The sequence below is a fragment of the Mucilaginibacter roseus genome (assembly GCF_021215455.1).
Classification (GTDB): Bacteria; Bacteroidota; Bacteroidia; order Sphingobacteriales; family Sphingobacteriaceae; genus Mucilaginibacter; species Mucilaginibacter roseus.
Genome location: NZ_JAJPWV010000005.1, coordinates 230,687 through 288,357 on the forward strand (window position 1 = coordinate 230,687; position 57,671 = coordinate 288,357).

The window sequence follows — 57,671 nt, forward strand, 5'->3', positions numbered from 1 at the left end:
TGCTTACATAAATCCACTTCGCGACCATACGCGTGGGCGGATATATCGTATTGTATATAAACAAGCAAAGCCATCAGCAATAAATAAGCTTGATAGAAACAATCCTGAACAGTTGCTAAAAGCCCTGCAAAGCGATAACCTGTTTTGGCGGATGACCGCGCAGCGCCTGATTGTTGAAGGAAGTTATAAACAATTAGCGCCGCAATTACTCAAGCTTATTCAAAATATAGATGTAGATCAGGTTGGACTGAACACTCCCGCTATACATGCGCTTTGGACCTTGCACGGCCTTGGCCTGCTGGACGGTTCTGATAAAGAAGCTATAGCTGTAGCGGAGGCCGCACTGCGCCACCCTTCTGCGGGTGTACGTAAAGCCGCTATACAAGTATTACCGGCAAGGGATTTAACATCAGAGTTGTTGCAGGACAAAAATTTGAATACCCGTTTGGCAGGCATTCTCAAGATTGCCGACATGCCGGTTTCGGCAGAAATGGGAAACGCTTTACTGACTGCGCAGAAATTACCCGAGAATGCTAACGATTACTGGATTAGCCGGGCGCTGAAAATAGCTATTGCTACTCATGTAAAGGGTGTCTTAACAGCAATAAAAGCGGAAAATGAGGCTAACGAAACACGTCGTGACCTGGAGAACAAGCCTGCCGATAAAACAATTAAGATCGAAGTGGTGAAAAACGCCATGAAATACGACATTAAACAATTTGAAGCAAAAGCAGGCACCATCCTGGAAATCGAGTTTAAGAACCCTGACTTTATGCAACATAACCTCCTGATTCTGCAGAAAGGAACGATGGAAAAGGTTGGCGCCGCTGCCGATAAACTCGCGCAGGATGCAAATGGCATAACGCAAAATTATGTACCAAAAATGACCGAGGTACTGTTCGCTACTAAACTTATTGATCCGCAGGGCAGCGTGAAACTGAAGTTTCGCGTGCCTAATGAAGCCGGAGACTATCCGTTTATCTGTTCTTTCCCGGGGCACTGGCGGATTATGAACGGGGTAATGAAAGTAACAAAGTAACTTACTGATAACATATAAATGCCATTACCTGTAAAATTCGGTGTAAGCACCTGGTTGTTTACCTCTCCGTTTCAAACTTCATCTGTTGCGGAATTGTTCCCTAAAATAGCCGCAATGGGATTCGACAAGATAGAGATTGCTGTTGAAGATCCATTGCTGATTGACGGACCGATTGTAAAAGCGGCTTTAGCCGAACATCACCTTGAGGCCATAGTTTGTGGCGCATTTGGGCCGGGCCGCGACTTAACGCATGATGATCCTGCAGTACATGAAGACTGCTTTGAGTACATTGAACAATGCCTGGATCTATGCGCGCTTTGGGATACCAAATTCTTTGCCGGGCCGATGTATTCAACCGTGGGCAAAGCCCGCATGTTACCGCCCGAACAACGGAAGCGGGAATGGGAGCTCGCCGTAACAAACTTGCGAAGGGTATGTATTATGGCGGCTAATCGTGGTTTGGATGTCGCCATTGAGCCCCTTAACCGTTTTGAGTCGGACCTGGTCAATACCGCTGCGGATGCTGTCAGGATGGTGAACGATATTGACCATCCGGCCGCAAAAATATTGCTCGACGGGTTCCATATGAATATCGAGGAAGCCAGTATAGAAAATGCCATTAAAACGGCAGGCGAAAAATTAATACACCTGCAGGTGGCCGAAAATTATCGTGGCACACCAGGTACCGGGCAGGTAAACTGGGATGCTTACCGTAGGGGGCTCGACGCTATAAAATATCAGGGAACAATATCTATAGAAAGCTTTACCCCCGATAATAAGGAACTGGCACAAGCAGTTTGTATATGGCATCCGCTGGCCGAAAGCCAGGATAAATTCGCAAAAGAAGGACTTGCATTTTTAAAACAATGGGCACAATAAAATGAAAAACAAGCAAATAAATGTAGCAATCGTCGGACTAGGATTCGGCGCCGAATTTATACCGATCTACCAACGTCATCCGGACGCTAATATGTACGCCATTTGCCAGCGCGATCATACCAAGCTGCACCAGGTGGGCGATGCTTTTGGAATTGAAAAGCGTTATACGGATTATAAAGAATTATTGCGTGACCCGGAGATTGATGCTGTGCATATCAATACCCCTATACAAAATCACGCTGATCAATCAATTAAGGCGTTACGTGCGGGTAAGCATGTGGCTTGTACTGTGCCAATGGCAACCACAGTAGAAGAATGCAGGCAGATTGTTGAGGCTGTTAACGAAACCGGCCTCACCTATATGATGATGGAGACCGTCATCTATAGCCGGGAATTTTTGTTTGTAAAGGAGTTATATGAAAATGGCGAGCTGGGTAAACTGCAGTTTTTGCGCGCCTCACACCAGCAAGAAATGGCTGGCTGGCCGGGTTATTGGGAAGGTTTACCGCCAATGCACTATGCCACTCATTGTGTAGGGCCGGTTCTGGCAATTGCAAAAGCGTATGCTGAATATGTATCCTGCTTCGGTTCCGGCCGTATTGACGAAAATTTGATCAGCAAGTACGGCTCTCCTTTCGCTATCGAGAGTTGTCATATCAAATTTAAAAACTCTGATCTATCTGCCGAGGTTACCCGTTCGCTTTTCAATACGGCAAGGCAGTACCGCGAAAGTTTTGACGTTTACGGTTCCAAGAAAAGCTTTGAGTGGACATTGATAGAGCATGAGCCTTCGGTAATTCATACTGGGGAAGTACCCAAGAAGGTTACAATTCCGGATTATGCCCACTTGCTTCCGCAAGAAATACAAGGCTTTACCACCGGTGGCGTTTATGATGCCGACGATAACCAGCACCTGTCGTTTTTACAAGGCTCGGGGCATGGTGGCTCGCACCCGCATCTGGTACATGAGTTTATATCAGCGTTGATCGATAAACGTCAGCCTTTCCCCAATGCGCGCCAGTCGGCTAACATTACATGCGTCGGCATACTTGCACATGAATCGGCCATGACTGGCGGTGAAAAGATAAATTTGCCTGAATTTACTTTAAGCAATATATAAAATACCGAACTTTTAAAAAAGCATCACGCAATAAATCACACAAACGCCCTCAATTGTTTCCTTAGGGCGTTTGTATTAAAACCACCTGAAATGTACACTAAAATAACTGCGCTAATCTAACGCATGCGAGCACTAAGGCCGGAAATAATAGCGCTGTGAATACTGGGCTAATTACTCGATCTGCTGGTTGTTTAGATTATGGTTGCCCGGCTCCGCCCGATAAGCCATAAATAGCGCCTGTAGTAAAACTTCCGTCATCAGCGGCCAGTTGCACATAAATGGATGCCAGTTCTGCAGGTTGGCCGGGGCGACCGAACACGGTTTGGCTACCAAAATTTTTGAGCTTTTCCTGGCTGGCGCCGCCGCTTACCTGTAGTGGTGTCCATATGGGCCCAGGAGCAACACCATTAACACGTATACCTTTAGGCCCCAGCTGTTTGGCAAGCGATTTTATATAATTCATTGTAGCTGCCTTGGTTTGCGCATAATCATACAGATCAGGCGTCGGGTCATAAGCCTGCTCAGACGTGGTTCCAATGATCACCGAACCTGGTTTTAGGTAGTTTAGCGCGGCTTTTATAGTCCAGAACGGCGCATAGATATTAGTTTTCATCGTCCAGTCGAATTGCTCAGTCGTAATATCAAGTATAGAGTCGTGAGCCTGCTGACGGCCGGCATTGTTAACCAATATATCCAACCCGCCCAGTTGTTTCGCAGCCTCTTCAACCATCCGTTTGCAAAATGCTTCATCCCTAAGATCTCCGGGAATAGCCACCGCTTTACGACCCGCTGCCCTTATCAACGCAACCACTTCTTTAGCATCAGGCTCTTCAGTAGGAAAATAATTGATGGCCACATCGGCGCCCTCACGTGCATAGGCGATTGCCGCAGCACGCCCCATTCCGGAGTCACCACCGGTAATCAGCGCTTTTCGGCCTTGCAGGCGGCCGCTGCCCTTATAGGATTTTTCGCCATGATCAGGCTTCGGATCCATTTGGCTTACCAGACCCGGCCATGGTTGCGACTGCGGCTTAAAAGGTGGTTTGGGGTATTTCGTCACCGGATCTTCCAAGTTAACAGCCGCCGCCGTGGCCGTTGTAGACAATGCCGGCGCAATTGCTACAGCCGACAAACCCGCTCCCAAGCCGCTTATCAAGTTGCGGCGTGTCATTTTTTCGTCAGTATTCATAGGCAAATATTTAGTAACTCGTATGTTCAACCAGTTCAATCGTTTCGCGAACTACCGAATGAAAATCGGGCGCTTCAAGCCAGTTGATGGTACGGTGCCGCCGACCATCCAGTGGACCCCATCGTTCCGGTTCGCCATCCATACTGATCACGATACTGGGCGTTTTAAAAGCTGACGCGATGTGCGATACGCCGGTACAATTAGAGATAAGCATCGCGGAATCCTTAATTAAAACCGCCACAGCGCCCATGCTGGTTTTACCCGCTAAGTCAATAGCTTCGGTACGCATATGCTCTTTAACCTGGTCAATTATTTCCTGCTCCTCGGCTGTACCAGTGATCACTACTTTATAACCCTGCTCAGCACAATAGTCAGCCAGGGCGGCAAAGTATTGTACAGGCCACTGCCGCCAAGAGCCACGCGAACCGGGATGCACGCAAATGTATTTTTGTGGTTCGATATTCAGGTTTAACTGAGCAAAAGCACTTTCATCATCGGCCGTTAACGGAAATTCAAGCGAGGTACCTTGCGATGGGATTCCTAAAAACTCCATTAGCTTGACATGGCGTTCAATCTCGTGGCCTTCGCCCGGGTAGGTCATAAATAAACCATTGTCCGGCGCGTAATGCCCGTCGATTGTATAACCGGCAGTGTATTTTGCTCCAAACAACTCTACCATCGGGTTAACAACCGAGCCGTTACCTTGCAATTGAATGACCAAATCAAACTCCCGGCTTTGTACCTCAGTTAAAAAACGGGTGAAATCGGCCGGTTCAAACTTTTGTTCAGGTAAACCCGGATAGCCCGGAAAATGTATAAAATCATCAAAATATTTGTTGAACCGTTGGGTGAATGATTTACCCCAGGGCAAACCTACTAAAGTGATGCTGGCCTGCGGATAAGCCTCGCGCAAAGCCCTGAACGAGGGCACGGCACATAACATGTCACCCAGTTGAAGTGCCCTGAATATGGCGATACTTTTTATTTCGGTTGCTGGTAACTTCATGGCTTAAATAAATAGTACACGGTATTTAACGGCGCCATACCATTGCCAGTATATGGATGCAAACGGAATTACAACGGAGGTAATCACCATTTCGGCAATATGGGCAGGTGCCAAACTGGTAGTTTGTAATCGCTTGCAAATAAAATACAGCGTTAGCCCCAGCCATATAGCCGCGCCTGCCAGCACCATTGGCGTATTGGTTAGCAAAGCCCCCACCAGCATCATCACAGCAGCGGTTATGATGCCATAATACAACACCGGTGGTGCTGATTGTATTTTTTGGCGATACAGCCTCGGGTATTTTTTGTAAAGCAAGGCATTAAACATTGTCTTTTTTTGCTCGCGGATGCTTACCCCCCAGGTTGCGTGTCGTACCGGGTGGGTTACTATAGCCGTATCTACACGCGTTACCGGTATGTTGTTGGCAATGAGTTTAAATTCCAAATCGCTATCCTCACGCCAGGCCATGCTGAAATTCTCATCAAAGCCACCTGTTTTAACCAGTGCGGCTTTGGTGCAGGCGCAATTAGCGGTTATAAAATCGGCAAACTGCAAGCCTGCAGTATTTTTTTCAAAATCCGTAGGGCGCTTATTCACCGGGACGATCACCTTACCGGTAATGGCAGCATATTCTTGATCTTTCAGATGCTTATAAACCTGCTCAAGCCAATGTATATCGGGCACACAATCATCATCCGTAAAAGCAATGATTGCTCCTTTAGCATTCAACCAACCGTAGTTGCGCGCGACCGCCGGACCTTTCTTTGAAGGAAGCTGTAGGTATCGCAAGGCTGGGTACTCGTAACCTGCAAATCCGTTAAATATGCGTTGCGTATCATCATCAGGGCCATCGCTTACCACAATAATCTCATACCTGTCTTTTTCAAAGCGTTGTTGTAATAACGCTTTAAGGCAGCGTACCAATAATTGGGTGCGCTTGTAAGTGGGGACAACTACAGATATGGCTATGCTCATTTCTCAATAACAAATGATCCGATAATCAATGCGTCAAAAGGCGATGTCCAGAAACATTCAATAGCGTCTCGCGGGGTACAAACGATAGGTTTGCCGAGTGTATTGAACGAGGTATTTACCAATACCGGTACACCGGTTTTTCGCTCAAAAGCCTTTAGTAAATCGTAATAGTTTTTATGCTGCTTTTCATTGATAGTTTGTATACGTGCCGTGCCATCAGTATGCCTTACAGCCGGTATTTTATCGGCTTTATGGGGCTTAACGTCGTAGATAAATAACATAAATGGCGAGTAACGTGCATTTTCAAACCATTCGGCTGCCTTTTCTTCCAGCACAACCGGGGCTACCGGCCTGAAATCTTCACGGTCTTTCACCTCGTTAAGCCTTGCCTGCATTTGCGGGTTGATAGGCGATGCCAAAATAGAACGGCTCCCCAAAGCACGCGGACCAAATTCCATACGCCCCTGGTACCAGCCAATTATTTTGTCCTGCGCTAATATATCGGCAGTTTCTTCAGCAATATTATTCAGTTTGCGGTACGGCACCTTCCATAGTTTCATCGATTTTTCAATCTCTTCATCAGTATATTCAGGGCCCCAATAGCAGTGTGTCATTTCAAAGCTACGCGCGTTGGTATTGCGCTGTTGCGCATCTACATAGAGGGCTGCGCCTAATGCGGTACCATCGTCGCCCGAGGCGGGCTGTACCCAAACATTTTTAAATGCTCCCCTGTCACGAATGCGGGCATTAGCCACGCAGTTAAGCGCCACGCCACCTGCCAGGCAAAGGTTTTCTTCCTGAGTTTCCTTTTGCAGCCAGCCGGTAAGTTCGAGCATGCTCTCCTCAATAACCAGTTGCAGCGAGTGCGCGATATTGAAATGGAACGAGGTAAACTCCTCATGCCGTAAACGTTTAGGGCCAAAGCGTTCTTCCAGGTTTTGGTTGTTGATGGTGTACTGCCCATTCTCTCCTATCTGCACAATTTCCCTGAAATCTTTCACAAATTCCGGTTTACCGTATGATGCAAGGGCCATTACCTTATACTCGTCAGACGAGTGCAGGAAACCCAAATGCGTAGTTACATCCTCATACAATAAACCTAATGAGTGTGGCATATTTACCTGACCGATTCGGTTAAGCTGCTGCCCGGCGCCAACGTTGTAAGTTGTGGTAGCCAGCTCGCCACGGCCATCAACCGTCATTACAGCGGCATTGGCGTATGGTGAGCAGTTAAATGCGCTTGCAGCATGCGATATATGGTGCTCAATGAAATGCCATTTATCGCGCTGAATGTTGCAACCGATAAAGCGCTTTTGCAAATGATGCGGATAACCGTCGCGCAACTGGCCCGGCGCATTGATGATAGACGACAGGAATAATGGATCCCAAACATTACGAAAATCATCCCCTAATGCTGAGGCGCCCTCTTCAAAAGGTATTTCGATAGTTGACTTACCACGGTATTTTTCGCCGATCAGCAAATAAGGATCAAACGAATAAGCAATATGGTCGACATCATTTATGTGGATGCCTGCTATTTTAAGGCAATAATCTATCGCATGAAAAGGCAGCTCCCAGGTTGAGAACGGAACCGGCCTTTTGCCATGCTTAAAGTGTGTAAAGCGCTCCTCTTCGGTAGCGGCCAATAAAATTCCGTCTTTTATGATACACGCGGCCGAATCGTGAAACACGGCATTGATGCCTAATACATACATTGCGATAAAGTATAATTGATGTTTAACATTTTGTTAGATGTTATACTATTACAATAAACCGCACGCCTTGTTTATATTTTAATTTAAAATTTTTAATTATTATTAATTTTTTATAAAATACATTAAAAGCAAAAGCCAGCATTATACAATGCGGGCTAAGCTATCAACACTAAACTAATTATATTTTAAGCTGCGGTAAGCCTTCGGCGCTCACTTAACAATTTGCTTACCTTTCTTTTCACCATCGCCGATGGATTATATATCCTGTCTGCCATTCTGCGACCAAGGTTTGCGCGCAACCTGTTACGGAAACCGATACGCATGTGTACTGTCATTCGTCTGCCCGCTATCTCACCCTGCTCCTTAACACGGCTCAGCATTTTTAAAGATGCCAGGGCCAGCAAGCCGCCCATTACAAAAAAGTAGCTCCAACCCTGCAGGTGCAACAGTTGTATTTGGTTTATACCGGCGGCACTTTTTAGGTCTATCATCCACACCAATTCGTGCGTGGCAAAAAAGTCGGCAAGCAAACCGGCAATCATTGGCGCAATGGTAGATGAAAATGCTACCAGCATATTCTTTGTAGAGATGTAAGCGATTGCTTCGTTATTAGGCGCGAGTTTTATACCGATGTTTGACAGCGCGAGATTGATACCCGCTGTGGCAACGCCACTTAAAATATGTATAACAGCCAGCATAACCAGTAACATGTTACCGCCTGCGGCCATGCCGGTAAATGCATAAGCCATAATACAAGCCACATACAGCGGCCCGCAAATTGCGATAATATTCTTATTACTAAAGCGATCGGAATACTTACCCCAAAGCTTAATAGAAAAAATACTGCTTAACTGCCCGGCAATACCTAAAGCAATGATATAGGCAACCGGCAGGCCAAGCGTTTTCATCATGTAAACTGCAAAGAAAGGTGTAGCCAGGTTAAGCGCAAATGCCCACAATGAGTTAAAAACAAGCAAATTCCTGAAGTTTTTATTTTTTAAAGGTTTCCCGAAAAGCGTGAACAGCTTATCGTTAATCACCTCACCCTTAGGCTCGGGAGTACGCAGTAATAAACCTACGCTGACCATACCCAATATACCCCCCAGCATAAACAGCAGGTTGTACGCCATAATTTCCTGATCGGGGTAATGGCTTTTAACATAATCAATACCGATAGCAGTAGCCAAGCTCAGCGTAACGTTCAGCGTTTGCGCCATACGGCTACGATGCGAGAAAAAGGCACCTAAACGCTCACCCGGGATCAAATCCTTCATCCAGGAATTCCATGCGGCGCCGCCTATATCGCCAAATATATGCTGAAAGAAGAGCAGCAATATGAGCACCTGCACGGTAGTACCCCCGCTAAAAATAAACGGAATAACGCCAATAGCCAATATAGGTAAACGCGCTAAAAAGTTAAAAAGGGCGGTTACCACCTTGCGGTTGTTAAAACGCTGTACCATCCAAATGGCTACGAGTTGAAACATAGTGGTAAACGTAGGCAATGCAGCCAATACGCCCAACTGGAAGTTAGTAGCGCCCATGTGCAAAGCCATGGCTGTTAAAAATGTGCCACTGGTAAAAACTACCATGGCTTCGGCCGAAAGGCCGTCGGCAATAACAAGGTTTAAACCTTGCTTTAACTGCCCGGGCGAAATGTTTTTTGACGGACGTAAATTCATTGTCATGCATCCAAATGGATGCCCGCTTGTTTAATCAATAGTTTAAATAGGGAACAAACTAATAAGCTTGCATCAGCATAACTGCAAACAGCTTGCCGCAGTATATTTTTAAGACAAATTTTCTTACTCCAACTTAAAATAGAACTTAATCAAAGGTTAATTAAGACTGCCGGATTCAAACGCTAAACGATAGTGCATTTATTTCCCCGTTTTGAGGAAGCCTATGTGGAAATTGCTTCTACAATTGTTTAAACGCGAGATTTAGAATAATAAAAAGCGCATACCCGCTCATAGATCAAAATACGAGCTTTTGAAGCTACTTAAATTTTAATAATATAAAATTTCATACTAATTAAATAATTTAAAACATAATACACAGAAGCGCTGTTCAGTAAAAGAAGTTACCTATAACTAAATACCTATGAAAGCAGCAGTGTTCCACAAACCGGGCGACATCAGCGTTGATACCGTTGATGACCCGCGCATATTACATCCTGGAGATGTCATTCTTAAAGTTACCTCAACAGCCATTTGTGGATCAGACCTGCACATACTAAGCGGTGGCGTACCGCAAACCACAGATTTAATAATGGGCCATGAGTTTATGGGCATTGTTGAGGAAGTAGGTTCGGGCGTAACCAAATTAAAGAGAGGTGACCGCGTGGTTGTACCTTTCCCTATCGCCTGCGGCAGTTGCTTCTTTTGCACACACGGCGCATCGCCACATTGCGAAAATTCAAACTATGAGCACTATGGCCCTGAAGGGGATTTGACCGATAAAAAAGGCGGCGCCTTGTATGGCTATACCGATCTGTATGGAGGTTATTCAGGCGGGCAAGCCGAATACGTACGCGTGCCTTATGCTGATATAAGTCCGCGTGTGGTTCCGGATAATCTGACTGATGAGCAGGCGCTCTTCTTAACAGATATATTCCCTACCGGATGGTCGGCTATTGACTGGGCGCAGCTCAAAGGCGGCGAAGTAGTTGCCATTTTTGGTTCGGGTCCGGTAGGCTTAATGGCACAAAAAGCCGCATGGTTAAACGGCGCAAGCCGGGTAATAGCTATTGACGTAGTTGATTACCGCCTCGAAAAAGCCAAAGCGGTAAACAATGTAGAAACGTTGAACCCTAAGAATGTTGACGTAGTGGAGGCCATCCGCCAAAAAACCGGCGGCCGCGGTGCCGATGTTTGCGTTGACGCTGTTGGCTTTGAGCCCGACCGCAGCTTTATGGACAGGGTAAAATCAGCCGTGAATTTTGAAGTGGGTAGCATGAAAGTGCTTGATATGTGCTTTGAGGCTGTGCGCCGTGCCGGTACGGTAAGCATTGTTGGTGTTTATGGTTCGCCTTATGATAATTTCCCGCTTTTCCGCATGTTCGATAAGGGGATTACCGTAAAGCAAGGTCAGGCACCTGTTTTAAATTATATCGATCACCTGATAGAACTGGTGCGCGATGGCAAAGTGGTGCTTGACGACATTATCAGCCACACCCTTCCGTTGACCGAGGCAGCAAAAGGCTACGAAATCTTCCAGAAAAAGCAGGACGACTGTACCAAAGTGGTGCTTAAACCCGGCCTGTAATCAAGTATCAATAAACCAATTAAATAGAAAAAACATGTCGAACAAAGGAAAATATGCATTAATAACCGGTGCCTCTGCAGGTATTGGTTATGAACTGGCCAAGCTTTTTGCCGCAGATGAATTTAACCTGGTTATCGTATCGCGCGACCAGCAACAACTGGCCAACGTAGCCGCCGAACTAAGACAGCACAACATTGAAGTGATTACCATCGCCAAAGATTTGTTTGAACGCCAGGCCGCTTTTGATCTATATGACGAAGTAAAAGCTAAGGGCATTAACATAGATATTCTGGTTAATGATGCCGGACAAGGCGCTTACGGCTTATTCAAGGATAATGATATACAGCGCGAATTGGGCATTATTGACCTTAACATTGCTTCGCTGGTTATTATAACCAAGCTATTTTTGCAGGATATGGTTGCGCGTAACGAAGGTCGTATATTGCAATTAGCCTCAATAGCAAGCCAAACACCAGGCCCATGGCAGGCGGTTTATCATGGCACTAAAGCTTTTGTGCTATCATTCAGCGAAGCCATGAGGGAGGAGTTAAAAGACACCAACATTACGGTTACCGCTTTACAGCCGGGAGCAACCGATACCGACTTTTTTAATAAAGCCGAAATGCTGGATAGCCGGATTGTGCAAGATAAAAGCTCACTATCCAATCCTGCTGATGTAGCTAAAGACGGTTACGAAGCGCTGATGGCCGGTAAAGATAAAGTTGTATCGGGCTTCAAAAATAAAGCGATGATGGCCATGAGCAACGTAACACCTGACACCACGCTGGCGCATATGATGAATGAGCAGCAAAAGCCTGCCGATAAATAAAAAATTTTCTAATAACACACCACACTACTGATGAAAATATTCACGTGGCATATACACGGTAGTTACCTCTTTTACCTTTCACAGGGTAACTATACCATCTATATACCTACAAAAGCCGAGAAAACAGAGGGCTATTACGGCCGTGGCGAGACGTTTCCGTTTGGTGATAATGTAATTGAAATACCAGCCGAAGACGTTAAGCAGCATGAGTTTGATTGCATTGTTTATCAAACCAATAATAATTACCTGGTTGACCAGTACGAGATATTGAGCGAGGAGCAACGCAACCTGCCCAAAATATACATAGAGCATGATCCGCCGCGTAAGCACCCTACAGACACGAAGCATGTTGTTGACGATCCGGATGTAACGCTGGTTCACGTTACTCATTTCAATAAACTGATGTGGGATAGCAATAACACCCCCACCCGTGTTATTGAACATGGTGTTACCGCACCCAACGTAAATTACGCTGGTGATATAGCCAAGGGCATAGTTGTTATCAATAACCTGCCTGCCCGTGGCCGTTTGCTGGGTTTTGATATTTTTAAGGAAGTAAAGCAACACATACCGCTCGACCTGGTAGGAATGGGCACCGGCGAGTACGGCTTAGGCGAGGTACTGCATCCGCAATTGCCAGCTTTTCAAAGCCAATACCGTTTCTTTTTTAACCCTATACGCTACACCAGTCTTGGCCTCGCCATTTGCGAAGCCATGATGATGGGTATACCCGTTGTTGGGTTAGCTACTACAGAGCTATCGGCCGTAATTGAAAACGGCCACTCAGGATACATACATACCGATATCGGTTACCTGATCGATAAAATGAATTTATTAATTGCCGATGCTGAACACGCCCGCGAGATAGGTAAAAACGGACAGGAAGTTGCCCGCAAGCGCTTTAACATAACCCGTTTTGCTAACTACTGGGAATTACTATTTGCCGAGGTTACCAATAAACACACCCACCGCAATGCGGTGAACAACACCACAGCCTATGGAATTTCAGCAGAAAAAAATAGCGTTTATTAGTGAGCACGCATCGCCGCTTGCATCATTAGGCGGTGTTGATACAGGCGGACAAAATGTTTACGTTGCTCAGCTCGCCAGGCACCTGGCATCAATGGGTTACCTCGTCGATGTTTTTACACGCAGAGAAAACGCTCTAATCCCCGAAGTGGTTGAACTAACCCGCGGAGTTAGAGTAATTCATGTAACCGCTGGTCCGGCTAAGGTTATTATAAAGGAGAATATTCTACCTTTTATGGATGAATTTAAGGACAACATGATTGCCTTTATTATCAACCAGCAGGTAGATTATAATTTTGTCCATGCTAACTTTTTCATGTCGGCCCTGGTAGCTATGGGCATAAAAAAAGAACTGAACATACCTTTTGTAGTTACTTTTCATGCGCTGGGCCATGTGCGCAGAATTCATCAAGCCGAAAAGGACAAATTTCCGGTGGAGCGTTTAATTATTGAGGAACGCGCGGTTATGGAAGCAGACCGGATTATCGCGGAATGCCCGCAGGATATGGACGACCTGATCAACTATTACCATGCCCCTGCCGATAAGATCAGTATTGTGCCTTGTGGATTCAGCTCCAAGGAGTTTTACCCAATTGATAAAGAATGCGCACGGCGCATAGTCGGCTTGCCTCAGCAGGAATTTTTATTGCTGCAGTTAGGCCGTATGGTGCCACGCAAAGGCATTGATAATGTAATTCAGGCACTGCCGCATATCCGCTCATCTCAAAAACCTGTTAAACTGGTTGTTGTAGGTGGCGAAGCCGATGTACTTGATGAGGAACATTGCCCTGAGTTTGCCCGGCTGTTAAACCTGTGCCGTGAGAATGGCGTTGAAGCCTCGGTGATATTTACCGGCCGCAAAAACCGTGATCAACTGAAATACTACTATTCGGCTGCAGATGTTTTTATTACCACGCCCTGGTACGAGCCTTTTGGCATCACCCCGCTTGAGGCAATGGCCTGCGGAACACCGGTGATTGGCGCAAATGTTGGCGGCATTAAATATAGCGTGGCTAACGGCGAAACCGGTTGGCTTGTGGCTCCGCAAAACCCGGTAGAACTCGCCAACAAAGTCAACCAACTTATAAGCAACGAAGCTTTATTAAATGACGCTGGCGACAAAGCCATCCGTAGGGTTAACGAGCAATTTACCTGGGCTGAAGTAGCCGGTCAGATGCATCAGCTTTATAGCAAACTGATGCCTCGCCTTAAAAAGCAAGCTATGGTGGTAACAGAAAGCAAACACAGGGCAGCCTAAAGCAAATGAATAAAGCTGTTTTTTTAGATAAGGACGGTACACTGATACCCGACATCCCCTACAATGTGGACCCTCAACTAATCACGCTACAAGCGGATAGCGTTGCCGGTCTAAAAAAATTGCAGGATGCCGGGTATCTGCTTATCATTATTTCCAATCAATCAGGCGTTGCCAGGGGATTATTTGAGGAAGATAAACTTACGGGTGTTGAACAACGATTAAAAGATCTCCTGTCAGCTCACCTTATTAATCTTAACGGCTTTTACTATTGCCCTCACCATCCGGATGGTACATTAAACGGTTACAACTTAGATTGCGACTGCCGCAAACCAGCGCCCGGCATGCTATTAGCCGCGGCGATTGACCATAATATCGACATCAAGCAATCATGGATGATAGGCGACATATTGAATGATGTAGAGGCAGGAAAAAGGGCAGGTTGTAAAGCTGTATTGATTGATAACGGCAACGAAACAGAATGGCTAACCGGGTCAATGAGACACCCGGATTTTAGCTGCCCAAATATTGACGAAGCGGCACAAAAAATACTAAGCTATAATGGTGACGAACGATTGGCAAAACTGTAAAAACATACTTTGTATGCGGCCCGATAATATGGGCGACCTGATTATGTCTGGACCTGCCATCCGAGCGCTGAAGGAAACTTTCGGGGCGCGAATAACAATACTCACCTCTTCATTGGCTAAACCAATTGTTAAAAACATGCCGGAGATAGATGAGGCTATCATTTATGACCTACCATGGGTAAAAACAGCGAAAAAAACGGATCCTGATCAATTTCAGGCGATAATAGATGTTATTAAACAAGGACATTTCGACGCTGCGGTGCTGTTTACGGTTTACAGCCAAAACCCACTACCTACTGCTATGCTGGCTTACCTGGCCGGCATTCCGCGCATATTGGCTTATTGCCGTGAAAACCCATATGGGCTAATTAGTGACTGGGTGCCGGATAAAGAGCCCTATGAGTTGATCAAGCACCAGGTAAAACGTGATCTCGATCTGGTGGCTAACGTTGGCGCCACTGTAGGCAGTGAGGATATGCAGTTGAAAACCAACGATAACCTTTGGCCTATTGTTGAGGCCAAACTTACAGCCATAGGAGTAGATATAAACCAGCCATGGTTAATTATGCACGCGGGTGTAAGCGAAACAAAACGCCGGTATCCCGAAAAAAAATGGGCCACCGCGGCAAAATTTATTCTAAAAAAAAATAAGTATCAGGTACTTTTTACAGGCTCCTCAAGCGAACTGAGCCTAACAGATAAATTACAAGAGATGACCGGAGCAGGTAGCTTTTCAATTGCCGGTTTATTTAATATAGACGAGTTTATTTGCCTGGTTAAACATACCCGGCTAATGATAAGTGTTAACACCGGAGCAGCGCATATTGCCGCGGCCTGCCAAACGCCCTTGGTTGTATTATACGCGCAGACCAATCCTCAGCATACACCATGGAATGTTCTAAATATAGTTTTACCGTATGCAGTACCTTTACATCAGCGAAGCAAAAATGAGATAATTGCTTACGTAAACCAAACTGTTTACGGCAAACCGATACAAATGCCGGAAGCGGATGATATAGTTAAAGCAGTTGATGATTTATTACAAACGATAAAAATCACTTCAGTGCCGACCGGCACATCAAATTCAACAGTTAAAAGTTCCTCCTGTTAGAACACGATAATGATATATTTAGGCTGAGTTGAGAGGTATCATCTTCAGAAACCCAACATTCTTAGCGAGAAGGGCAGTCTGATAAAAGAAAAATACGTCTCTCTATCGAGCTTCATTTCCGGGATCAGATCAACCTGCTGTTTGTTCAGATCGCCGAACTCCAAAATGCAACTGACGAACGCTTCCTTAGTTCAATTTAGGATTTATGCCCAACGTCTTACTTAGGAATGATTACCAGCCTCTTGTAAAGTTAGCAACCGTGATGAAACCTGGAACTTTTACTTTCCTATCTCTTAACTGTGAACCGCTGGCAGCATTTATTGCCGCAGGGCTTTAAAGTGAATAGTTTATATTAGCCTCACAGAACCTGTGAGAACCATGCATCAAAAACTAAGAGTTCATTTAGAAAAAATAGTAAAGCTTGAAGATGATGAATTTGAATTTATATTCAGTCATTTTATTGAAAAGCAATACAAGAAGCATCAATTTTTGATACAGGAAGGCGATCCTGTCAAATATCACTATTTTATAATGTCCGGCCTGCTGAAATTGGTTTATATGGACGAAAATGCCAGAGAGCATATAGTCTCTTTCGCCATGGAAGACTGGTGGGAAAGCGATTTTATGGCGTATTATACACAATCGCCTTCGACCATGTCCCTAATCTGCCTGGAAGACACCGAGGTTCTCTGTCTTACCCTCGAGAATTACCGAAAGCTTTGCGACAGTTCACCTAAAATGCAAAGGTTCTTTCTGGAGAAAGCAAACTTCGGCTTTCTAGGTGCGCAGCGACGCATCATTTCCTTGCTGACCTCCAGCGCTAAGGATCGTTATGAGCAATTGCTCAAACTTTATCCTGTGCTTATGCAGCGAGTGCCTAAAAGCCAGCTTGCCGCCTACCTCGGCGTATCGCGGGAGACCCTGAGCCGGTTTTAACCGGTGTGATATACCTCACTGCATATTCGTGACTTACATCACCGCCTGATTCAGAGGGTTATACTGAATTTTGTATTATCAACATGATGCATAAATGAACAAGATAACATTAATGATCAACCTGATGGCTGCATTTTTAGGAGCAATAAGGGCGCAAAATATAAAACACGAAAATGGAAAAGAGAATCATCAATCCCTGGGAATGGCAGGATAAACGCAGTTACGCACAAGCCGTTGAAGCAAAAAATGCAGAAAGCACGCTATATATTTCCGGCCAAACGGCCATTAGCGACGATGGAATATCGAGTGACGAGGGTATGGCAACACAGCTGACCAAAGCCCTGCAGAACTTGGAAACGGTAATCAGCAAGGCTGGTTACAAACCGGAAGGCATCGTACGCCTGAACATCTATACCACATCCACTGCAGAACTTTGGCCTAATTTCAATATCTTTCAGGATTGGGCGGCCAGAAATCATGTAAAGCAGGCGCTTACCTTACTGGAAGTCAAAAGCCTGTTTGAAACCTTAAAAGTCGAGCTTGAAGCAACAGTGGTAAAGTAACTCACAAAACGCATAAAACCCATTCTCTGGAATGGGTTTTATTATGCTTTAAATAACAAATCAGTGCGTTCAGAGTTTAATGAGGATGGTACTGTGTATGCCAATCTTACTATAAACAAGATTATTACATATTTTGATTTGCACATTTACTAAAGCGAGGACATTTGGATAGTGTATAGTCAAAAGACCTTATCATTTTATTCTGGAAATCTTTTTTTTAAATAGTTCCAGCATTAGATTCTTCATTAAAGAAATCCTCCCAATAACCCGAATAACTCATCAATTCCGGTACTAACTCAAAACTACCGTCATTATAAGGTCTAAAAACGAAATCACTTGCATAAACACCTCAAACAGGTTTTGGTCGTATAGCCCTGCTATTCCATTAGTATCTAAAATTCGGAGTCTAATACTATAAAATAATGGATTCTGATTTAATATACAATCGATACTTATCAATGTATAACATTCAGCTTTTTCAAACCAGAATAATTTACATCTTCTCCTGCATACTTTACTACCGTACTTTATTCCTTAGCTTTTGAAGTTTTTCAGGCTCATAATATATTGAGCTAAATTTCGACTTATAATCCCAATCATAAAAAATATTATTCAACGTATTTACTATAGTAGAAATGTACATCTATCCCACTCGAACTACCTGTCAAATAACTCAATTTATTCCAATCCGATATATCCCCCCTTTTCCAATACCTTTTATAAATCGATTAATTTGTTAACTCTTTGTATTACTTTGCGTGACTATTTGCCCAAGAAAAAGCTCATTATTTCCGTCACTAAGTGAGAATTGGTATATATAACAATTATTTTTTCGGGAAACATATCTCCTTTTATAAGCCATAATGAGTTTTTTTATTAAATTAGTTTTTTGCCGCTCTAAATGAATTTGATTACCCATAAGACTGACGAAGAATTAGTTGATCTCATTAGGAACGAGAATTTAGAGGCTTTTAATGAAATCTACAATCGCTATTGGAAGATTTTACTGGCCAAGTCTGTCAATCGTTTAAAAAGCAAAGAAGACGCTGAAGAGGTTATCCAGGAGTTGTTCGTAAACTTATGGCGCAGGCGAGCACGCCTGCAATTACGATTTACCTTTCGAACCTATATTCATGCAGCTCTCAAATATGAAATTCTGAATCATCTTACAAAAAGAAATATATTAAAAAGCGACTTGGCGATAGAAGACCCTGATTTTTCCCGCTTCTTAATTGCTGACGAAAATTTTTTTTCGATAGAAATAAAAGAATTGCAACTTCAGATAGATACTGAAATCAATAAATTGCCGGAAAAATGCCGACTAATATTCAAAATGAGCCGAAACGATGGCATGACAGCGAAAGACATTGCTGATAAATTAGATATTTCTGCCAGAACTGTCGAAACTCAAATAGGCAGAGCCTTAAAAATCTTACGAAAGTCCCTAAGCTCCTATATTTTCTTCCTATAATTCTCGTGTTCTTTGCAATTTTCCAAGGATAAATCAAAAATGTAGAAATTATTTTACATGCACGTACGTATTAAGGCCGTTTTAACCCGCTATTAGGTAAAGGTTAATCAATAATGGCAGTTACTGAACGAATAAGGCTTTTAATTTTAAGATGGCGCAAGGGTCAACTAACTCCCGAAGAAAGAAAGGAGTTAGACAGCTGGTATGACCGTGATTTACCTGAAAACTTACTAATTGACGAAAACACTACAGAAGACTCATATCGTCAAGCTTTACTTACTAAAATCCATGCACAGATCGGAGAGCGCAATATTTCATCAAAAAGCTACTCTAAAATTTGGTTACGTGCGGCAGCTATACTGCTTCTTGCTGCTTCCGCAGTTCTTATAATATTCAGATATAGTGGTGTTACCAATCACAGCATGCCATTGCTCACAGTGAATGGGAATACCACCTTGGTCAAAAGATTGGTATTACCGGATAGCAGCATAATTTGGTTAAAAGGTAATAGTACGATCTCCTTTCCACAAAAATTTGATAGAAGAAATAGGCTGGTTACGCTTCATGGTGAGGCCTTATTTGAAGTAAGTCATCACAGCAAATGGCCGTTCAAAATCAGATCAGGTAATTTTACTACCACCGTGTTGGGTACCAGTTTTAATATACGTACTGGTGAAAATGATGATGACTACAATATAGATGTATTGACCGGCCGCGTACAAGTGGTACGATCCAGGCAAGGTAAGGATGATGACATTTATTATGTTAAAGCCAACGAAGTTTTTAAAGCCGCTGAAATGAAAGTTGAAACGGTACCTACTGAAGAAAAAAAAATACAGCGGGCGCTGCTGACAGCCGGAACGACTTACGATATGGACTTCGACAAGGTTCCATTTGAAGCCATTATGCACCAATTCGCTTCAAAATTTGACATGGAGTTTGAGGGTTACACCGGCGAATATAAAGCCTGCACTATAACGGCCGACTTAACCGGACTACCGATGGAGAAAGCCCTAAAAATTCTTTGCCTGTCAATTAATGCAACTTATAAAATAACCGGAAATAAAATCAAACTAACAGGAGGAGGCTGTTTTTAATGAATTGATTTTTCCCTATTAAATAAAAAAGCGAAGATGCTCGCAACACCTTCGCCCAGTGGTTTTAAATTTCTTATTACTCAAAAATTAAACCTATCAAATGTATAAAAAATATTTGACTTGCATTTTTCATGTCCCAAGCGGACGACCTCGCAAAACTGTAACAAATGCGTTAAAATCAGCATTTGTGACCAGCAATTTGAAAACAACAAGGCTTTTACAGATTTGTTTCACGGTATTTATTCTGCTTTCGCATTTCAATGTGTCCGCCCAATCTGTTGCGGCAAAAGAAATTTCTGTTTCATTTAATAACGTTAGCGTTGAGCAAGCGATAAAACTTATTGAAGAGCGCGCTAAACTTAAGTTTGTTTATAATGACAATCTTATAGATAAAAAGATAATCGTTAATCAGCGTTATGACAGCCAGCCACTTTCAATAGTACTAAACGGATTATGTGCCCGGGCTAAACTCACTTATCAAATAGTTGATGACCAATATATCATACTCCGCCCTAATACTCAACCGGAGGCGATTGAAACCGACAATGCAAAAAACATCGCTCCCGGCTACGTACAAGGAGGCAAAGTTATCGACGAAACTGGCGCTCCGCTGCCAGGTGTGTCAATCCGTTTAAGCAATGCTTCAAACACAGCACAAACAGACAGAAATGGTTATTTTAATATCGGCATACCAAGCGGCAACCAAATACTGATCTTAACTTACATCGGGTACAAGAAAATAGAAAAAGCACCTGCCCGGGACCAGGAGCTGACTATTGCCATGGAACCCGATCCGGGCAAACTGGACGAGGTAAAAATTATTGGTTACGGTACTGCAACCCGCAGAACCAGCACCGGCTCGCAAGTGGAGATTGGCGCAAAGGAATTGATGAATACGCCGGCCACTAACCCTGCTGCAGCTTTACAAGGCCGTGTACCGGGCGTATATATAACGCAGGCCAATGGTTTACCCGGCAGCCCCATGACGTTTACTATCCGGGGCACCAACTCTATTGCGGGCCGTAACAACCCACTGTTTATAGTAGACGGTGTGCCTTATCTTGCTGACGCAATAAATGCACAGGCAGGCACACAGCTTAATGCGGCCAATGGATCAACAAGTCCGCTAAACAGTATTAACCCTGCTGATATAGAAACCATTTCGATATTAAAAGATGCCGATGCCACGGCCATCTATGGTTCAAGGGGTGCAAACGGTGTTGTACTGATTACCACCAAAAAAGGCAAAGCCGGCCAAACACGGGTTGATGGGTTGGTAAAGCATGGCGTATCCGAAGTAACGCATTTTGTTAAAACGCTTAGTACACCAGAGTATCTCGCGCTAAGGCGCCGCGGTTATGAAAACACCGGGATAGATCCGGCCGATGACCAGGCTTTTGACCTTACCCAATGGGATCAGAACGCTAATACCAATTTTCAGAAATTACTAATTGGCAACAAAGCGCAAATGACAGATGCTACACTTGCATTGAGCGGTGGCGACGCATCCACCAATTTCAGGTTCAGCGGTACTCATCATCGTGAGGGCAACGTATTTATAGGCGACCAGGGATTTGTAAGGAGCGCGGCTAACTTTAACCTGGGGCACAAAAGCTTCGAGGATAAATTTGAATTCAACCTTTCGGCAATTTACAGTACGGACAGGAACAACGTTTCGGTATTAGACCAAACTAATGCCGCTTACAACCTCCCTCCTAACTACCCGCTATACAATCCTGACGGATCTTTATACTGGAGTGGTGTAAGCTTTGGTATACCGGCTAACCCATTAGGTCAGTTAAACGAGCTGCAGGATAACAAATCGAGCAACCTGATCAGCAACATGTCATTAAGCTATCACTTCCCAAAGAATATCACTTTCAAGACATCACTGGGCTACAGCCGTTCAGATATGAACCAAAAAAGGTTAACACCTATGTCGTCAATGGATCCGGGGGTGCCCTGGAACAATTCAAGGAGCATATTTGCTTACAACCTTACCGACAATTATATTATAGAACCGCAGTTAACTTATAATACAACTATCAGTAAAGGACAGTTGAATGTGCTGCTAGGAGCTACCTGGCAATTTCAAAACTCGAGGCAGCCTTTTTATACCATGGCCAATGACTTTGCTTCAGACGCTTTCTTGGAGGATCTGTCATCCGCGGCTACAGTTAGTACCAGCAGCGGATCAAGCCAGTATAAATACGCTTCTATATTCGGCCGTATAAATTACGATTGGGAAAAGAAATACATTATTAACCTGAATTTCAGGCGTGACGGATCATCCAGGTTTGGTTTGAATAACCGCTACGGAAACTTTGGCTCAGTAGGTGCTGCGTGGGTATTCAGCGAAGAAAATTTCACCAAAGGTTTGTCCGTCTTAAGCTTTGGTAAACTACGTGGCAGCTACGGTATATTGGGTAGCGATCAGATTGGCGACTACCAGTACCTGGATTCCTACGCCTCAACATCATACATTTACAATGGTGTACCCGGATTGGTGCCTACCCGTATTGCCAACAATGATTACCGTTGGGAGCAAACGCGCAAATTCGAAGCTGCAATTGACTTAGGTTTTCTGAAAGACAGGATATCAGTAAGCGCTGCGTACTACCGCAATGTAACCGGTAACCAGTTAGTAGCTTTCCCGCTTTCTATACAAACCGGCTTTTACAGCTACCAGGCCAATATGCCTGCCAGGGTTGAAAATAAAGGCTGGGAGTTCACCTTATCAACGCAAAATATCAAAACAAAAGCGTTTCAATGGAATACCGGTTTCAACCTTTCTGTTAACCGTAACAAATTACTGTCGTTCCCTGATATTGAGAAAACAGCTTACTATTCAAGGTACGTTGTCGGCCGCCCGCTTACCAGTTTCTACCTGTTCCGTTACACCGGCTTTAATGCGCAAACCGGCCTTCCCGGTTTTGAAGACATCAATGGCAATGGCAGTATTAACTTCGGGTTGGCTGAAACCGGTCGTGGCGACCGTTACTACGCGGGTTCTTCACAACCTACTTACTACGGCGGTTTAACAAACACGGTATCATACAAAGGCTTTACACTCGACTTTTTGGTGCAGTTTGTAAAACAAAGAGGCTATTCAATCCTGTCACAATCGTTCTATCCTCCCGGCTTTATGTATAACTCAGCAGCAGGCCCTATGCTGGCTTATGTAAACGCCGGACAGCCATCGCAACCGCAGGTTACCAGCACTTATGACGATGCTTATGATGCCTACTCCAATTACACAGCCTCTGATGCTATTTTACAGGACGCTTCGTTCATCCGCTTTAAGAACGTGAGCTTATCATACGATTTTAAAAGTGAATGGATTAAGAAGGCAAAGCTGCAAAATCTCCGAATACAGGTACAGGCACAAAACCTGTTCACCATAACCAACTATGTGGGGTTCGATCCCGAATCACAGGGCGTAAGTGTACCTCCGCTACGTACCATCGTAGGTGCAATTCAATTCACTTTTTAATAACGGTATTTATGACACTAACGAATAACATAAAAACATCAATCATAGTTGCGTTGCTATCGTTAACATCCTGCCAAAAAGTGCTGGATATTGACGCACCTGTAAACGAGCGTCCATCAGGCGTGGTGTTTAGCAGCGACGAAAACGCAAAAGCAGCACTTTCAGGCGCATACAGTCGGCTGGGTGCTACGCAAACCTACGGTACTAACTTAACGCTCATTACCGGATTGGCGGCGGATGAACTTACAACCTCCTCTCCTGCTGTTAGATTTGTACAATTACAAAATAACACCTACGATGCAATAAACAACGGTTACATTCGCGACGCCTGGGATGAATCGTATTCAAGCCTGTACCGCTTCAACGCAATTATTGCAGGCCTGAGCGGTGCAAATGGTGTAACGCCCGCCACTGCTCAGCAAATGCTGGGGGAAGCTAAAGCCATGCGCGCTTATATTTTAATGCATTTAGTGGAGTTGTACGGTGATGTGCCCCTGATACTGACAACTAACGTACAGGAAACAGCAAACTTACCCAGAACGCCGGCAGCTCAGGTTTGGCAACAGATTATCACCGATCTGACGGAAGCAAAAGCAGCATTAGCTGACGCTTATGTCACTAATAACGGCTCGGCACAACGTATGCAGGTGAACAAAAGCGGCGCGGCTGCATTGCTGGCAAAAGCATACCTGGCAACCGGACAGTATGAACTGGCCGTTAGCAACGCGAGCGAAGTGATCGGCAATACCACGCTTTACGGTTTACTACCGGGCACGCAATTGGGCGATATTTTCCTGGCCAATTCGCGTGAGGCGATACTTCAATTCGGGTCCGCGTTTGATGAAACCACAGGTTACGCCGGCGAAGGTGGGCTTTTTATACCCAGTTCTTTCACTTTCGCCATGAACTTTTCTCTTGCGGACGGCTTGTTGAATGCTTTTGAAGATAATGACAGGCGCCGTACGGCATGGGTGAGATCATATACACTAAATAATGTGACTACTAATCAGCCATTTAAATATCAGAATGTTGACCAGGATGCTTCAACTGCATCAGGCAGGGTTGAATCAACAATGGCCATCAGGCTGGCTGAGATTTACCTGGTGCGTGCCGAAGCCAATGCGCGTTTATCAAACGCCGGGCAAACTGTGGCCGATCTGAATGCATTGCGCACCCGTGCCGGGTTGAACCCGCTGCCAACAACCGTTAATTTATTGAACGCTGTTGCGCAGGAACGCCGGGTGGAAATGTTTTGCGAGCGAGGCGACCGCTGGTTTACACTTAAACGCACCGGTACCGTAAACCAGGTAATTGGCGCGTTAAAACCTACCTGGAAAAATACAGCGCAAGTGTTTCCGCTTCCACAATCAGCTATTGACGCTAACCCTAATCTTGTTCAAAACCCGGGTTACAGATAGACCCATATCCAAGTAGAAAACTATCGAAATAATGACAGAAAATATTATGAAAATTACCGGGCTCTCGCACCGGTACGGGGCCTCATGGGCTATCCGCGACATCAACTTTGAGATCAGCCAGCATGGCGTTCTGGGATTGCTGGGCTCAAACGGGGCTGGCAAATCAACCACCATGAACATTATGTGTGGTGTACTGAACCAGACGGAAGGTGTTGTTGAAGTTGGCGGGCACTCCATGCAAACTGACTCCATAGCCGCCAAAAAGCTGATCGGCTTTTTGCCGCAGAACGCCCCCCTATATCTTGACCTAACCGTTAAAGAATACCTGACGCACTGCGCACATCTGCGCCTGATACCCCCACGCCAGGTAACATCCGCAGTTTACAAAGCAATGAGTAAATGCGGTGTTACCCATTTTGCGAACCGCCTGATAGCTAATCTATCAGGCGGCTATCGCCAGCGCGTAGGTATTGCACAAGCCATTATACATGAGCCGCGGTTGGTGGTCCTTGATGAACCAACCAATGGCCTCGACCCTAACCAGATTTTAGAAGTACGCAAACTGATTAAGGAAATTGGTGAGGAAAAAGCCGTCATCTTTTCATCGCACATACTGCCCGAAGTGCAAGCCACCTGCAGTCATATCAAGATGATTGAGAACGGCCGTATGGTTTTTGCCGACAGTATGGATGCCTTCAACAATTACATTGTGCCCGACAGCCTGATCGTAAACCTGAAAAACGCGCCTGGTATTGAACTGCTTGAACGTATTGAAGGAGTTACCAAAGTAGAGGCATTGAGCGACGACCGCTTCCGCATTCATTTTTCAAACGGGCAGGAACTCGCTGAAAGATTGATTGCCATGAGTGTTACACACAATTGGCGCATGCAGGAGATCAGCTTTGAAAAAAGCTCGCTCGACCAAATTTTCGCACAACTATCTCAAAAACCTACAAGCGCTACCGCATGAAAAATATTTTAAGAATTGCCCGTATTGAATTAAGCCAGCTATTTCTTTCGCCCGTGGCATGGATCGTTCTGCTGGTGTTCCTGGTACAATCAGGATGGGAGTACATGTCCACGCTCGAGCGGTTCGAGCAGGGCCAGCAGATGGGCCAGTCGATGGACGATATTACTAACGTCGTTTTCGCAGGCTTCAGGAGCCTGTATCCAAGTATGAAGGATTATCTGTATCTGTACATCCCTCTGCTTACCATGGGCCTCATCAGTCGTGAAACACATAGCGGCTCCATCAAATTACTTTACTCTTCACCAATCCGCGTGCTCGATATTGTATTGGGCAAGTATATGGCTATAGCCACTTACTGTCTGCTGCTGATGAGTGTACTGCTGGGTTTGGGTGTAATATCGCTATTCACTATTCAGAATGTTGACTTTACGTTTATACTTTCCGGGCTTATTGGCTTATATCTGTTGGTATGTGCTTACGCTGCAATTGGACTCTTTATGTCGAGCCTCACCTCTTACCAGGTAGTAGCGGCTATCAGTACGCTGGTTGTGTTGGCTATACTTAACTTTATAGGTGGCTTATGGCAAAATGTGAACTTTGTAAGGGATATCACCTACTTCCTGTCCATCTCCGGCCGTACCGAAGAAGCGATAAACGGGCTGCTGGCTTCTAATGACATACTTTACTTCATCATCGTTATTTCGGTTTTCCTGGGGCTTACCTTGCTAAAGCTTCAGTTTGAAAGGCGTACCCTGGCATTGTCTACCAAAATTTTTAGTTACACGGGCTTTATCGCCGTAATGTTGCTTCTGGGCTATTTGAGTTCGCTGCCGCAGTTCACCGTTTATAAGGACATGACGGCCAATAATCGGCGTACGCTTACTGAGCCGAGCAGGAAAGTTGTTGATGCATTTAAAGAACCGATAGAGATCACCACTTACGTAAACCTGCTTGATGAAAATAATTATTTCGGGATGCCAATGTTTCAAAATCAGGATAAAAAGGTGTTTGATCTGTATTCGCGGTTTATGCCTTACACGCGCCTTAAATATGTTCTATTTTGGGCAGATGCAGGAAACGAGCGTCTGTATAAAGAGAATCCGGGGCTTAGCCACGAACAGATTGCACGTAAGCTGTCTAAAATAAATGAGCTTGACTTTAATACCATTTTAAGGCCGGAGCAGATTAACAAAATAATTGACCTAAAGCCGGAACGATACCGTTCGGTAAGAGTGATCAAGTATTTAAACAAAACCTCACACCTCCGGATATATGACGATTTTTTTCGCCAGCCATCAGAAAAAGAGATAACAGCTGCTTTAAAACGCCTTGTTGTGAAGCCTCCAATTGTAGGATTTGCGCAGGCACACAAAGAACGCAGTATTCTTAAATCCGGAGACAAGGATTACAAGGTATCAACCAATGAAATAACGTTTCGCTACTCCCTCATCAATCAAGGCTTTGATGTAAAACAGATTTCACTTACCGAGCCTGCCTTGAATACCAAAGCAGACATATTGGTTATAGCCGATCCGGTTTCGGCGTACAGCGCTGGCGAACTTGCAAACCTGAAAGCGTTTATTGACGCAGGCGGCAATTTGATGATAGCCGCGGAACCCGGATCAGGTTCGAGCACTAATCCTGTTCTGAATTTGGTAAATATTAAATTGGAAGATGGATCGCTTGTTCAGGAAAGCAGCAATTTTGAACCCTCGTTTGTGCTAAGCGGGGTAGCCTTAAAAAACTGGACGAGTTTGGTTGGGCGCAGCAGCTTTACAAAGCTGGATAGTCCGTTTGTTACTACGCCTGGTGCAGCAGCATTAAGCCTTGTTCCGGGAGGAGACTTCGATGCGGAGCCGGTGCTGGTAACTCAGGCGTCTAACACCTGGCAGATAGCGCAGATAGCACCCGACAAAACCACTGAAATAAAAGACACCCGAAGCAACGATCAGAAAAGATCATTCCCGGTATCGTATGCTTTAAAAAGGCGCCAAAACGGCCGCGAGCAGCGCATTTTGGTAGTAGGCGATGCAGATTTTATGAGCAATGCCGAATTGATGCGTCAATCGCCACGCTCGGTTAACTTTTCTTTTGTAACAGAGCTGTTCGGATGGTTTAGCAACGGGGTGTTCCCGATAGACGTCTCGCGCCCGCAATCAACTGACACGGTTATCATGACAGATAGTAAGCAGCTTACCATCATACGCTGGTGCTGGATAGGTCTTTTACCGGTGCTGATCATCATCTCCGTTTCAAGCCTGCTTATTATCAGAAAAAGAAGATAACGATGAAAACATATATCAAAAGCTTGTTGATGGGCATTGCTATGCTGCCATCAACTCAATTGTTCGCACAGGACAAATTAATACCCAATGACCCGAGTGTTATTCAGGGAACGCTAAGCAATGGATTTCGTTATTATATCAAACGTAACCTGCAGCCTGCCGGTCGCGCTACGTTATACCTGGTAACCAAGGCCGGTTCCATCCTGGAAAAAGAAAACGAACGTGGCCTTGCTCACTTTATTGAGCACATGAATTTTAACGGAACAAAACATTTTCCGAAGAATGAGCTCATTAGCTACCTGGAACGCGCCGGTGTACGTTTTGGCGCCGACCTGAATGCCTATACCGCTTATAACGAAACCGTTTACCAGCTACCAATACCGACGGATGATAAACAGCTTTGGAAAAATGGCTTGCTGATTATGCACGATTGGGCCAATGGCGCCACTATTAGCGAGCAGGATTTTAATAGTGAGCGGGGTATTATACTGGAAGAAAAGAGAATGCGGAACAGCGTTAACCAAAAGCTTCAGGATAAATATAACAGTCGGCTGTTTAATCATTCGCACTATGCTGACCGCGCCCCTATCGGTACGGAAAATGTGATCCGTAATGCCAACGTAACCATCGCCCGCAATTTTTACAAACGCTGGTACCGGCCCGATCTGCAGGCGCTGGTTGTGGCGGGCGACATTGACCCCAAACAGGTTGAAAGGGAGATAAAGACTTTGTTTGCTGATCTGCGTAACCCCAAGCCAATGGCAACACGCGGCAACTATGCGATCAAGCTACAGGACTCATCGACATTTATAAAACTTAGTGACCCGGAATATGGGCGTTATACTGTTGAGTGGTATTACAAATTTTTGCGCTGGCCTGTAAAAACCGAAACGCAGTTCAAGAATAGGCTTATACAAAGCCTTGCAAGCAGGCTTATATCAGCCCGTTTCAGAGAGATTGCCGATCGCGAAAAACCTGCCTATCTGAGTGGTACCGGGGGCATTGGTAGCGTTGTTGAAAATTTAAATGCGCTGCAACTACAATTAGTGCTTAACCCGGAAAGAATTGATGCCGGAATAAGATCATTTCTGCTGGAAGTTGAACGCATTCGCCGCTTTGGTTTTACAAACGAAGAACTTGAACGCATAAAAGACCAGGTAATATTAGCGGCAAATAACCGCTTAACTGAGCAAGACAAAATAAACTCAACAGAACTGGCCGATGATTATCTTGATCATTTTACCAAAGGCGACAATTATCCATCCCTCGAGTTGCAACATGCCTTAACAATAAGTTCGCTAAAAAAAATTACCGCAAGGGATATTAATAAACAGCTAAACAGTTTGTTTGCTTCAAAAGACCGCGCTGTTATTGTATTAGGCCCAACATCCGGCTTAAATAAATTACCCGGCGAGCAACAATTACAGGCATGGGAAAAAGAAGCAGCAACGGCGGCAGATATTAAACCCTATCAATCCGCGGCCATTGCAAAAAGCCTGATGACGGCGTTACCGTCGCCAGGCAAAATCATTGCGGAAAGCGGGCCTGATAATGCCGGTGTAACTAAATGGACGCTGTCCAACGGTGCCGTTGTGTACTTCAAACCCACAAAATTTAAAAACGACGAAATATTATTTTCAGCATTCCGCAGCGGCGGTTCCGCGGCATTCAGCCTTGACGATAGCTATTCCGTTAAGAACGCTACGGCTTTTATAACAAGCAGTGGTGTTGACAAATTCAGCGCAAGCCAGTTGGCACAATTACTCAACGATAAGGATATGCAAGTGAGGCCTTATATATCTGATCGTTATGAGGGATTCAGGGGCATAAGTTCACAGAAGGATCTTTCGGCAGCGCTGTCACTTACCCATCTTTACATGACTCGGCCACGGTTAGACACCGCCACTTTTTCGCGGATCATAGAGCAATCAAGGGCAGCCTTCCGCAACCGGGTGGCTGATCCGTCGCGCGATTTAACAGATACAATAACGTATGTGTTATCCAATTATCATCCGCGCCGTAAACCTATGGCACTTGCTGATTTTGATAAGATTGATTCGGCTAAGATACTTGCATCATTCAGGGAGCGGTTTTCAAACGCTGCCGAATTTAAATTCATTTTTACCGGCAACTTAAATGCGGACACGCTCAGGAAATTAGTTACCACCTACATTGGCAGTTTGCCTGCAAATAAACCACTGGCACCGGCGGCCGACCTGAATATACGGGTACCTGAAGGGCTTATACGTAAAGACCTGAAAGGCGGAAACGACAAGAAAGCTTCGGTACAATTGGTTATCAGCAACAAATTTACCTATAACGCCAAAAATGTACTTTACCTTGATTTATTGCGTGCTGCTTTGGAATTCCGTTTACTTGGCAGGTTACGTGAGAAAGAGGGTGGAATATACTCGCCTAGGGTAATGGTTAGCCCGGTAAAACGACCGGTAAATTTTTATGCTTTCACCATTGCATTTGAGTGTGACCCTGAACGTATGGAAGGCCTGATTCAAGCTACTCGCGAGGAAATTGATAATCTCGCTAAGTCGGGCGTAACGGCTGACGAATTGCAGAAATTCATTGCCGAAGAAACACGCTCGTACGAGTTAAATATAAAAAATAACGCCTATTGGCAACAGTACATACAGCAACAGCTCATGGATGATGAGCCGGTTACTGACCTTTTAAATTATAAAGAAGACCTGCAAAAGCTAAATATAAGCGAAAGCCGGTCTGCCGCGACTGAATGTCTTTCACGTAAAAATGAAATACTGTTCACCCAAAGCCCAAAGTAACTTCATTCGTTCTGATTAGTTAATAGGATCTACACCGGCGGTATGAAGGCCGCCGGTGTTTCGTGAAATAAGCAGTTTTAACGTACGTTTTGTAGCAAAACGACCAGCATAAAATGAGGAATAGTATATGGTATCATACTTTTCAAGAAATTGATTAATATATTATGAAACCTTATGCAAAATAAAATGTGCTCTTGACCCCACATTTTTTACGAACGGCTACGAGTGTTCCCTGAGTGTGTTTCCAACATACCCCTTTCTCAGTAAGCCTCTCTTTTAAAGAATAGGAACCACCTGTTCTACAAAGACAGTTAAGAGCTCCAGTCCAGAATCAGGCACTACGCTGAATCTTTTTCAGTTCATACCTCAAACCATAGTTAGAATTTATCTGCAATCTGCTCAGGTGTAACTAAAAAATGCGATGGTAATTGATTGGCCTATGGGCCAATATGTCCGTAATTGAAAAAACTTTCGAGGCTAAATCATATGCGTATTTTGATCGCATATCATTGTAACTGGAATGTGTAAACTTAAGCCTGGCGGCTAAGCCAGATGACAACACATGCCGCGGATCGACGCCACCCAATATGCTGCTTACTATCTGACTTTCGCCCGCAACTTTATCTTTCAGCTCTTGAGTAGCCCCTTCAAGATTAAGTGCCACGGCTGTGCTCAGCATTTCAATGTGCGATATTTCTTCAGTACCGGTATCCACTAAGGTTAAACAGCTTTCATCGAAAAAAATCATTTAATAGCGGTGTGATTAATCTGTTATTAGTAGTAATTATTGCTTATTAAAAAATGATTGAAGTGGTTGCCGGGCAGGACCGGTAATTACCGCACCATTAATATCATAACGGGCACCGTGGCAAGGGCAATCCCAACTTTTTTCAGCGGCATTCCAGTTTACAAAGCATTTCATATGTGTGCATACCGGACTCAGTGCATGCACTATACCTTGTTCATCTTTATAAGCGGCAATTTTTTCATCATTATATTCTATAACCTGGCCGGTACCCGGCTGCAATTCGCTTAACGATTCTATTTCTTCTAATCCAAACCGGTCAGCTACAAAGTGGTAAGCCACATCTGCGTTTTCTTTCACAAACTCGGTAAATCCATCCACCGGCTTTAAGCGTTTAGTGCTCATTAAGTCAGCCAACTGGTTTTCTTTACCTAACACCAAATCAGCCAGTATATCTCCGCTGATACTACCCAGCATCATACCGTTACCGTTGTAACCTGTAGCGCACCAAATACCATCGGGTTGCATAGGTACTTGCCCTACATACGGCAATCCGTCGGCCGGTACATAGTATTGTGATGACCATCTGTATTTGACTTCCTGTATCTTAAAATATTTATTTACATAATCTTCGAGATCAGCTAACACAGCCTCCGGATCTTCATGACCGGTTTTATGATCATTACCACCAACTAACAATAATTTTTCACCATCTATAATATGCGACCTGAAGTAGTGATATGGCTCCTGTAAATCATAAACTAAAGCATCCGGACAATCCTGATCGCTCTCAAGCTTCGCGGCTATAACATAGCTACGGTATGGCGCGCAGCGCATGTTGAACACATTAATTCCCGGTGGCATGTGCGTAGCATATATAACATTTTCAGTCTGAACAGTTGCCTCGTTTAACTTAACGGTATGCAAGCCATCTTTGCTTTCAATATTATCTATAAAGGTATTGGTGAGTATTACACCGCCTGCCTTAACATATTCATTTGCCAGGGCAGTTAGATATTTAAGCGGATGAAATTGCGCCTGCCCGGGAAACTCAGCGGCTTTTAAATAAGATACAGGGATAGGCACATTTTGTGTGTATCTAACTGGTACGCGTACTTGCTGCGCGCCATCGACAACATCATCCAGTGCTTTTATCTGTTGTTCATCTTCGGCATATAAATACCCTGGCTTTTCTTCATAATCACAGTCAATATTATAGTTGGATACGTTGGTTTTAATAATTTGAAAACCACCATTCACCGCATCAGCAAATAATTGGGCACCGCTTTCACCAAATGCTTGTTTCGCTTCAGTATAAGTGGTATCAGCGAACGTGTTAATGTGCGCGCTGGTACCGCCGGTTGTACCGTAACCTATGTTATATGCTTCGGCTATTAGTGTTTTTTTGCCTGCCTGCTGCAACTTTAACGCAGCTGTTAACCCGGTAATGCCTGCGCCAATTATAAGGCAATCATATATAACCGCCTCACTTAAATTTATATTATCGGTAGGGGCAGCATTTAACTTTTGCCATGGACTCGCTTGGTAACCATCTCTGCTAAAAGGTTCTTTTAGAATTTGCATATCTTCAATATTTATTAATCCTAATATTACGTATTGTATAGATTATTAAACCTGCAAGGCCACAAACACGGCACCGCTGTTTTCTTTATCCTGCGCTGTTTCAAAAGCCTGGTTAATATCATCAAGCTTAAATGTGTGCGTTATCATTTTTTTGACGTTGATTTTGCCCTTAGCCAGCAAATCAAGGCATAGCTTCATTTCTGAGTGTATATCCCAAAAAGCATAGCTGGCGCTTGGTATAATTTTTATTTCGGCCATTTGGATATGTTGCCAGGGCAATGGTATAGCTATATCGCCCGCATCAAATCCACCAACTACTACCACCTTGCCACTTACCCGTACATAGGAAATTGCCTGCGGTAATGTTTGAGGCATTGATGGGCCACCTGCACACTCAAAAACAATGTCAGCCCCTTTACCATCAGTAAAACCCATTATTTTTTTGTGCGCGTCTCCTGTTTTAGAATTGATCACCAAATCTGCTCCCAACTCCTGCGCTATTTTGAGTGACGAGTCAACCACATCCACAATGGCAACATCAGCACCGCTTAGTTTGGCAAGTTGCAGTTGCGCAAGCCCTATAGGGCCCGCTCCTATTATAACCACCGTATCATTTACCTTAATGCCGCTTAACTGTATAGCGTGCATGGATACCGAAAAGGTATCCAACACCGCTGCCTCCTCAAAACTTACATGGTCGGGTAGTAAATGCATCTTTTCTGCCGGCCCTATCAGGTATTCAGCAAAGGATCGTGATAACGTCTTGGTTCTTACGGCGTACAAGTTTGGGCACACGTTATATTGCTGCACCCTGCACCAATCGCAGGTACCGTCACCCAATAAAGTTTCAACAACTACACGGTCGCCGGGCTTCACACTCGTAACTTTGCTGCCTACTTCAACCACTTCTCCGGCAAGTTCATGCCCCATTACTTCGTGGCGAAACTCGGGCTCATCCTTTTTCCAATGCCGCAAATCGGTACCACAAATGCCTGTCACCTTTATTTTAACCAAAACCCATTCAGGGTGAGGAATTTCAGGCGTATTTATTTCTTCTACGTCAAATTTTCCTTCTCTATTTTTTAAGGCTGCTTTCATTAAATATTATGAGTGTACTTATGATACTTAGTTAATGCTGTCAATATAATCGCTGATACCCCGGCCTATCTTTTCCGCTGCCTCTTCATCCAGCGCGCCATCCTGCTGTTCCCAGCATTCTGGCTCGTCGCAGGTTTTAGTCATGGTGCATAAATGCTCGTCGCCTGCTACCACAATAAAGGTATCATCACATGGTATAACCAAAATGTTAACATAATCGCCGGAATCGTACAGGTCAACCTCAATATGAAAAGCTTCCTGTGGTGTTAAACTCTCCTGATAATCAAGCGCATCTTCGTCTATCATAATTTATACGTTAAAGCAATCTATCATTAATTACCCTCTGATTTAGTAACATCAGAATCAGCCGGTTCAACTTCATCGGGCGTGTTGCCATACCCATTATTTTGATGGGTACCTGTGGCTTTACCAGCATTCTCAGCATTTGTTAATCCCTGTTGATCTGTTACATTTTCATCCTGATCATCACCATTTTGCGAAACTTCAGGGTTTGTTATACCATCCATAAGTCAAGTAATTAAATTAACATTTACCCCATTGATTAGTGGTTTGCTTCATTATCTCCGGTATCCTTAGCCGGTGATGAATTGAATAGCGTATCCGTACCCGCACCACCATTCATTGTAGTATCGTTTCCGGTACCTACACCGCCATTAGCGGTATCAATTTGATTGGTATCGGTACCATTTTTATCATTTTCTGAGCCGCATGACGCCAGCATCCCGGCAGAAAGCATGGTTATAAAAAAGTATTTTTTCATGATCAGATGATTTTATTTGCGATTATTTTTTCTTTTTAAGCACACTAAACAGCGTTAATACCACTACCGAAGTAACCAATACCTGGCTCACAATTTTTTGCCGGTTATACTTCCATGTAGCTTTAAAGCCCTTTTCTGCAAAAATGTTAGGGATATGACCTTTCCTTACATCATCGATGATGCCTTCAAACACATTGATACGGTCAGCCAGTATTAAAGGGAGCCAGTGGCGGTACCTGTCCTCGCTATGTGTAAAGGCATAGCGGCGGATGATTCCGCTTAACCCCGATGGAGGTACCGAAGTACCGAAAACTACGGAAGGTTTAGGTCGCTCGTTTGATTGCAATATTTCAACCGTTACCGGTTGCTGCGGCGAACGCTCATAGTTTATACGATTATGGTCATCTCCGGTATAATTTTTAATGGGATATGTTGGTTCGTTATCGGGATCAGCATCCATGCCCCATCCCGGTATCGCCTTATAATCAATCACTTCTTTTTTCATAATCTTTAAGCTTTGGCAGATGGTATAAGCACCGTTTTTATGCAGTTATCTAATTTGGATGAAAAGATGTTGTAGGCTTCTGAAATTTCCTCAAGCGGTATGCGGTGAGTGATCAAACCTTTAGGGTTTAAACGGCCTGACTGTACATGATCAATTAACTTAGGCAACAACCTTTTAACGGAAGCCTGGTTAGCCCGGATAGTAATGCCTTTATTAACTACATTACCTATGGGTATCAGGTTAAATGGTGGCCCATAAACGCCTACTATAGAAACAATACCGCCTTTTTTAACTGAATTTATTGCCCATTGCAGCGCTGTACCAGCACCGGCCTGCAACAAGGCTTTTCTGCCGGTAAACGTCTGTAGTCCGTTACCTTCGGCTTCGCAGCCAACGCAATCAATACAAACATCAGCACCATACCAGTCAGTAGTTTTTTTCAGGAACAACACCGGATCTTCCAGTGATTTAAAATTATACACCTCGCATTTGGCATAGTTCTTTGCAAATTCCAAGCGATAATCAACATGGTCAATCACGATAACGCGCGAAGGGCCGAAGAACCAGGCGCAGCGCGCAGCCATAATACCAATGGGTCCGGCACCAAATATCACTACTGTATCACCCTCTTTTATACCGCCCATTTCAGCCGCCTGGTAACCGGTTGGTACCACATCTGTTAGCAGTACCGCATCATCCGGATCCATATCAGGCGGAATTACGGTTGGACCAACATCAGCATACGGCACACGCACATACTCTGCCTGCCCCCCATCATACCCCCCTGCTGTGTGCGAGTAACCAAATATACCGCCTACGGCTGTTGCCATCGGGTTAGATTCGTGACAGTTACCGTAAAGGCCCTGTTTACAAAAATTACATTTGCCGCAGGCTATATTAAAAGGCACTAACACATGATCGCCCACTTTGAGGTTTTGTACCATGGGTCCTATCTCTTCAACAATCCCGGTAAACTCATGACCGAATGTTGAACCTACCCTGGTATCGGGCACCATACCATGGTAAAGGTGCAAATCTGATCCGCAGATACAAGTACGGGTTACCCTTACAATCGCATCCTCAGGGTGTAATATCTCCGGCATTGGCCTTTGCTCGGTTCGCACACGGTATGGCCCTCTATAGTTCATCGCTAACATAGGTTATTTATTAAAATATGTGAATCGGATCAATTAAAGTGCTGTCGACAGATCGGCAATTATTCCAGCGTTGATTGGCTAAACACTGATAGATACCTAATTTTATAACTGATTGTTTTTAATATTTTATTTTTAATTAAATTTAAATACAAACAACCCTGTAAACAATTAAATCAAAGCACTATTTTAATAAATAAGAAATATATTGAAACAATAACTAAATGTTGAAAGTTATATAGTCACTTGCAGGTGCTTCTACCCATATATGCCGGTTCTGAATGGAGATAACTATCCGATTAATATCTATTTATCTAATAGAATCCATATTATGAAAGCAATTATTTCAACAAAAACCCATGCCGTGCTCGACTATGTAGCAGGGGCATTAATAACATTTTCACCATGGATATTTGGTTTCGCTAATCTTGGCGGCGCGCCGTTGCTCATACCTGTATTTATAGGTTCAATGCAACTTGTTATGGCAGTATTCAGCAAACATCAGTTAGGGCTTTTTAAAGCAATACCCATGCAACTGCATTTAACTATTGATATGCTTGCAGGATGTGTATTGATAGCAAGCCCGTTTTTATATGGCTTTGCACAATTGGTAGTATGGCCACATGTATTATTAGGGGTAGTGTCATTATCAGCAGGGTTATTAACCTACGGCTCCTTGCTATACAAAGTGCAGGTATATGACGAGCGGGGTTACTAATTCCTTCTGTAATAAACTGAAATTATATTATTATGAGAAAGTATTATATAACCGGATGCTTATGCGCCGCTATGGTGTGGGCATCGTGTGGCGGCAGCCATGAACAAGGAACAACACATCATGCCGACCCCAATGCCGACACTACCGAGCAGACACAAACGCATGCGGATACAACCGGCCAGGACAGCCTGACCACACCAGCTAAAGGAGGTGAAGGTGCCGCCCAAGGGCCTGCATCAGGCATTACCAACGATAGCAATAAGAATAATTAATACTCCGTGAAAACAAATAAGTAATTATGGAACAGCAAAAAGGAAACGTGGCCCCTGGCCAGCAAAATTACCCATCGGAAGAGCAACCGCAGGGTAACCCGAACCGGCAAACGCCGGACGAGATTGTGCAAGGCGCAAAACAGAATGATCAGTTAGATAAACTGGAAGAGAATGCGCCTGATGAAGATGAAGGTAAATAGCATGGTACAGAGCCGAAGGCTTACCAATACGAACGTAAAATAAAGGGTGACGAAAACCGGCAATAATACCATGCATTCATTCAAAAGAAAAAGGCAATGGCAGCAATGTTTAGTACGCGAAAATAAACGTACCGTAAGATACCTGTTGGCAGCCTTTTTATTGATACTCATACTACTAATCACTATTTCGGGTAAGTATTAAGCGTTCAACAAAATGAAAAAGGAAGAAATTCATCTTGATGACTGGGCTCGGATATTATTTGGCGAAGCCCCCCCGGTATTTTTATTGGAAGTACTGATCAGATCGCTGATTACTTACGTATTACTGCTGGTTATTGTAAGCTGGTTAGGCAAGCGCATGAGCGGGCAACTAACCATAATGGAAATGGCGGTTATGTTTACACTGGGTGCTATTGTATCGGTACCAATGCAAACACCGGACAGGGGCATTCTGCAAGGGTTAATCCTGTTGCTGTGCGCGGTGGGTTTTCAACGCGGAATCAGTTATTTAGGATTTCGGAGTCATAAAATAGAAAATATTACCCAAGGCAAACCCAGCACACTGGTAAAAGACGGTTTACTTGATGTTGAACAAATGGCCTTGAACAGAATATCAAGGCAACAGCTGTTTGCTGTATTACGTGGTCAAAAAATTTTCAACCTTGGATCTGTTGAACGTGTGTACCTGGAAGCCTGCGGGTTAATGAGCGTTTATACCAGTTCAGCCCCGCAGCGAGGCTTACCCATTTATCCTCCGGATGATTCGCCGCTATACAACGGCGAATCATCCGCGGCGGATAAAGCTCAAGGCTACAAGGCTTGTATTAATTGTGGCAATGTAATACCCGAAACTCAAGTCTCATCCTGCCCGATGTGTGGTAAAAACACATTTACACATGCCGCTATATAATATATTATGAAGCCCGACGAAATAAAACTGACTGATTGGATGCGCTGGCTTGTTGGCGAAGTTCCACCCTCATTTTATATTGAACTGCTGATTCGTGCCGCTTTTATTTATCTTTTATTAATGATATGTATGCGTTTACTTGGTAAACGTATGTCATCACAACTTGGCCGTAATGACCTGGTCGCCATGGTTACGCTTGCCGCTACAATCGGTATTCCGCTGCAAGCGCCGGACCGTGGTTTACTACCGGCCGTTGTTATCGCGATCATTGTTGTGTTAACAGGCCGCTGGATATCCAGTAAAACCTTTTATAGCGAACCATTTGAAAAAATATCACAAGGCAATATATCAGTACTTGTAAAAAACGCGGTGATGGATTTGACCGAAATGAAGAAAGCACGCCTCACACGCGAACGTTTGGTGGCACAATTGCGTTATTCGGGCATTAAACAGTTGGGTCAGGTAAAACGGCTATATATGGAAGCGAATGGAGATTTTACCATTATAGAAGAAGAAGAACCACAACCGGGCTTATTTATTATACCCAGAACTGACACAGCATTATATGATCGATTTAAAAGATCAGACCGCTTGCTGTCCTGCGAAAATTGTGGCTTTACTAAAGAAAAACCCTTTGAGCCGGCAGATACCGAGTGCCCAAGTTGCGGACATAAAGTTTGGACACCGGCTGTGCTACAAAATCATTAATACCTAAAATAAATAAAAACATGTCAACCGGAACATCTATATGGGCAGTAGCTGCTGCCAACCGACTGGCTGATATTCAAAAAGAGCCATTATATCAGTACACAGTACAAGGCTTTAACTTTGAGGTTGTAGAGCTTAATGACTCGTTATGGGTAATAGCCAATGTCGGGAAGAATTTAAAAATGACTTTCAGGACCGCTTATTCGCCTGATGGTTTTTTGGATGTTAAAGTAACCGAAAATCAGGATGGTTTAACTGTCGCTTTAAGGGCTTTAACAGGGAGATATAATGTAGCTATCAACTGGCCCAAAAAAAACGAGGCGATATTACATTACACGGTTGACCTCACACCATCAAATGAGATGATGGTACCATTTTGGCCAAGAGATATTGTTATAGTGGGTGCTAAAGGCAAGGAAGATCAAACATCAGGTGAGATACATGTATCACAAACCGGAGGCCGATCCGGGTTGATCTATGCATCCTTCAAAAAACCTAAAGCCGGGTCATTTTTATACCTGCAAAACCTAACCGCTCTTGAAACCTACAATGTGGATACGGAAACACCGGCTACCGACGTTGTAGGCGGGCAATGGCCGGAATTAGGTTTGAGCTTACCACCTGCCATTGAAAAACCTTTGCAAGCCGGCAAAAAATATACGATATCAGACGCACTTGTATTATTGAGCGATAAGGCACCGGCCGATCAGTTTGAAATGTCCAAGGGGTTTTTAGATGCGATCGCGAGTATCTACCTGTTATTACCTAAGCCTGATACAAAATACCATAATTACCCGGACATGCTGCAACATGCCATTAATGATTTGCAGAATAACAAGGGTTGCTGGTCGCACCGCAGCGGACACCCGTATTTAAACGCATATGTGTGTGATTACAATACGCCACCTGAAATAATGGTACAGTTAGCCGTACTGTTACCCGTAAAAGAATATACAGGCTGGAGCGGTGAAAAAAGCCAGATGGAAACTGACATTAAAGAAGCCTTGCCTGCATTTTATAACGAAAAACTAGGCACTGTGATGCGTTGGCTGCCTTCGGAAGAAGATATGCTGGATGAGTCGGAAGAGCAAAAAGTGCCATTAGTGATGGACTCCTGGTATCTGCACCATCCTTTGCTCAACCTGGCCCGTATGGCTGCGGCGGGGGATGATTTGGGGAAAGACCTATTATTAAAATCTGTTGACTATGCCATAAAGGTTGCACATCATTTTAATTATGTATGGCCGGTGTTCTATAAAATGGATACGCTTGAGGTTATAAAAGCTGAAGCAAAGGAAGGCGAAGGCGGTGAAAAAGACGTTGCGGGCATTTATGCGCATGTGATGTTACAGATATGGGAGGTTACCGGTGATAAAAAGTATTTCCGCGAAGCCGAAAAAGCTGCCGAATCCATGTTACAGCATGGGTTCAATGTATTTTATCAGGCCAACAACACCATGTTTGGCGCTAAGGCCATGATGTTGCTATATCGTGAAACGAAAAAAGATATTTATCGTGACCTGAGCTATTTATTCCTCGCCAATGTATTTAAAAACGTAGCGCTTTGGGAGTGTAATTATGGCTTCGGGCAACACTTTCCAAGCTTCTTTAAGTTGTACCCGCTTAGCGATGCACCTTATGTGGCGGTATATGAAGAGCAGGAGGCTTATTCGGGTGTGCATGAGTACCTGAGCTATGCCGAGGGGGTGGAAATTTTACCATCAGTATCGTTACTGTTAGCCGAATTTGTAAAGTATATGGTTAACCGCGCGGCGTATTACTATCCGCCTATGCTGCCTAAAGAAATGCTGTCAACCGAGGTTAAAACCGGCGAGCTGGACCCAAACCTATGGGTTGCTTTGGAAGATATACATGATGGCTGGGAGCAATCAGGCGCTGTAGGGCAGGAAGTGTACGGAGCCGGGTTAGCGTTTGGCATAGTACCTCGTCAATACATTAATGTTGAAGACGAAAACTTTTTAGTTTTTATTGATTATCCCATCTCCGGCAAATCCGTGAAGAACAATTCACTAAGCTTTAAAGTACTTGGCGACAGGCAGCTTACATGCCGGATATGTATAGTACCCAAAGAAAAGGGCAAGCTGCCGGAATTTACGGTATTGACGGGTAACGATAAAGACCAGACGGAGGTTGACAGTTTATCAAAGAAAAAAAGCGGGTTTGAATACCTGATTCACGGAGATCAAAAAATTATCATATCCTGGAAATAAACATAAAAATTAATTATGGCATTAAATGAAAACAATCAGGTTTACGCTCCGACAGTTGTAAACGGTTTATCAATAATAATTACGGGCGGGACAACCGGCATAGGTAGGGCCACAGCACTGCTCCTGGCCTCGCATGGCGCTAATGTTTTTATAAATGGTACTGATCAGCAACATCTTGACGATGTATTGAAAGATGTGGCCTCCGCCGGTTTTACCGGCAGCGTTAATGGCATTATTGCCGATCTGGCTACCGAAGAAGGAATTAAACAGCTTTTTAAAGAAGCTAATGCGCACTTAAATGGCATCGATGTATTTATTAATAACGCTGCCCTGGCGTATCAGGGTGTATCTGACGGCAACTACAGCGAATGGCATAAAGTAGTTAACACCAATCTTACCGGTTATATAGCCTGCACCCACATTGCCTTAGCGCAAATGAAGGAAAAAAAACGCGGCCATATTATCAATGTAGGTTCCATGAGCGCCGATGTGCGCGAAAAAGACAGCTCTGTGTATGTGGCCACAAAATCGGCCATACAAGGCTTTACAGAAAGCCTGCGTAAGGAGGTAAATGAACAAGGTATTAAGGTAACGCTTATTGAGCCCGGCGCAGTTGGTACAGACATGCAACCGGTTTCGGTACCCGACCAGCAGAAGCAACAAGAAAACCTGGAAATGCTCAAGGCAGAGGATATTGCTAATGTTATACTTTTTGCCCTAAGCCAGCCGGAACGCTGCGACATTGTTGATATAAAAGTAAAGCCGCATCTGCAAATAATTTAATGTCTTAAATATTAAAGGATACATTTTTTAAAGAGCAGCAGAGGCCAATGCATATGCTGTTGCTTACCAGCATGGTAGATGCACTGGCTTTGCCTGTAATTGAACTTTTCATTGGGGCTTACATCATTCGTAAATCAAATGATGTAAGCCTTGTTATGGTTTACCAGTTAGTGCAGGGCACCGGTATTCCGATAACATTTATAATGAATGGTTATTTGCTAAGGCGTTTTCATATCTCAAGGTTATACGCATTGTGTATGATCATTAGCGGGATTGACATGGCCGTTATGATGCAAATACGCATCGCGTTGGAACTGGCTATATAAAGTCCCGTTGTCCTGGAACTAAGCCTTGAAAATTTTAACGAAGCCCTGGGCATCAAGGATTCGCGCCGGCCCGGGCAATAACATCTAAAACTTAACAATGCCAAAATGAATACAAATGAGCTATTAGGCACGGTTGGCCTGGTACACCCCAACCTACAACATGATCCTCTGAGAAAACAGGGCCAGGTAAGCATAATTACTTATGTCAGCCAAAAGAACAAGACGTTTACATGCGTTTTGATAACGGTGGCGAAGCGCTGTATGCTCCTGATGCCAAATCAACGCTCAAAGGCAGATCAGCTATAATGAATAACCCGAGGGGATCAGCTGCATTGGAAACAAGAGACTTCAAAGATATTTACAAAATAGGCCATCTGCTGTACTTCGGTCGGTGAGGCGCTTGTTTGTATTGCTTTGTTAACTCTTTGCCTTACTTCACTGCCCTACTTGCCGATACAAAACTTACTAAATATATTATCCAGCAAGTCATCTGTGGTTACTGTTCCGGTTATTTCACCAAGGTAATGTAGTGCTTGTTTAATATCCATGGCTAAAAAGTCAGATGTGATATAGCCGTCAACGCCATTGAGAACGCGGTTCAGCGCTTCTTCTGTTTTCTGGAGGGCCTCCAGGTGGCGGATATTGGTTACCAGAGTTTCGTTACCGGTAAGCTGTTCTTTAACGGCGGCATGGTATATTTTGTCTTTCAGCGAGTCGATATGCTGTTTTTGCTGTGCTGATACCCCTATGGCTTCGACAGGTAACGCATTAAATTGCGATTCTTTCAGCAAGTCGATCTTATTCGCTACCAATAGCAGATTCATGCCGGGGCGTTGAAGTTTTGCAATGTCTGCGTCAAGTTCTTCGACTGTTATTTGCGCAGCATCATAAACATAAATAATCAAGGCGGATTGGCTTATCTTTTCCATGGTGCGCTCCACCCCTATTTGCTCAATAGCGTCTGTGGCCTCACGTATTCCGGCGGTGTCAATCAGCCTGAAGTTAATGCCATTTATATTCAATACTTCTTCAATCGTATCGCGCGTAGTGCCGGCAATATGGCTAACAATAGCACGCTCTTCGTTTAAAAGCGCATTCAATAAGGTTGACTTGCCCGCGTTTGGTCGCCCGGCTATAACAGTGTTCACGCCTTGTTTTATGGCATTACCAAGCTCAAATGAACGTATTAAACCGCCAATAACTTTCATGGTATCAACCACCAGTTGTTTGAGCTGATCGCGGTTGGCAAACTCAACATCTTCTTCCGAAAAATCGAGCTCCAGTTCAACCAGTGATGCAAACTGTACCAGTTGCTCGCGTAGTGAAGTTAGCTGATTGCTGAAACCGCCCCGCAATTGTTGTAAGGCTACTTGTTGCGACGCTTTTGAGTTGGCAGCAATCAGGTCGGCAACCGCTTCAGCCTGAGACAGGTCGAGCTGGCCATTTAAAAAAGCCCGCAAGGTAAATTCCCCGGGTTTGGCGGCCCTTGCCCCACTTTTAATTAAAAGCCTGATGATACTCTCCAAAATATAATTTGACCCATGGCATGATATCTCCACCACATTTTCGCGGGTGTATGATCGCGGAGCCACGAATAATGATACCAGCACCTCATCCAACATTACATCACCATCAGCTATATGGCCAAAATGTATAGTGTGCGATGCTTGTTTAGTCAGATCCTTACCTTTAAAAACAATATTGGCAATAGTAATAGCTTGCGGCCCAGACAAGCGGATCACGCCTATGGCACCAACGCCATTTGGTGTGGCAAGCGCAACAATGGTATCGTCATTCAGTATCATAATCGGCGCAAAGGTCGGCATAAATCGCCAACTTTCAACATTCACGCGTCAGGCAATGGTCATCCCGAAAAAAACCTCATCTTTGAACCCGATTATGGTAACCTCATTCGAAGCTTTTTTAGATATACTCTCCGTTCACCATGTTGGCAACCAGGCGCAGGACGAAATGTACTCCCTGTCTGACGAACCGCTCGACCTGAAGGACGAGATGATTCCCCGTCTGTTGATGCAGTATTTTTTAGCACCATTTGAAAAGACAAACGAGGTTTACCACCTTATGCACCACAGCGATATCAACCTCAATGAGATATATAGTTTTGCCACCCAGATTTTCGGGGATAACGAGCGTTTTCATGACGTATCGCAGCAAATTGCCAAGCACCTTTACGCGGTTACCACTCACCCCAAAATAAAGGCAGGCGAGCTTTACATCGGCCTGTTTAACAACGTGCAGATCGAAGGTGAGCTATTAGATGCGATAGGCGTATTCAAATCAGAAACGAAGGAAACTTACCTAAAAGTTTATCCGGACAAGGGCGGCTTTAAAATGGATTACGAGGAAAACGGCATCAACATTAATAAACTTGACAAAGGCTGCCTTATTTTCAATACCGCTAAAGAGGATGGCTACAAGGTGGTAGTGATTGACAAAACCGGCAACAACCAGGATGCAGCCGTTTATTGGAAAGACGATTTTTTAAAGCTCAAGATACGTAACGACGCCTTTAATCAAACCGCCAATACCCTTAGTGTATACAAAAACTTTGTAACCCAAAAGCTGGATGATGAGTTTGATATGAGCAAAGCTGATAAGATAGACTTGCTGAACCGCAGCATGAAGTATTTTAAGGAGAAGGAAACGTTTGACCTGGACGAATTTGCAGGAGAAGTGATTGGTAACGAGCAAGCTATAGAATCGTTCAAAAACTATAAGCAGCAATACGAAGACGAGTTTGAAACGCCCATTGCCGATAGCTTCGAAATATCATCAAACGCGGTAAAAAAACAGGCGCGCGTGTATAAAAGTGTCTTAAAGCTCGACCGCAATTTCCATATTTACATTCATGGTGATAAGGATTTGATTGAGAAAGGTTTTGATGATGATAAGGCCATGAACTATTATAAAGTGTTTTTTAAGGAAGAACAATAAATACACTCTCGATTTTTTGCTATTGCAACACAATAAGATAGCTTTATCGCCCGGATCAGCGCTTTTAACAGGCATTAATATCGTCTTTTTTGTTAAGTTTGAGCCTCTAATAATTACTGTTGACCATGCCTTCTGACGAACTGATATCGCACATTCAAACCAAAGCGCCCATTGTAAATATAGTTTCAGCCTACCTGCCTTTGCAGGATAGCCGTAAAGCCTTAAAAGGCCGCTGCCCGTTTCACCCGGATTCAGGCGCATCGCTGATGGTATCGCAGGATAAAAATACGTTTAAATGCTTTGGCTGCGGTAAAGAAGGCGGCCCTATCGAGTTTTTGATGGCCGTTGAAGGCAAAAGCCGCAGCGAAGTTGCGGGCCGGTTAGCCGTAAAGCTTGGCCTGGTGCATGATTTGCGGGCTGTTTAAAACATTATAAAACAACAAAGGGAATATCGGTTGATATTCCCTTTGTTATTTTATGATGTTACTACCTAATAGTGAACGTTGCTGTTAATCTTTCATCAGCCGAATTGTTGCCGATGTTCAGCGTGTAAGTACCGGGGTACAACTTCCATTTGTTAGCTTTCAAATCCCACTTTTGCAAATCGTTAACCGGAATTTTTATAGTTGCTGTTTGCTGTCCGCCTTTAGCAACGGTTACACGCTTAAAGCCTTTCAGCTCTTTCAATGGCATACGCTCTCCTTGCGGATATTTGAGGTAGGCTTGCACCACTTCATCGCCATCCATCGCGCCGGTATTGATTACGTTCACCGATACTGTAACAGAATCCTTAGCGCTATAACTTTTTTGCGGTTGATTGTTCCAATCAAACTTGAATGACGTATAGCTCATGCCGAATCCAAACGGATATTGCACCGGGCCGGTGAAGTAGCGATAGGTACGGCCCTTCATATTATAGTTATCGTAAGCAGGTAGATCGTTAACCGACTTGTAGAAGGTTAACGGTAAATGGCCTGATGGTGAATATTTACCGAACAGGATATCTGCCAACGCATTACCACCCTGCTCACCCGGATACCAGGCCAGTATAATAGCATCGGCATAAGGGGCAATCTCAGCAATATCAACATCACTGCCCGATGTAACCACGGCAATTATAGGCTTGGTCACTTTTTTACGCAGTTCCCTTAAAAACGCGATGTTATCCGCCGGGATGCTTAAAGTTTTTTTATCGCCACCACTTTCAGAAAGAAAGGCGTCACCGGCCTCACCCTCTAAAACCGGGGTTAAACCTACTACGGCAACGGTAACGTCGGCATTACCGGCAGCCCATATCCCGCCAAAATGGGTGGTATCTTTATTACCTGAGCCTAAATCATATTCCACACGCGTAGCCGGGCCAACGGCTGCTGTAATGCCCTCAACAAAGTTTACCATGCGGCTGCTTACACCATGATAGTTGGCTACCAGCGCATCTAAATTGGCCGCGCTCGAACCTACCACCATGATGCTGGAGTAATCTTGCTTGTTTAAGGGCAAAATGTTTTTATCATTCTTAAGCAAAACCATGCTTTGCAAAGCGGCCTTGCGGGCTAATGCTACGTGGTAATCGTTGTGTACGCTGTCTGCACCATAACCTGCATAAGGTGAACTTTTGGCGTCATCATAAAAACCAAGTTTGAATTGCGTACGCAAAATCTGCGAAAGCGATTCGTTTACTTCTTTCTCAGTAATCAGTTTTTTGTTAATCGCATTTACAATATCACTCTGGAAAATGCTTGAGCAATCGAGGTTAGTACCTGCCTTTATAGCTGCCGCCGCAACCGATACTTTGTCGGGCAATACCTTGTGCGTTAAATAAATATCGTCCAGTGCACCGCAATCAGTAACTACGTGGCCCTTAAAGCCCCATTCGCCGCGCAAAATCTGGGTTATCAATTTCTTATTGGTTGATGTAGGTACGCCGTTAACCCGGTTATAGGCTGTCATAACCGATTCAACGCCTGCATCAACCAGTTTATGGAAGGCATATAAGTAAGTTTCGCGCAGATCTTTTTCATCTACCTTGGCATCAAAGTAATCGCGTTGCGCCTCGGGGCCGCTGTGTACGGCAAAGTGTTTAGCAGTTGCCGCGGTTTTAAGGTGTGACGGATCATTACCTTGCATACCTTTAATATAGGCGCTGCCGATGGTACCGGTCAAAAACGGATCCTCTCCATAGGTTTCCTGTCCGCGGCCCCAGCGTGGGTCGCGAAATATGTTAATATTGGGCGACCAAAAGGTTAAACCCATATACATTAAACGCCTGTTTTGTGCGGTCGAAAGGTTGTACTTAGCTCTTGCCTCGGTGGATATGGCACCTGCAATTTCGTTCACCAAATCATCATTAAATGTTGCGGCCATAGCAATAGCCTGCGGAAATACCGTAGCCTCGCCTGCCCTTGCCACACCATGCAAGCTTTCGTTCCACCAATTGTATGCAGGTATGCCCAAACGCTTAACTTCTGCACTTCGGTACCCCATTAAAGATGCCTTTTCGGGCAAGGTTAATTCTGAGATCAGCGCATTAACCCTGGCGTTAACTGGCAACTTTTCATCCCTGAATTTAGGTTTGTTTTGCGCTTTACTTATGAAACTACAGGTACACGCCGCAGCTAATAAAATGTACTTAATGTTTGGCTTAATTATCATAATTTGAAAATACTGCAATCGGTTGCATTGAGAATTACAAGATTATTAATAAATTTCGAAAATCAAATACATTTTAAAATTTTCATAAAAGTTTTTGCGTTTTTATAAATATTTTAATTTGTTTTAACTAGTGTTTTGCTAATTTGGCGATTGCGTACCGATCAGCATAGTAAGATCGATGTAAGTAAGTTTAAAGAGCTCGTCTAAATAACCGATAATCAAATAATCTGAAATGATGATAAATAAACCGTCAAAATTTATTGTTACCCTCTGTATCGCGATGCTGGGCATAATGGCGAGTAGATCAACCCTTAATGCTCAAACAACCGAACCGCAAGTTAACCTTATACCTTACCCGCAATCGGTGGTTAAGGGTAATGGCGTATTTAAAATCAATAGCCAAACTAAGATTACTTTGCCTGCCGGTAAAAAATATTTAGGCGAAGCGCAAATGCTTAATGCTCTAATAACAAATAGTAATGGCAAGCCACTGGCTTACGGCCCTGCGTCGTCAAACGTTATACAACTGGTTACAGATAAAAGCATTACCGCTGATGAAGGTTACAAACTGAACATTACGCCTGCAAAGGTAGTGCTATCTGCCAAAACTGCATCAGGTATATTCAGAGGTATTGAAACCATCCGCCAGTTGTTACCGGCAGGTATTGAACAGGCGAATAGTAAAACATCACTTACTTTGCCTGCTGTTCAAATTACCGATCAGCCTGCATATGCCTGGCGCGGCATGCACCTGGATGTTTCACGCCACTTCTTTTCAATCGAGTATCTTAAAAAATATATCGACCGGCTGGCTTTGTACAAATTTAACAAACTGCATTTGCACTTAACAGACGACCAGGGCTGGCGCATCGAGATAAAGAAATACCCTAAGCTCACCGAATTTGGCGCATGGCGCACCTTTAATAACCAAGATTCGGCTTGTATCGAAAAATCAAAGGATAACCCTGATTTCGCTATCGACCCGAAACACATCATCAAACGTGATGGCAAGACGCTTTATGGAGGTTTTTACACCCAGGCGCAAATGAGGGATGTAATAGCCTACGCCATGAAAAGGCATATTGACATCATTCCGGAAATTGATATGCCGGGCCACATGATGGCGGCTATCAACAACTATCCATTCCTGTCGTGCACAGGCGGCAGCAAATGGGGCGAACTTTTTACTACCCCGATATGCCCATGTAATGAAAGCACTTATGAATTTGCCGAGAACGTTTACAAAGAGATATTCGCGCTGTTCCCGAGCAAGTATATTCATATTGGCGGCGACGAGGTTGACCGTACAAGCTGGGGCGAATCTGAAGCTTGTAAAGCCATGATGGCAAAAGAAGGGCTTAAAACATCAGCTGAGCTGCAAAGCTACTTCATTAACCGGATGGAGAAATTCTTTAATAAGAATGGCAAAAAGCTGATCGGTTGGGACGAGATACTGGAAGATGGCATCAGCTCGACCGCTGTGGTGATGTATTGGCGTAGCTGGGTGCCTAACGCGCCAATAAAGGCGGCCAAGAATGGCAATAAGGTGATCATGACGCCGGGAAACCCTTTGTATTTTGATAATGACCCGGATCAGAACTCGGTTTACAATGTTTATCACTTTAACCCGATACCCGAAAAACTGAACAAGCAGGAAGCCGCCAACGTGATCGGGGCGCAGGCCAACCTGTGGAGCGAACGCATCCCGACAGAAAACCGTGCGGATTATATGGTGTTCCCACGCATGACGGCACTTGCGGAAGTTTTATGGACAAACAAAAAGGACTACAAAAGCTATCAGCAACGCTTGCTGAAACAGTATCCGCGCTTTGATGCATTGAAGATCCACTACCGCTTACCTGATTTTACGGAGCTGGTTGAGAGCAATGTATTTACCGATGAAGCCACGCTTAATATAAGCAAACCACTACCGGGCTTAAAAATATTTTATACTACCGACGGTTCTTTGCCAACACAGCAGTCGAAGGAGTTCACCGGCCCGTTAAAGATCACTGAATCAAAAAATATTCGTTTGGTGGCTTATACCGCGTCAGGTGTTCGCGGCGATCTGTATAACCTGAAATATGTAAAGCAACCACTTGCCGAGCCGGTTAATAAAACCGGTTTACAGGAAGGCTTGGCGGTACGTTACTTCCCGGCATTCTACAAAAAAACAACATTAATACCTGACACTGCTAAAAATCAAGCTTTAACCGTGAGTACGGCTACAGTGCCCAAAGAGGCCACCGCACCGAGTTTTGGCCTGAAATACCGGGGCTACATTTACGTGCCAAGCGATGGCGTCTATACATTTTACTTAACCTGTGATGATGGCGGCGTATTAAAAATTGCTGACCGTTTAGTGGTTGACAACGAAGCCATGCACTCGGCCATTGAAAAAAGCGGACAGGTAGCTTTGAAAAAAGGTTTGCAACCGTTTGAGCTTAACTTTATAGAAGGTGGCGGCGGTTACTCGCTCAAACTACTTTATAGTAAAGACGGCTCGGCACCTGCCGAAATACCGGCATCCTGGTTAAAACATTAATCGACGTTAAATGAAAAAAATAGCCCTTGCCTCTCTCCTGTTGCAAAGCGCCTTGGCTTTTGCACAGCCTGCACCTAAGCCTTATGGTGTAACGCCATCTGCAGCGCAGCTTAACTGGCATAAGCTGGAGATGTATTGCATCATACACTACGGCGTTGATACTTATACCGATAAGGAATGGGGTTTTGGCGATGAAGACCCGAAACTGATTGACCCGGCAAAATTTGATGCCGTGCAGATAGTTCAGGCGGCTAAGGATGGCGGCTTTAAGGGCATAGTTATGGTAGCCAAACACCATGACGGACTATGCCTGTGGCCAACCAAAACTACCGACCATAACATCAGCAAAGCCAAATGGAAAAATGGCAAGGGCGATATGGTTAAGGAATACCAATTGGCCTGCGAAAAACTGGGTATGCAGTTAGGCTTATATTGTTCGCCTTGGGACAGGAACAATGCCTTTTACGGCAAACCTGAATACCTGAAAATATACCAGCAGCAACTGCGCGAATTATACAGCAATTACGGCAAGCTGTTCATCTCCTGGCATGATGGCGCCAATGGCGGCGACGGCTACTACGGCGGAGCCAACGAGACACGCAAAATAGATCGCACCACTTATTACGATTGGGCAAACACCTGGGCCATTACCCGTAAAATGCAGCCCGGTGCAACCATATTTGGCGATGTTGGTCCGGATGTGCGTTGGGTAGGTAATGAGGAAGGCCACGCGGGCGAAACAAGCTGGGCAACCTATACGCCTAAAGCATCGCAATCCGGCAAACAACCGGCTAATGGCGAGGTACTGTATGAGTTAGGCATTGAAGGCACGCGCAACGGCAAGTACTGGATGCCTGCGGAGTGCGATGTACCTTTTCGACCGGGGTGGTTTTATCATGCCAGTCAGGACGGAATGGCTAAATCGCCTTATACCCTGCTCGATCTGTATTACAAAAGCGTTGGCCGTGGCGCGGCGCTGGATCTTGGTTTATCACCAAATCGTGATGGTGTGATAGATGCCGATGATGTGGCCAAGCTGAAAGCCTTTGGTGAATTATTGAAGCAAACCTTTACTACTAATCTGGCTAAGGATGCCGAAATCACAGCCAGTAATGTACGTGGTAAGAACAGCAAGCTATATGGCACTAAATTCCTGACGGATACTGACCCTTTCTCGTACTGGGCAACGGATGATAAGATTAACACCCCAACGCTTACCCTGAGCTTTAAAAAGCCGGTTAGCTTTAACGTGATCCAACTGCGTGAGAATATTAAATTAGGGCAGCGTATTGAGGAAGTAGCTGTGGATGCTTATCAAAACGGAAAGTGGAAACAGGTAGCTACCGCAACAAGCATCGGTTCAAAACGACTAATACGTTTACCGCAAAATATTACGGCAAGCAAGGTGAGGCTGCGTATTGTAAAATCGCCGGTTAGCATTGCATTGAGCGATTTCGGCTTGTATAAAGAGCCTGTACACGTTACTGCTCCCGCCATCAGCAAAAGCCGCAGCGGCGAGGTTACCATCAGTACCGATGCGCCTGTATCAAACATTTACTACACGCTGGATGGCAGCACACCATCCAAGGTATCAACCCCATATAGCAAACCATTTGTATTGACCGATGGTGGCATCGTTAAGGCTATTGCCGTGGATGGCGATGTAACCAGCGAGGCCGCTAACGTAAAATTCGGCCTGAATAAAGAGAATTGGGAATTGCTGAACACCGCTAATAACGGTGCTGCGCAAGCTATTGACGAGAACTATCGTTCGGTTTGGATCACCTTGCAAAAGGATACTTCGGCAGCATTTAAACCAACTGAACTGGCTGTAGATATGGCCGGTGAGCAAACCATCAGCACATTCACTTACCTACCTCGTCAGGATAAGAAAACTGAAGGCATTGTTGACCGCTATACTTTTTACGTAAGTGATAATGGTACTGATTGGAAGGAAGCCGCAAAAGGTGAATTCTCAAACATCAAAGCTAACCCTGTTGAGCAGGAGATCAAACTGAATGCACCAATAAAAGCAAGGTATTTTAAATTCCGGGCCGATCACGTGATCAGCGGGAATGGTGTAGCGATTGCCGAGATCGGCGTTCGCTCAAAATAGATCAGGATGTGATCACACTTTTTTGTGCGCCGTGTACAGTTTTGGTATGCGGCGCGCAAATAAACCATAAGGCTAATAAAACGCCGTAACTCCCTCCCCTCTCTATCCACTCAAAAGCGGCGTATTGCGGGTACAAAAGTTCGGTTGCTACTTTCCAGATAAAAAACACCAGTAGCAAAGTACGGTTCGGTTTAACCAAAATAAACACGGCCGCGGCAATTTCGACAATGCCGTTCACCAAAGCTACATTTTCAGCCTGACGAAAACCCAGGGAATTGTATTGACCCATCAATCCCTTTTTGTGGAGCAAGTTTAACCAGCCATGTCCTGTAAGCAGTAAAAACGCCGCTATACGTAAAGCCAGCTGTACCAATTTAAGGCGATCAACCGATACAGATGCAGACTGCTTCATCTTGGTAAATAAAGATTTAAAAGACGGCTCAAATCCACACAAGAGCAATAAAGCTAAAGGCGCGCCATAGTTCCCGGCACGTTCAATCATCTCGGCAAAGGGCTCTCCTGATAATGGGCGCATGGATGCGGTAATTAAACCCCAGATAACCAGCCATAGCGTAACCGCACGTGTTGGATAGATCAGGATGCTGATACCCATTAAAATATCAACCATACCAACCACAGGCATTAGTTTGTAGGCCATCGCCTTGCCTATCCCGGCAACGGCAAAATAATTGCACCAGATGGGTTTGGTTATAATGCCAAATGCGCCGTGGCCAATAAAACACATGGCTACGGCGCATTGCAGTATAACATATACCGGCTTTACAGCATCAGTATTTAAAGCAGGTTTAAATATGGTTGCCTTCAGCGGCATCATTACATCAATCAGTTTACTTCATGGAATACGGGCGATCCGCCGCTTTTGTACCCCATTTAAGGTTGGGTTTGTTACCCATTACAAAAACCAGCTCGCCGCCCTTCATTAATTCGGTATGGCTAATATAAGCTTTTGTGTATGGTTTTCCATTTAAAGTAACGCTCTGTATGTATTTATTTTCATCGCTGTTATTACGTGCGGTAAGTTTGAACTTTTTGCCCTCCGGCAAGTTGATCACCGCCTCGTTAAACAGCGGACTACCAAACACATAATTACCGTTAGCCGGGTTAACCGGGTAAAAGCCCAATGATGATAGTACGTACCAAGCCGACATCTGGCCAACATCTTCATTACCGATGATGCCATCAGGTTTGGTAGTGTAAAACTCCTTCATAATGTAGCGTACCTTTTCAGCCGTTTTCCATGGCTTACCGGCGTAGGCGTACAGGTAAGTAATGTGGTGGCTCGGCTCATTACCATGCGCATACTGGCCTATTAAACCTGAAATGTCATCTGACGCCTTATCGCCCATATCACCTTCGGCAACAAAAAAAGTATCCAGCTTGGCCGCGAATTTTTTATCGCCACCTAACAGTTTAATCAGCCCTTCCACATCCTGCGGCACCAGCCATTGGTATTGCCATGCGTTACCCTCGGTATAATCGCCACGCTCGTGTATAGAACGGAACGGATCGAAAGGCTCCTTAAACTTGCCATCAGCCAGTTTAGCACGGAAGAAACCTGTTTTGCTATCGAAATAGTTTTTGTAGTAATTACCGCGTTTAGTGAAGTATTCGTAATCGGCAGTGTTGCCCATTTTTTTGGCCATCTGCGCGGCGCTCCAATCAGCTAAAGCATATTCCAAGCCCATTGATACCGACTCGGCAGTGCTATCAGCAGGTACATAACCTAATGATTTTACGAACTTGATACCACGCTCATCGCCCATGGCGGTAGCTTTTACAGCTTCCCAGGCCAGCTTTTCATCAAAGCCCTTGTAGCCTTTCAGGTAAGCATCAACCACAACAGGTATAGCGCTGTAACCCACCATGCAATTGGTTTCATTAGCCATCAGGTGCCATACAGGCAGTTTGCCTTGTTGCTTGTAAATGGCCAGCATGGTATTGATCATATCGCTCACTCGCTCAGGATGAAGCAGCGTGTACATCGGGTCGGCAGCACGGTAGGTATCCCACAACGAGAAGGTAGTCAGATTATTGAAACCTTCGTTTTTGTGTACTTTTTTATCAGTTCCCCAATAATCACCGTTAACATCATTAAAGGTTGATGGCGCTATCATGGTGTGGTACATGGCCGTATAGAAAACCTTTTTCTTATCCTCATCGGGCGTGGTAATGGCAACTTTGTTCAGCGCCTTATCCCAGGCGGCTTGTGCTTTGGTTACAGTGCCTGCAAAATCCCACCCCGGTAATTCAGTTTTCATGTTAAGCGCCGCGTTCTCTACACTTACCGGCGAGATACCCACTTTAACATAAACCTTTTCACCATCCTTAGTAGCAAAGGTAACTACACCTTTAGCCTTAACAGCCTCGATAGAGGTACCGGTTTTAACCGTGGTGCTATCATAAACGGTTAAGGTTTTAACAGGTTTCGAAAGGATCATGGTGAAATAGATACGCTGATCAACTGCCCAGCCCTCCGAGTAACGGTAGCCGGTAATGGTGGTGTCGTTCACCAGGGTAAGCGATGTTTTCATCGGCCTGTCCCAACCTATGCCCTGCTGCAAGTCGATCACGATGTGCGATTGATCGTTTTTAGGGAAAGTATACTCATGGAAACCAACCCGTGGCGTGGTAGTTAATTTAACGCCAATATTATATCGATTTAGCTTTACAGCATAAAAACCGGCGTTAGCGGTTTCTGACGAGCGGTTGAATGTTGATATAAATCCTGATTCCTGATCCTTAATACTGCCTTTGGCCACCTTGATGGGCCCTGTTGTAGGCATCAGGGCAATGTCACCTAGATCGCCGATACCGGTACCACTCAGGCGGGTGTGGCTAAAGCCAACAATGGTGGTATCGCTAATATGATAGCCAGAACACCAATCCCAACCCTCAGATACGTTTACCGGACCTAATTGTACCGCGCCAAAAGGCACGTTCGCCCCCATAAACACGTGACCATGAAAACCCGTACCAATATACGGATCAACATATTTTGAAAGGCCCGTTGGTTTGCCCTGCCCGAATGCCCCTCCGCACAATGCCGCCAGTGCTAACAGCGAGAAAATACTTTTTTTCATTTGTTATGTTTTGTAGACTATTGAATAGCCCGCCAATTTAACTCTAATTTAATTAACGGCGATGCTTGTTTCCTTCAAGTTCCAACCGCTAACGGTTACAGCCGGTGTGGCGGTATGCAGTTTTGGGTCGTAATTAATAGTTACAGTTTTGCTGGTGCCTGGCAATACCGATATATAGTTATCATTATAAAAAACCGGCAACATACGCTCTTTAGTATTGCTGTTTACTAATGATACACGGTTAAAGAATGCCAGCGGCGCGTTAGCCGGGTTGGTTAATGTTACCTCGACCTTGCCATTAGCTACCTTTTTAGCGGTAGCGGTTACTTTTGAGGCAGCCATGCTTTTTAAACCGGAGTATTCACCTTTAGCATCAGCCACCCAATAAATATTTTCGCTGACTATTTTTTGTGTATGATCCTGCAGTTGCAACACCAGGAATGCGCCTTTATCTTTTGCTACCTCATCCAATTGTTTTTTAACTGAAAGATACCGTTTGGTGGTAGTCGGCGTGACATCAGCGAATACTTGCGTAATCGGCGTTTCCTTACCTTCCAGATCAAGTATTTTAGCAACGATCATCAGGTTAGTATGCGTTTTAAAGGTATTATTGGCTACCATTACCATACCATCGCCAGGGTTGTACATAATGTGCAGCGGTTGGCTGCCATTAGTCAAGCCATACAAGCAAGCGTTCGGGTCGAGGTAATAATCATACATCTGGCCGCGCATAGCAGTCCACGGGTTTTGTGTTTTCCAGATGATGACACCGGTATACCAATCCCACATGTGCGAACTAAAGCCTTCCATTAAAGCACGGTACTGATCGTAATTCACTAATTGCGCTTTGTTGGCAAAATCCTCGGCATCTTTAACTTTGCCGTACTTATCTATAAAACCATCGTACCCGATATATTTATGATAATCCCAAACCGAATCAACTTTTGATTTACCGGTCGAGGCATCAAATTCCGGCGCGACCATGTTCTCTTTAGGGATGAATCTTTTTAAGGACGTATAATCGCTTACCCCTACCGAGCCAACCTCGGAGTTAAAAGGGAATGTTTTAAAATCCCAGAAAACAGATAATGGTTGGATGCCGTAAGGGCCATCGCCGTTACCACCCAATACGTTGCGCGACATGAGCTCTGAATTAGAGTACGACACGAACCAGCGAGTCGGATCAAGTTTAGGAAAAACGGTATCCTGCAAAGCAGCCAGAATATCCTGTGGAGGCGTGATCTCGTTACCGCCA

49 protein-coding genes (2 of these 49 running past the window's edge) are annotated in these 57,671 nt (G+C 44.4%); 31 read left to right on the plus strand and 18 right to left on the minus strand.

What is annotated here, in order from left to right; translation table 11 throughout:
* The 3 genes in view from LT679_RS16220 to LT679_RS16230 are tightly spaced (at most 18 nt apart) and all read left to right on the plus strand, a layout consistent with a single transcriptional unit that may run on beyond the window.
* A protein-coding gene (locus tag LT679_RS16220; RefSeq protein WP_232178717.1) for a PVC-type heme-binding CxxCH protein crosses the window boundary here: on the plus strand, positions 1 to 1,039 show its final stretch. Its footprint begins 1,883 nt before the window's first position; only the last 1,039 of its 2,922 coding nucleotides appear in the window; the start codon falls outside the window, past its left edge; its stop codon occupies positions 1,037 to 1,039.
* An 18-nt stretch (positions 1,040 to 1,057) separates the two neighbouring features.
* Positions 1,058 to 1,918: a sugar phosphate isomerase/epimerase family protein gene (locus LT679_RS16225; protein ID WP_232178718.1), complete on the plus strand. Its 861-nt coding sequence runs from the start codon at positions 1,058 to 1,060 to the stop codon at positions 1,916 to 1,918.
* A 1-nt stretch (position 1,919) separates the two neighbouring features.
* The gene (locus tag LT679_RS16230; protein WP_232178719.1) at positions 1,920 to 3,038 is read left to right on the plus strand and encodes a Gfo/Idh/MocA family protein; all 1,119 of its coding nucleotides are present in this window, start codon (positions 1,920 to 1,922) and stop codon (positions 3,036 to 3,038) included.
* A 196-nt stretch (positions 3,039 to 3,234) separates the two neighbouring features.
* On the opposite strand, the gene LT679_RS16235 is transcribed toward LT679_RS16230, so the two are convergent.
* From LT679_RS16235 to LT679_RS16255, 5 genes are all read right to left on the minus strand, one after another.
* Positions 3,235 to 4,227 carry an SDR family oxidoreductase gene (locus LT679_RS16235; protein WP_232178720.1) on the minus strand — a complete coding sequence of 331 codons (993 nt, stop codon included), beginning with the start codon at positions 4,225 to 4,227 and terminating at the stop codon, positions 3,235 to 3,237.
* A gap of 10 nt (positions 4,228 to 4,237) precedes the next feature.
* Positions 4,238 to 5,233, minus strand: a complete 996-nt coding sequence (locus LT679_RS16240; protein WP_232178721.1) for a glycosyltransferase family 9 protein — start codon at positions 5,231 to 5,233, stop codon at positions 4,238 to 4,240.
* Positions 5,234 to 5,236: 3 nt separating this feature from the next.
* Positions 5,237 to 6,208, minus strand: coding sequence for a glycosyltransferase (locus tag LT679_RS16245; RefSeq protein WP_232178722.1), 972 nt, complete (start codon positions 6,206 to 6,208; stop codon positions 5,237 to 5,239).
* On the minus strand, positions 6,205 to 7,923 hold the full coding sequence (locus LT679_RS16250) for a carbamoyltransferase family protein (RefSeq protein WP_232178723.1): 1,719 nt from the start codon (positions 7,921 to 7,923) through the stop codon (positions 6,205 to 6,207). The genes LT679_RS16245 and LT679_RS16250 overlap by 4 nt, the downstream gene beginning before the upstream one ends.
* A gap of 185 nt (positions 7,924 to 8,108) precedes the next feature.
* Positions 8,109 to 9,605, minus strand: a complete 1,497-nt coding sequence (locus tag LT679_RS16255; protein WP_232178724.1) for an MFS transporter — start codon at positions 9,603 to 9,605, stop codon at positions 8,109 to 8,111.
* Positions 9,606 to 10,026: 421 nt separating this feature from the next.
* Between LT679_RS16255 and LT679_RS16260 the strand changes: the two genes are divergently transcribed.
* From LT679_RS16260 to LT679_RS16330, 15 genes are all read left to right on the plus strand, one after another.
* On the plus strand, positions 10,027 to 11,190 hold the full coding sequence (locus LT679_RS16260; protein ID WP_232178725.1) for a zinc-dependent alcohol dehydrogenase: 1,164 nt from the start codon (positions 10,027 to 10,029) through the stop codon (positions 11,188 to 11,190).
* Between the two features lie 34 nt (positions 11,191 to 11,224).
* Positions 11,225 to 12,019: an SDR family NAD(P)-dependent oxidoreductase gene (locus LT679_RS16265; protein WP_232178726.1), complete on the plus strand. Its 795-nt coding sequence runs from the start codon at positions 11,225 to 11,227 to the stop codon at positions 12,017 to 12,019.
* Between the two features lie 30 nt (positions 12,020 to 12,049).
* Positions 12,050 to 13,051 carry a glycosyltransferase family 4 protein gene (locus tag LT679_RS16270; RefSeq protein ID WP_232178727.1) on the plus strand — a complete coding sequence of 334 codons (1,002 nt, stop codon included), beginning with the start codon at positions 12,050 to 12,052 and terminating at the stop codon, positions 13,049 to 13,051.
* Positions 13,017 to 14,306 (plus strand): glycosyltransferase, encoded by a 1,290-nt coding sequence (locus tag LT679_RS16275; RefSeq protein ID WP_232178728.1) that lies wholly within the window; start codon positions 13,017 to 13,019, stop codon positions 14,304 to 14,306. Before LT679_RS16270 ends, LT679_RS16275 begins: the two co-directional genes overlap by 35 nt.
* A gap of 5 nt (positions 14,307 to 14,311) precedes the next feature.
* A complete protein-coding gene (locus tag LT679_RS16280) occupies positions 14,312 to 14,893 on the plus strand; it encodes a D-glycero-alpha-D-manno-heptose-1,7-bisphosphate 7-phosphatase (RefSeq protein WP_232178729.1) in 582 nt (193 codons plus the stop codon).
* Between the two features lie 13 nt (positions 14,894 to 14,906).
* Positions 14,907 to 16,004, plus strand: coding sequence for a glycosyltransferase family 9 protein (locus LT679_RS16285; protein WP_232178730.1), 1,098 nt, complete (start codon positions 14,907 to 14,909; stop codon positions 16,002 to 16,004).
* 378 nt (positions 16,005 to 16,382) lie between these two features.
* Entirely contained in the window at positions 16,383 to 16,940 is a 558-nt protein-coding gene (locus LT679_RS16290) for a Crp/Fnr family transcriptional regulator (protein ID WP_232178731.1), read from the plus strand.
* Between the two features lie 173 nt (positions 16,941 to 17,113).
* Complete coding sequence (locus LT679_RS16295; protein WP_232178732.1) at positions 17,114 to 17,503, plus strand: RidA family protein; 390 nt, start codon at positions 17,114 to 17,116, stop codon at positions 17,501 to 17,503.
* Between the two features lie 901 nt (positions 17,504 to 18,404).
* A complete protein-coding gene (locus LT679_RS16300) occupies positions 18,405 to 18,974 on the plus strand; it encodes an RNA polymerase sigma factor (RefSeq protein WP_232178733.1) in 570 nt (189 codons plus the stop codon).
* A 113-nt stretch (positions 18,975 to 19,087) separates the two neighbouring features.
* Entirely contained in the window at positions 19,088 to 20,071 is a 984-nt protein-coding gene (locus LT679_RS16305) for a FecR family protein (RefSeq protein ID WP_232178734.1), read from the plus strand.
* Between the two features lie 262 nt (positions 20,072 to 20,333).
* On the plus strand, positions 20,334 to 23,564 hold the full coding sequence (locus tag LT679_RS16310; RefSeq protein WP_232178735.1) for a SusC/RagA family TonB-linked outer membrane protein: 3,231 nt from the start codon (positions 20,334 to 20,336) through the stop codon (positions 23,562 to 23,564).
* Positions 23,565 to 23,575: 11 nt separating this feature from the next.
* A complete protein-coding gene (locus LT679_RS16315) occupies positions 23,576 to 24,982 on the plus strand; it encodes a RagB/SusD family nutrient uptake outer membrane protein (protein ID WP_232178736.1) in 1,407 nt (468 codons plus the stop codon).
* A 31-nt stretch (positions 24,983 to 25,013) separates the two neighbouring features.
* Positions 25,014 to 25,952: an ABC transporter ATP-binding protein gene (locus LT679_RS16320; protein WP_232178737.1), complete on the plus strand. Its 939-nt coding sequence runs from the start codon at positions 25,014 to 25,016 to the stop codon at positions 25,950 to 25,952.
* Positions 25,949 to 28,237, plus strand: coding sequence for a Gldg family protein (locus LT679_RS16325; protein WP_232178738.1), 2,289 nt, complete (start codon positions 25,949 to 25,951; stop codon positions 28,235 to 28,237). The genes LT679_RS16320 and LT679_RS16325 overlap by 4 nt, the downstream gene beginning before the upstream one ends.
* Positions 28,238 to 28,239: 2 nt before the next feature.
* On the plus strand, positions 28,240 to 31,032 hold the full coding sequence (locus tag LT679_RS16330; RefSeq protein WP_232178739.1) for a M16 family metallopeptidase: 2,793 nt from the start codon (positions 28,240 to 28,242) through the stop codon (positions 31,030 to 31,032).
* A 409-nt stretch (positions 31,033 to 31,441) separates the two neighbouring features.
* Here LT679_RS16330 and LT679_RS16335 read toward each other — a convergent pair whose 3' ends face one another.
* From LT679_RS16335 to LT679_RS16370, 8 genes are read right to left on the minus strand one after another with little or no spacing between them, the layout of a single operon-like run.
* Complete coding sequence (locus tag LT679_RS16335; protein WP_232178740.1) at positions 31,442 to 31,780, minus strand: manganese catalase family protein; 339 nt, start codon at positions 31,778 to 31,780, stop codon at positions 31,442 to 31,444.
* A 36-nt stretch (positions 31,781 to 31,816) separates the two neighbouring features.
* Positions 31,817 to 33,361, minus strand: a complete 1,545-nt coding sequence (locus tag LT679_RS16340; protein ID WP_232178741.1) for an FAD-dependent oxidoreductase — start codon at positions 33,359 to 33,361, stop codon at positions 31,817 to 31,819.
* Positions 33,362 to 33,406: 45 nt separating this feature from the next.
* Complete coding sequence (locus LT679_RS16345; RefSeq protein ID WP_232178742.1) at positions 33,407 to 34,459, minus strand: zinc-dependent alcohol dehydrogenase; 1,053 nt, start codon at positions 34,457 to 34,459, stop codon at positions 33,407 to 33,409.
* 27 nt (positions 34,460 to 34,486) lie between these two features.
* Positions 34,487 to 34,765 carry a hypothetical protein gene (locus tag LT679_RS16350; protein ID WP_232178743.1) on the minus strand — a complete coding sequence of 93 codons (279 nt, stop codon included), beginning with the start codon at positions 34,763 to 34,765 and terminating at the stop codon, positions 34,487 to 34,489.
* A gap of 26 nt (positions 34,766 to 34,791) precedes the next feature.
* Positions 34,792 to 34,986: a hypothetical protein gene (locus LT679_RS16355; RefSeq protein WP_232178744.1), complete on the minus strand. Its 195-nt coding sequence runs from the start codon at positions 34,984 to 34,986 to the stop codon at positions 34,792 to 34,794.
* 35 nt (positions 34,987 to 35,021) lie between these two features.
* A complete protein-coding gene (locus LT679_RS16360) occupies positions 35,022 to 35,240 on the minus strand; it encodes a hypothetical protein (protein ID WP_232178745.1) in 219 nt (72 codons plus the stop codon).
* A gap of 22 nt (positions 35,241 to 35,262) precedes the next feature.
* A complete protein-coding gene (locus LT679_RS16365; RefSeq protein ID WP_232178746.1) occupies positions 35,263 to 35,745 on the minus strand; it encodes a hypothetical protein in 483 nt (160 codons plus the stop codon).
* A 5-nt stretch (positions 35,746 to 35,750) separates the two neighbouring features.
* Positions 35,751 to 36,893, minus strand: a complete 1,143-nt coding sequence (locus tag LT679_RS16370) for a zinc-dependent alcohol dehydrogenase (RefSeq protein WP_232178747.1) — start codon at positions 36,891 to 36,893, stop codon at positions 35,751 to 35,753.
* Between the two features lie 337 nt (positions 36,894 to 37,230).
* On the opposite strand from LT679_RS16370, the gene LT679_RS16375 reads away from it, so the two are divergent.
* From LT679_RS16375 to LT679_RS16415, 9 genes are all read left to right on the plus strand, one after another.
* The gene (locus LT679_RS16375; RefSeq protein WP_232178748.1) at positions 37,231 to 37,617 is read left to right on the plus strand and encodes an SPW repeat domain-containing protein; all 387 of its coding nucleotides are present in this window, start codon (positions 37,231 to 37,233) and stop codon (positions 37,615 to 37,617) included.
* A 32-nt stretch (positions 37,618 to 37,649) separates the two neighbouring features.
* Entirely contained in the window at positions 37,650 to 37,889 is a 240-nt protein-coding gene (locus LT679_RS16380) for a hypothetical protein (protein WP_232178749.1), read from the plus strand.
* A 26-nt stretch (positions 37,890 to 37,915) separates the two neighbouring features.
* Positions 37,916 to 38,089, plus strand: a complete 174-nt coding sequence (locus LT679_RS16385; protein WP_232178750.1) for a hypothetical protein — start codon at positions 37,916 to 37,918, stop codon at positions 38,087 to 38,089.
* 214 nt (positions 38,090 to 38,303) lie between these two features.
* Positions 38,304 to 38,999: a DUF421 domain-containing protein gene (locus LT679_RS16390; protein ID WP_232178751.1), complete on the plus strand. Its 696-nt coding sequence runs from the start codon at positions 38,304 to 38,306 to the stop codon at positions 38,997 to 38,999.
* A 6-nt stretch (positions 39,000 to 39,005) separates the two neighbouring features.
* Positions 39,006 to 39,707 carry a YetF domain-containing protein gene (locus LT679_RS16395; RefSeq protein ID WP_232178752.1) on the plus strand — a complete coding sequence of 234 codons (702 nt, stop codon included), beginning with the start codon at positions 39,006 to 39,008 and terminating at the stop codon, positions 39,705 to 39,707.
* Between the two features lie 20 nt (positions 39,708 to 39,727).
* Positions 39,728 to 41,938: a hypothetical protein gene (locus LT679_RS16400; protein WP_232178753.1), complete on the plus strand. Its 2,211-nt coding sequence runs from the start codon at positions 39,728 to 39,730 to the stop codon at positions 41,936 to 41,938.
* 15 nt (positions 41,939 to 41,953) lie between these two features.
* Entirely contained in the window at positions 41,954 to 42,721 is a 768-nt protein-coding gene (locus LT679_RS16405; protein WP_232178754.1) for an SDR family oxidoreductase, read from the plus strand.
* 47 nt (positions 42,722 to 42,768) lie between these two features.
* Positions 42,769 to 43,047 carry a hypothetical protein gene (locus tag LT679_RS16410; protein WP_232178755.1) on the plus strand — a complete coding sequence of 93 codons (279 nt, stop codon included), beginning with the start codon at positions 42,769 to 42,771 and terminating at the stop codon, positions 43,045 to 43,047.
* Between the two features lie 230 nt (positions 43,048 to 43,277).
* Complete coding sequence (locus LT679_RS16415; protein ID WP_232178756.1) at positions 43,278 to 43,442, plus strand: hypothetical protein; 165 nt, start codon at positions 43,278 to 43,280, stop codon at positions 43,440 to 43,442.
* Positions 43,443 to 43,490: 48 nt separating this feature from the next.
* Here LT679_RS16415 and mnmE read toward each other — a convergent pair whose 3' ends face one another.
* Positions 43,491 to 44,852 carry a tRNA uridine-5-carboxymethylaminomethyl(34) synthesis GTPase MnmE gene (gene mnmE, locus LT679_RS16420; RefSeq protein ID WP_232178757.1) on the minus strand — a complete coding sequence of 454 codons (1,362 nt, stop codon included), beginning with the start codon at positions 44,850 to 44,852 and terminating at the stop codon, positions 43,491 to 43,493.
* Between the two features lie 94 nt (positions 44,853 to 44,946).
* Here mnmE and LT679_RS16425 point away from each other — a divergent pair, with 94 nt between their 5' ends.
* Together LT679_RS16425 and LT679_RS16430 are read left to right on the plus strand one after the other, a co-directional pair.
* Entirely contained in the window at positions 44,947 to 46,002 is a 1,056-nt protein-coding gene (locus LT679_RS16425) for a nucleoid-associated protein (protein ID WP_232178758.1), read from the plus strand.
* A 125-nt stretch (positions 46,003 to 46,127) separates the two neighbouring features.
* A complete protein-coding gene (locus LT679_RS16430) occupies positions 46,128 to 46,427 on the plus strand; it encodes a CHC2 zinc finger domain-containing protein (protein WP_232178759.1) in 300 nt (99 codons plus the stop codon).
* 61 nt (positions 46,428 to 46,488) lie between these two features.
* On the opposite strand, the gene LT679_RS16435 is transcribed toward LT679_RS16430, so the two are convergent.
* The gene (locus LT679_RS16435) at positions 46,489 to 48,654 is read right to left on the minus strand and encodes a glycoside hydrolase family 3 protein (protein WP_232178760.1); all 2,166 of its coding nucleotides are present in this window, start codon (positions 48,652 to 48,654) and stop codon (positions 46,489 to 46,491) included.
* Positions 48,655 to 48,886: 232 nt separating this feature from the next.
* Between LT679_RS16435 and LT679_RS16440 the strand changes: the two genes are divergently transcribed.
* Together LT679_RS16440 and LT679_RS16445 are read left to right on the plus strand one after the other, a co-directional pair.
* Entirely contained in the window at positions 48,887 to 51,199 is a 2,313-nt protein-coding gene (locus LT679_RS16440; RefSeq protein ID WP_232178761.1) for a family 20 glycosylhydrolase, read from the plus strand.
* A gap of 10 nt (positions 51,200 to 51,209) precedes the next feature.
* Positions 51,210 to 53,315, plus strand: a complete 2,106-nt coding sequence (locus LT679_RS16445; RefSeq protein WP_232178762.1) for an alpha-L-fucosidase — start codon at positions 51,210 to 51,212, stop codon at positions 53,313 to 53,315.
* A 1-nt stretch (position 53,316) separates the two neighbouring features.
* Here LT679_RS16445 and LT679_RS16450 read toward each other — a convergent pair whose 3' ends face one another.
* The 3 genes in view from LT679_RS16450 to LT679_RS16460 are tightly spaced (at most 48 nt apart) and all read right to left on the minus strand, a layout consistent with a single transcriptional unit that may run on beyond the window.
* Positions 53,317 to 54,150 (minus strand): hypothetical protein, encoded by an 834-nt coding sequence (locus tag LT679_RS16450; protein WP_232178763.1) that lies wholly within the window; start codon positions 54,148 to 54,150, stop codon positions 53,317 to 53,319.
* 13 nt (positions 54,151 to 54,163) lie between these two features.
* Complete coding sequence (locus LT679_RS16455) at positions 54,164 to 56,416, minus strand: GH92 family glycosyl hydrolase (RefSeq protein WP_232178764.1); 2,253 nt, start codon at positions 56,414 to 56,416, stop codon at positions 54,164 to 54,166.
* Positions 56,417 to 56,464: 48 nt separating this feature from the next.
* Positions 56,465 to 57,671 carry the final stretch of a glycoside hydrolase family 2 protein gene (locus LT679_RS16460; RefSeq protein ID WP_232178765.1) on the minus strand. 1,463 nt of this gene lie beyond the right edge of the window, so only the last 1,207 of its 2,670 coding nucleotides appear in the window; the start codon falls outside the window, past its right edge; its stop codon occupies positions 56,465 to 56,467.

Bases quoted from the DNA above. Each gene is read 5' to 3' on its own strand.
- LT679_RS16225 (WP_232178718.1), top strand. From the start codon at position 1,058: ATGCCATTACCTGTAAAATTCGGTGTAAGCACCTGGTTGTTTACCTCT.
- LT679_RS16230 (WP_232178719.1), top strand. From the start codon at position 1,920: ATGAAAAACAAGCAAATAAATGTAGCAATCGTCGGACTAGGATTCGGC.
- LT679_RS16235 (WP_232178720.1), bottom strand. From the start codon at position 4,227: ATGAATACTGACGAAAAAATGACACGCCGCAACTTGATAAGCGGCTTG.
- LT679_RS16240 (WP_232178721.1), bottom strand. From the start codon at position 5,233: ATGAAGTTACCAGCAACCGAAATAAAAAGTATCGCCATATTCAGGGCA.
- LT679_RS16245 (WP_232178722.1), bottom strand. From the start codon at position 6,208: ATGAGCATAGCCATATCTGTAGTTGTCCCCACTTACAAGCGCACCCAA.
- LT679_RS16250 (WP_232178723.1), bottom strand. From the start codon at position 7,923: ATGTATGTATTAGGCATCAATGCCGTGTTTCACGATTCGGCCGCGTGT.
- LT679_RS16255 (WP_232178724.1), bottom strand. From the start codon at position 9,605: ATGAATTTACGTCCGTCAAAAAACATTTCGCCCGGGCAGTTAAAGCAA.
- LT679_RS16260 (WP_232178725.1), top strand. From the start codon at position 10,027: ATGAAAGCAGCAGTGTTCCACAAACCGGGCGACATCAGCGTTGATACC.
- LT679_RS16265 (WP_232178726.1), top strand. From the start codon at position 11,225: ATGTCGAACAAAGGAAAATATGCATTAATAACCGGTGCCTCTGCAGGT.
- LT679_RS16270 (WP_232178727.1), top strand. From the start codon at position 12,050: ATGAAAATATTCACGTGGCATATACACGGTAGTTACCTCTTTTACCTT.
- LT679_RS16275 (WP_232178728.1), top strand. From the start codon at position 13,017: ATGGAATTTCAGCAGAAAAAAATAGCGTTTATTAGTGAGCACGCATCG.
- LT679_RS16280 (WP_232178729.1), top strand. From the start codon at position 14,312: ATGAATAAAGCTGTTTTTTTAGATAAGGACGGTACACTGATACCCGAC.
- LT679_RS16285 (WP_232178730.1), top strand. From the start codon at position 14,907: ATGCGGCCCGATAATATGGGCGACCTGATTATGTCTGGACCTGCCATC.
- LT679_RS16290 (WP_232178731.1), top strand. From the start codon at position 16,383: ATGCATCAAAAACTAAGAGTTCATTTAGAAAAAATAGTAAAGCTTGAA.
- LT679_RS16295 (WP_232178732.1), top strand. From the start codon at position 17,114: ATGGAAAAGAGAATCATCAATCCCTGGGAATGGCAGGATAAACGCAGT.
- LT679_RS16300 (WP_232178733.1), top strand. From the start codon at position 18,405: ATGAATTTGATTACCCATAAGACTGACGAAGAATTAGTTGATCTCATT.
- LT679_RS16305 (WP_232178734.1), top strand. From the start codon at position 19,088: ATGGCAGTTACTGAACGAATAAGGCTTTTAATTTTAAGATGGCGCAAG.
- LT679_RS16315 (WP_232178736.1), top strand. From the start codon at position 23,576: ATGACACTAACGAATAACATAAAAACATCAATCATAGTTGCGTTGCTA.
- LT679_RS16320 (WP_232178737.1), top strand. From the start codon at position 25,014: ATGACAGAAAATATTATGAAAATTACCGGGCTCTCGCACCGGTACGGG.
- LT679_RS16325 (WP_232178738.1), top strand. From the start codon at position 25,949: ATGAAAAATATTTTAAGAATTGCCCGTATTGAATTAAGCCAGCTATTT.
- LT679_RS16330 (WP_232178739.1), top strand. From the start codon at position 28,240: ATGAAAACATATATCAAAAGCTTGTTGATGGGCATTGCTATGCTGCCA.
- LT679_RS16335 (WP_232178740.1), bottom strand. From the start codon at position 31,780: ATGATTTTTTTCGATGAAAGCTGTTTAACCTTAGTGGATACCGGTACT.
- LT679_RS16340 (WP_232178741.1), bottom strand. From the start codon at position 33,361: ATGCAAATTCTAAAAGAACCTTTTAGCAGAGATGGTTACCAAGCGAGT.
- LT679_RS16345 (WP_232178742.1), bottom strand. From the start codon at position 34,459: ATGAAAGCAGCCTTAAAAAATAGAGAAGGAAAATTTGACGTAGAAGAA.
- LT679_RS16350 (WP_232178743.1), bottom strand. From the start codon at position 34,765: ATGATAGACGAAGATGCGCTTGATTATCAGGAGAGTTTAACACCACAG.
- LT679_RS16355 (WP_232178744.1), bottom strand. From the start codon at position 34,986: ATGGATGGTATAACAAACCCTGAAGTTTCGCAAAATGGTGATGATCAG.
- LT679_RS16360 (WP_232178745.1), bottom strand. From the start codon at position 35,240: ATGAAAAAATACTTTTTTATAACCATGCTTTCTGCCGGGATGCTGGCG.
- LT679_RS16365 (WP_232178746.1), bottom strand. From the start codon at position 35,745: ATGAAAAAAGAAGTGATTGATTATAAGGCGATACCGGGATGGGGCATG.
- LT679_RS16370 (WP_232178747.1), bottom strand. From the start codon at position 36,893: ATGAACTATAGAGGGCCATACCGTGTGCGAACCGAGCAAAGGCCAATG.
- LT679_RS16375 (WP_232178748.1), top strand. From the start codon at position 37,231: ATGAAAGCAATTATTTCAACAAAAACCCATGCCGTGCTCGACTATGTA.
- LT679_RS16380 (WP_232178749.1), top strand. From the start codon at position 37,650: ATGAGAAAGTATTATATAACCGGATGCTTATGCGCCGCTATGGTGTGG.
- LT679_RS16385 (WP_232178750.1), top strand. From the start codon at position 37,916: ATGGAACAGCAAAAAGGAAACGTGGCCCCTGGCCAGCAAAATTACCCA.
- LT679_RS16390 (WP_232178751.1), top strand. From the start codon at position 38,304: ATGAAAAAGGAAGAAATTCATCTTGATGACTGGGCTCGGATATTATTT.
- LT679_RS16395 (WP_232178752.1), top strand. From the start codon at position 39,006: ATGAAGCCCGACGAAATAAAACTGACTGATTGGATGCGCTGGCTTGTT.
- LT679_RS16400 (WP_232178753.1), top strand. From the start codon at position 39,728: ATGTCAACCGGAACATCTATATGGGCAGTAGCTGCTGCCAACCGACTG.
- LT679_RS16405 (WP_232178754.1), top strand. From the start codon at position 41,954: ATGGCATTAAATGAAAACAATCAGGTTTACGCTCCGACAGTTGTAAAC.
- LT679_RS16410 (WP_232178755.1), top strand. From the start codon at position 42,769: ATGCATATGCTGTTGCTTACCAGCATGGTAGATGCACTGGCTTTGCCT.
- LT679_RS16415 (WP_232178756.1), top strand. From the start codon at position 43,278: ATGCGTTTTGATAACGGTGGCGAAGCGCTGTATGCTCCTGATGCCAAA.
- mnmE (WP_232178757.1), bottom strand. From the start codon at position 44,852: ATGATACTGAATGACGATACCATTGTTGCGCTTGCCACACCAAATGGC.
- LT679_RS16425 (WP_232178758.1), top strand. From the start codon at position 44,947: ATGGTAACCTCATTCGAAGCTTTTTTAGATATACTCTCCGTTCACCAT.
- LT679_RS16430 (WP_232178759.1), top strand. From the start codon at position 46,128: ATGCCTTCTGACGAACTGATATCGCACATTCAAACCAAAGCGCCCATT.
- LT679_RS16435 (WP_232178760.1), bottom strand. From the start codon at position 48,654: ATGATAATTAAGCCAAACATTAAGTACATTTTATTAGCTGCGGCGTGT.
- LT679_RS16440 (WP_232178761.1), top strand. From the start codon at position 48,887: ATGATGATAAATAAACCGTCAAAATTTATTGTTACCCTCTGTATCGCG.
- LT679_RS16445 (WP_232178762.1), top strand. From the start codon at position 51,210: ATGAAAAAAATAGCCCTTGCCTCTCTCCTGTTGCAAAGCGCCTTGGCT.
- LT679_RS16450 (WP_232178763.1), bottom strand. From the start codon at position 54,150: ATGATGCCGCTGAAGGCAACCATATTTAAACCTGCTTTAAATACTGAT.
- LT679_RS16455 (WP_232178764.1), bottom strand. From the start codon at position 56,416: ATGAAAAAAAGTATTTTCTCGCTGTTAGCACTGGCGGCATTGTGCGGA.